At 34.1% G+C, this 57,671-nt stretch carries 53 protein-coding genes and 2 pseudogenes (1 of these 55 running past the window's edge); 35 read left to right on the top strand and 20 right to left on the bottom strand.

Annotated elements, in window-relative coordinates:
* The 4 genes from ACGH6S_RS03665 to frdD form a co-directional block, all read left to right on the top strand.
* On the top strand, nucleotides 1-978 hold the 3' portion of the coding sequence (locus ACGH6S_RS03665; protein ID WP_411578339.1) for a sulfatase-like hydrolase/transferase. The gene continues 870 nt to the left of window position 1, outside the view; 978 of the gene's 1,848 nt are visible here — the last part of the coding sequence; its start codon lies off the left edge, out of view; its stop codon occupies nucleotides 976-978.
* A gap of 572 nt (nucleotides 979-1,550) precedes the next feature.
* On the top strand, nucleotides 1,551-1,901 hold the full coding sequence (locus ACGH6S_RS03660) for a hypothetical protein (RefSeq protein WP_065590373.1): 351 nt from the start codon (nucleotides 1,551-1,553) through the stop codon (nucleotides 1,899-1,901).
* Between the two features lie 272 nt (nucleotides 1,902-2,173).
* Complete coding sequence (locus ACGH6S_RS03655; protein WP_411578340.1) at nucleotides 2,174-2,569, top strand: hypothetical protein; 396 nt, start codon at nucleotides 2,174-2,176, stop codon at nucleotides 2,567-2,569.
* Nucleotides 2,570-2,583: 14 nt separating this feature from the next.
* Nucleotides 2,584-2,940, top strand: a complete 357-nt coding sequence (gene frdD, locus ACGH6S_RS03650) for a fumarate reductase subunit FrdD (protein WP_065560802.1) — start codon at nucleotides 2,584-2,586, stop codon at nucleotides 2,938-2,940.
* A gap of 83 nt (nucleotides 2,941-3,023) precedes the next feature.
* Here the strand turns inward: frdD and ACGH6S_RS03645 are convergent, their stop codons facing one another.
* The 10 genes and pseudogenes from ACGH6S_RS03645 to ACGH6S_RS03600 form a co-directional block, all read right to left on the bottom strand.
* On the bottom strand, nucleotides 3,024-3,887 hold the full coding sequence (locus ACGH6S_RS03645) for a hypothetical protein (RefSeq protein WP_411578341.1): 864 nt from the start codon (nucleotides 3,885-3,887) through the stop codon (nucleotides 3,024-3,026).
* Nucleotides 3,888-4,134: 247 nt separating this feature from the next.
* Nucleotides 4,135-5,718: pseudogene (gene yejF / locus ACGH6S_RS03640) on the bottom strand (microcin C ABC transporter ATP-binding protein YejF); the annotation flags it as partial.
* On the bottom strand, nucleotides 5,718-6,746 hold the full coding sequence (locus tag ACGH6S_RS03635; RefSeq protein ID WP_411578342.1) for an ABC transporter permease: 1,029 nt from the start codon (nucleotides 6,744-6,746) through the stop codon (nucleotides 5,718-5,720). The pseudogene yejF and the gene ACGH6S_RS03635, both read right to left, overlap by 1 nt.
* Complete coding sequence (locus tag ACGH6S_RS03630; protein WP_411578343.1) at nucleotides 6,746-7,834, bottom strand: microcin C ABC transporter permease YejB; 1,089 nt, start codon at nucleotides 7,832-7,834, stop codon at nucleotides 6,746-6,748. The genes ACGH6S_RS03635 and ACGH6S_RS03630 overlap by 1 nt, the downstream gene beginning before the upstream one ends.
* A gap of 1 nt (nucleotide 7,835) precedes the next feature.
* Nucleotides 7,836-9,806, bottom strand: a complete 1,971-nt coding sequence (locus tag ACGH6S_RS03625) for an extracellular solute-binding protein (protein WP_411578344.1) — start codon at nucleotides 9,804-9,806, stop codon at nucleotides 7,836-7,838.
* A gap of 427 nt (nucleotides 9,807-10,233) precedes the next feature.
* Nucleotides 10,234-10,434, bottom strand: coding sequence for a helix-hairpin-helix domain-containing protein (locus tag ACGH6S_RS03620; protein ID WP_194240433.1), 201 nt, complete (start codon nucleotides 10,432-10,434; stop codon nucleotides 10,234-10,236).
* A gap of 211 nt (nucleotides 10,435-10,645) precedes the next feature.
* Complete coding sequence (locus ACGH6S_RS03615; RefSeq protein WP_411578345.1) at nucleotides 10,646-11,083, bottom strand: PTS sugar transporter subunit IIA; 438 nt, start codon at nucleotides 11,081-11,083, stop codon at nucleotides 10,646-10,648.
* A 56-nt stretch (nucleotides 11,084-11,139) separates the two neighbouring features.
* Nucleotides 11,140-12,555 (bottom strand): PTS fructose transporter subunit IIC, encoded by a 1,416-nt coding sequence (locus ACGH6S_RS03610; RefSeq protein ID WP_411578346.1) that lies wholly within the window; start codon nucleotides 12,553-12,555, stop codon nucleotides 11,140-11,142.
* 11 nt (nucleotides 12,556-12,566) lie between these two features.
* Nucleotides 12,567-13,487, bottom strand: a complete 921-nt coding sequence (gene pfkB / locus ACGH6S_RS03605) for a 1-phosphofructokinase (RefSeq protein ID WP_411578347.1) — start codon at nucleotides 13,485-13,487, stop codon at nucleotides 12,567-12,569.
* Between the two features lie 11 nt (nucleotides 13,488-13,498).
* Nucleotides 13,499-14,353 carry a tagatose bisphosphate family class II aldolase gene (locus tag ACGH6S_RS03600; RefSeq protein WP_034910211.1) on the bottom strand — a complete coding sequence of 285 codons (855 nt, stop codon included), beginning with the start codon at nucleotides 14,351-14,353 and terminating at the stop codon, nucleotides 13,499-13,501.
* A 345-nt stretch (nucleotides 14,354-14,698) separates the two neighbouring features.
* On the opposite strand from ACGH6S_RS03600, the gene ACGH6S_RS03595 reads away from it, so the two are divergent.
* Nucleotides 14,699-15,520, top strand: a complete 822-nt coding sequence (locus ACGH6S_RS03595; RefSeq protein WP_065590359.1) for a DeoR/GlpR family DNA-binding transcription regulator — start codon at nucleotides 14,699-14,701, stop codon at nucleotides 15,518-15,520.
* Between the two features lies 1 nt (nucleotide 15,521).
* Entirely contained in the window at nucleotides 15,522-16,487 is a 966-nt protein-coding gene (locus ACGH6S_RS03590) for a sugar kinase (RefSeq protein ID WP_034910205.1), read from the top strand.
* A gap of 244 nt (nucleotides 16,488-16,731) precedes the next feature.
* Here the strand turns inward: ACGH6S_RS03590 and hemW are convergent, their stop codons facing one another.
* Entirely contained in the window at nucleotides 16,732-17,859 is a 1,128-nt protein-coding gene (hemW, locus tag ACGH6S_RS03585; RefSeq protein ID WP_174798744.1) for a radical SAM family heme chaperone HemW, read from the bottom strand.
* A gap of 180 nt (nucleotides 17,860-18,039) precedes the next feature.
* Between hemW and ACGH6S_RS03580 the strand changes: the two genes are divergently transcribed.
* From ACGH6S_RS03580 to yfbR, 21 genes are all read left to right on the top strand, one after another.
* Nucleotides 18,040-18,912, top strand: coding sequence for a D-hexose-6-phosphate mutarotase (locus tag ACGH6S_RS03580; protein ID WP_174798743.1), 873 nt, complete (start codon nucleotides 18,040-18,042; stop codon nucleotides 18,910-18,912).
* A 181-nt stretch (nucleotides 18,913-19,093) separates the two neighbouring features.
* Entirely contained in the window at nucleotides 19,094-19,378 is a 285-nt protein-coding gene (rplY, locus tag ACGH6S_RS03575) for a 50S ribosomal protein L25 (RefSeq protein WP_065560399.1), read from the top strand.
* 181 nt (nucleotides 19,379-19,559) lie between these two features.
* On the top strand, nucleotides 19,560-21,020 hold the full coding sequence (gene zwf / locus ACGH6S_RS03570) for a glucose-6-phosphate dehydrogenase (protein ID WP_065590363.1): 1,461 nt from the start codon (nucleotides 19,560-19,562) through the stop codon (nucleotides 21,018-21,020).
* A 13-nt stretch (nucleotides 21,021-21,033) separates the two neighbouring features.
* Entirely contained in the window at nucleotides 21,034-21,732 is a 699-nt protein-coding gene (pgl, locus tag ACGH6S_RS03565; RefSeq protein ID WP_174798742.1) for a 6-phosphogluconolactonase, read from the top strand.
* A 251-nt stretch (nucleotides 21,733-21,983) separates the two neighbouring features.
* Nucleotides 21,984-22,430, top strand: a complete 447-nt coding sequence (mraZ, locus tag ACGH6S_RS03560) for a division/cell wall cluster transcriptional repressor MraZ (RefSeq protein ID WP_065590397.1) — start codon at nucleotides 21,984-21,986, stop codon at nucleotides 22,428-22,430.
* Nucleotides 22,431-22,445: 15 nt separating this feature from the next.
* The gene (rsmH, locus tag ACGH6S_RS03555; RefSeq protein ID WP_411578348.1) at nucleotides 22,446-23,381 is read left to right on the top strand and encodes a 16S rRNA (cytosine(1402)-N(4))-methyltransferase RsmH; all 936 of its coding nucleotides are present in this window, start codon (nucleotides 22,446-22,448) and stop codon (nucleotides 23,379-23,381) included.
* Nucleotides 23,374-23,754, top strand: coding sequence for a cell division protein FtsL (gene ftsL / locus ACGH6S_RS03550; protein WP_085164936.1), 381 nt, complete (start codon nucleotides 23,374-23,376; stop codon nucleotides 23,752-23,754). Before rsmH ends, ftsL begins: the two co-directional genes overlap by 8 nt.
* The gene (gene ftsI, locus ACGH6S_RS03545) at nucleotides 23,754-25,532 is read left to right on the top strand and encodes a peptidoglycan glycosyltransferase FtsI (protein WP_411578349.1); all 1,779 of its coding nucleotides are present in this window, start codon (nucleotides 23,754-23,756) and stop codon (nucleotides 25,530-25,532) included. The genes ftsL and ftsI overlap by 1 nt, the downstream gene beginning before the upstream one ends.
* 9 nt (nucleotides 25,533-25,541) lie before the next feature.
* A complete protein-coding gene (murE, locus tag ACGH6S_RS03540; RefSeq protein WP_411578350.1) occupies nucleotides 25,542-27,095 on the top strand; it encodes a UDP-N-acetylmuramoyl-L-alanyl-D-glutamate--2,6-diaminopimelate ligase in 1,554 nt (517 codons plus the stop codon).
* Complete coding sequence (gene murF, locus ACGH6S_RS03535; protein WP_411578351.1) at nucleotides 27,092-28,465, top strand: UDP-N-acetylmuramoyl-tripeptide--D-alanyl-D-alanine ligase; 1,374 nt, start codon at nucleotides 27,092-27,094, stop codon at nucleotides 28,463-28,465. Before murE ends, murF begins: the two co-directional genes overlap by 4 nt.
* Before the next feature lie 4 nt (nucleotides 28,466-28,469).
* Entirely contained in the window at nucleotides 28,470-29,552 is a 1,083-nt protein-coding gene (gene mraY / locus ACGH6S_RS03530; RefSeq protein ID WP_065560405.1) for a phospho-N-acetylmuramoyl-pentapeptide-transferase, read from the top strand.
* Between the two features lie 22 nt (nucleotides 29,553-29,574).
* On the top strand, nucleotides 29,575-30,909 hold the full coding sequence (gene murD, locus ACGH6S_RS03525) for a UDP-N-acetylmuramoyl-L-alanine--D-glutamate ligase (protein WP_065590393.1): 1,335 nt from the start codon (nucleotides 29,575-29,577) through the stop codon (nucleotides 30,907-30,909).
* Nucleotides 30,906-32,057 carry a cell division protein FtsW gene (gene ftsW / locus ACGH6S_RS03520; RefSeq protein ID WP_081298061.1) on the top strand — a complete coding sequence of 384 codons (1,152 nt, stop codon included), beginning with the start codon at nucleotides 30,906-30,908 and terminating at the stop codon, nucleotides 32,055-32,057. The genes murD and ftsW overlap by 4 nt, the downstream gene beginning before the upstream one ends.
* A complete protein-coding gene (murG, locus tag ACGH6S_RS03515) occupies nucleotides 32,057-33,109 on the top strand; it encodes an undecaprenyldiphospho-muramoylpentapeptide beta-N-acetylglucosaminyltransferase (protein WP_065590392.1) in 1,053 nt (350 codons plus the stop codon). Before ftsW ends, murG begins: the two co-directional genes overlap by 1 nt.
* Before the next feature lie 160 nt (nucleotides 33,110-33,269).
* Nucleotides 33,270-34,718 (top strand): UDP-N-acetylmuramate--L-alanine ligase, encoded by a 1,449-nt coding sequence (murC, locus tag ACGH6S_RS03510; protein ID WP_174798737.1) that lies wholly within the window; start codon nucleotides 33,270-33,272, stop codon nucleotides 34,716-34,718.
* Nucleotide 34,719: 1 nt separating this feature from the next.
* The gene (locus ACGH6S_RS03505) at nucleotides 34,720-35,628 is read left to right on the top strand and encodes a D-alanine--D-alanine ligase (protein ID WP_174798736.1); all 909 of its coding nucleotides are present in this window, start codon (nucleotides 34,720-34,722) and stop codon (nucleotides 35,626-35,628) included.
* 13 nt (nucleotides 35,629-35,641) lie between these two features.
* Nucleotides 35,642-36,475 carry an FtsQ-type POTRA domain-containing protein gene (locus tag ACGH6S_RS03500; protein ID WP_174798735.1) on the top strand — a complete coding sequence of 278 codons (834 nt, stop codon included), beginning with the start codon at nucleotides 35,642-35,644 and terminating at the stop codon, nucleotides 36,473-36,475.
* Between the two features lie 21 nt (nucleotides 36,476-36,496).
* A complete protein-coding gene (gene ftsA, locus ACGH6S_RS03495; RefSeq protein ID WP_174798734.1) occupies nucleotides 36,497-37,750 on the top strand; it encodes a cell division protein FtsA in 1,254 nt (417 codons plus the stop codon).
* An 81-nt stretch (nucleotides 37,751-37,831) separates the two neighbouring features.
* Nucleotides 37,832-38,971: a cell division protein FtsZ gene (ftsZ, locus tag ACGH6S_RS03490; protein ID WP_174798733.1), complete on the top strand. Its 1,140-nt coding sequence runs from the start codon at nucleotides 37,832-37,834 to the stop codon at nucleotides 38,969-38,971.
* Nucleotides 38,972-39,040: 69 nt separating this feature from the next.
* Nucleotides 39,041-39,955, top strand: coding sequence for a UDP-3-O-acyl-N-acetylglucosamine deacetylase (lpxC, locus tag ACGH6S_RS03485; RefSeq protein ID WP_174798732.1), 915 nt, complete (start codon nucleotides 39,041-39,043; stop codon nucleotides 39,953-39,955).
* A gap of 80 nt (nucleotides 39,956-40,035) precedes the next feature.
* Complete coding sequence (gene yfbR / locus ACGH6S_RS03480) at nucleotides 40,036-40,623, top strand: 5'-deoxynucleotidase (RefSeq protein WP_174798731.1); 588 nt, start codon at nucleotides 40,036-40,038, stop codon at nucleotides 40,621-40,623.
* 7 nt (nucleotides 40,624-40,630) lie between these two features.
* On the opposite strand, the gene ACGH6S_RS03475 is transcribed toward yfbR, so the two are convergent.
* From ACGH6S_RS03475 to ACGH6S_RS03465, 3 genes are all read right to left on the bottom strand, one after another.
* Nucleotides 40,631-40,852 carry a zeta toxin family protein gene (locus ACGH6S_RS03475; RefSeq protein ID WP_174798730.1) on the bottom strand — a complete coding sequence of 74 codons (222 nt, stop codon included), beginning with the start codon at nucleotides 40,850-40,852 and terminating at the stop codon, nucleotides 40,631-40,633.
* Nucleotides 40,849-41,142 carry a hypothetical protein gene (locus tag ACGH6S_RS03470; RefSeq protein ID WP_085164917.1) on the bottom strand — a complete coding sequence of 98 codons (294 nt, stop codon included), beginning with the start codon at nucleotides 41,140-41,142 and terminating at the stop codon, nucleotides 40,849-40,851. Before ACGH6S_RS03470 ends, ACGH6S_RS03475 begins: the two co-directional genes overlap by 4 nt.
* A gap of 433 nt (nucleotides 41,143-41,575) precedes the next feature.
* The gene (locus ACGH6S_RS03465; RefSeq protein ID WP_085164915.1) at nucleotides 41,576-42,280 is read right to left on the bottom strand and encodes a lipopolysaccharide core heptose(II) kinase RfaY; all 705 of its coding nucleotides are present in this window, start codon (nucleotides 42,278-42,280) and stop codon (nucleotides 41,576-41,578) included.
* Nucleotides 42,281-42,464: 184 nt separating this feature from the next.
* Between ACGH6S_RS03465 and ACGH6S_RS03460 the strand changes: the two genes are divergently transcribed.
* The gene (locus ACGH6S_RS03460; RefSeq protein WP_065574493.1) at nucleotides 42,465-42,758 is read left to right on the top strand and encodes a GIY-YIG nuclease family protein; all 294 of its coding nucleotides are present in this window, start codon (nucleotides 42,465-42,467) and stop codon (nucleotides 42,756-42,758) included.
* A gap of 12 nt (nucleotides 42,759-42,770) precedes the next feature.
* Here ACGH6S_RS03460 and ACGH6S_RS03455 read toward each other — a convergent pair whose 3' ends face one another.
* The 3 genes from ACGH6S_RS03455 to ACGH6S_RS03445 form a co-directional block, all read right to left on the bottom strand.
* Nucleotides 42,771-43,757 carry a serine/threonine protein kinase gene (locus ACGH6S_RS03455; protein ID WP_174798729.1) on the bottom strand — a complete coding sequence of 329 codons (987 nt, stop codon included), beginning with the start codon at nucleotides 43,755-43,757 and terminating at the stop codon, nucleotides 42,771-42,773.
* An 11-nt stretch (nucleotides 43,758-43,768) separates the two neighbouring features.
* Entirely contained in the window at nucleotides 43,769-44,380 is a 612-nt protein-coding gene (gene yihA / locus ACGH6S_RS03450) for a ribosome biogenesis GTP-binding protein YihA/YsxC (RefSeq protein ID WP_065590380.1), read from the bottom strand.
* 65 nt (nucleotides 44,381-44,445) lie between these two features.
* A complete protein-coding gene (locus tag ACGH6S_RS03445; RefSeq protein WP_174798728.1) occupies nucleotides 44,446-45,657 on the bottom strand; it encodes an aspartate aminotransferase family protein in 1,212 nt (403 codons plus the stop codon).
* 214 nt (nucleotides 45,658-45,871) lie between these two features.
* On the opposite strand from ACGH6S_RS03445, the gene ACGH6S_RS03440 reads away from it, so the two are divergent.
* The 6 genes from ACGH6S_RS03440 to pflA all read left to right on the top strand — a co-directional run bounded on the left by ACGH6S_RS03440 (nucleotide 45,872) and on the right by pflA (nucleotide 53,624).
* Nucleotides 45,872-46,141: an oxidative damage protection protein gene (locus tag ACGH6S_RS03440; RefSeq protein WP_034914624.1), complete on the top strand. Its 270-nt coding sequence runs from the start codon at nucleotides 45,872-45,874 to the stop codon at nucleotides 46,139-46,141.
* An 8-nt stretch (nucleotides 46,142-46,149) separates the two neighbouring features.
* Nucleotides 46,150-47,217: a membrane-bound lytic murein transglycosylase MltC gene (gene mltC / locus ACGH6S_RS03435; protein WP_034914627.1), complete on the top strand. Its 1,068-nt coding sequence runs from the start codon at nucleotides 46,150-46,152 to the stop codon at nucleotides 47,215-47,217.
* A gap of 622 nt (nucleotides 47,218-47,839) precedes the next feature.
* Complete coding sequence (locus ACGH6S_RS03430) at nucleotides 47,840-48,772, top strand: hypothetical protein (protein WP_085164908.1); 933 nt, start codon at nucleotides 47,840-47,842, stop codon at nucleotides 48,770-48,772.
* A gap of 626 nt (nucleotides 48,773-49,398) precedes the next feature.
* On the top strand, nucleotides 49,399-50,247 hold the full coding sequence (focA, locus tag ACGH6S_RS03425) for a formate transporter FocA (protein ID WP_081298300.1): 849 nt from the start codon (nucleotides 49,399-49,401) through the stop codon (nucleotides 50,245-50,247).
* A 67-nt stretch (nucleotides 50,248-50,314) separates the two neighbouring features.
* On the top strand, nucleotides 50,315-52,597 hold the full coding sequence (gene pflB, locus ACGH6S_RS03420; RefSeq protein WP_085164906.1) for a formate C-acetyltransferase: 2,283 nt from the start codon (nucleotides 50,315-50,317) through the stop codon (nucleotides 52,595-52,597).
* Between the two features lie 247 nt (nucleotides 52,598-52,844).
* Nucleotides 52,845-53,624, top strand: a complete 780-nt coding sequence (pflA, locus tag ACGH6S_RS03415) for a pyruvate formate lyase 1-activating protein (protein WP_218055817.1) — start codon at nucleotides 52,845-52,847, stop codon at nucleotides 53,622-53,624.
* A gap of 49 nt (nucleotides 53,625-53,673) precedes the next feature.
* On the opposite strand, the gene rarD is transcribed toward pflA, so the two are convergent.
* The 3 genes from rarD to ACGH6S_RS03400 form a co-directional block, all read right to left on the bottom strand.
* The gene (gene rarD / locus ACGH6S_RS03410) at nucleotides 53,674-54,570 is read right to left on the bottom strand and encodes an EamA family transporter RarD (RefSeq protein ID WP_065589601.1); all 897 of its coding nucleotides are present in this window, start codon (nucleotides 54,568-54,570) and stop codon (nucleotides 53,674-53,676) included.
* Between the two features lie 66 nt (nucleotides 54,571-54,636).
* Complete coding sequence (serS, locus tag ACGH6S_RS03405; RefSeq protein WP_085164904.1) at nucleotides 54,637-55,929, bottom strand: serine--tRNA ligase; 1,293 nt, start codon at nucleotides 55,927-55,929, stop codon at nucleotides 54,637-54,639.
* An 872-nt stretch (nucleotides 55,930-56,801) separates the two neighbouring features.
* Nucleotides 56,802-56,978 (bottom strand): hypothetical protein, encoded by a 177-nt coding sequence (locus tag ACGH6S_RS03400; protein WP_155266131.1) that lies wholly within the window; start codon nucleotides 56,976-56,978, stop codon nucleotides 56,802-56,804.
* A 473-nt stretch (nucleotides 56,979-57,451) separates the two neighbouring features.
* On the opposite strand from ACGH6S_RS03400, the pseudogene ACGH6S_RS03395 reads away from it, so the two are divergent.
* Nucleotides 57,452-57,671: pseudogene (locus tag ACGH6S_RS03395) on the top strand (IS3 family transposase); the annotation flags it as partial.

Below are 57,671 nucleotides of genomic sequence, written 5' to 3'. Positions count from 1 at the left end.
TTTGGTTTGTTTTATGGTATTCCTGGTACTTATTGGGATTCATTTTTACGAAATAGTGTTCCTTCACTCTTTATCACAACACTACAGAAAGAAAACTATAATATTGGGATTTTTACGTCAGCTAAAGTGACTGCTCCAGAATTTGATCGAACAGCCTTTGTTACCATTAAAAATTTAAGAATTAGTAGTAAAGATGGTTCGGCATCTAATCGAGATAAACAAATTACTGATGATTGGCTTGCATGGTATAAACTACGAGATACATCTAGACCGACATTTTCTTTTTTATTCTATGATGCTCCTCATGCTTATGACTTTCCTGACGATTTTTCGGTGAAATTCAAACCTATTGGTGATCTTAATTATATGACATTGAGTAATGACACCGATCCTTTGCCTATTTTTAATCGTTACAAACAAAGTGTTTATTATGATGATTATTTACTACAAAATATTTATGATGAGCTTGTAGAATCAGGTTCGTTAGATAATACAATATTGATTATTACAGGTGATCATGCTCAAGAGATGAATGATAATAAATTAGGATTTTGGGGGCATAATGGTAATTACACAGATGCACAAACAAAGGTGCCTTTTATTATTATTGGTGGTAAAGAATTAGAGAGCCTTAAAAATAATAGTACAAAAATAACAAGCCATGAAGATGTCGTTCCTACCTTAATGAAACATTATTTATATGTGAAAAATGATATAAGTGATTATTCGACAGGTTATGATTTATTTAATCCTATAACTGACCGTAACTGGCTTTTGATGTCTAATTATAGTTCTTATGCGGTGAGAACATCTGATAATATTTATCTTGTTAATCGATTAGGTATTAGTCATTATATGGATTTACATAATCGTGAAGTTGATGAAGTGCCAAATTATCAATATATTCAAGAAGCAATGAATCATATGCGTTATTTTTCTCAATCAGGAAAAAATAGCTTAATAAATAAAAACAATTAATTATTAATATTAAGTTGATAATACGGTTAAATTATATAAAGCAATTTCAGGTGAAACATCTTATGATGTTTTTAGAGGATTATTTCAATCATGAAGTGTGAATAGCTCAATTCTTTTTTACAAATAATTGATAAAAATTTGGATATATAATTGATTTTATTGTTTTCATTTGTGTTAATAAAGATCCTATATATCAATAAAACAGAGATCACATTAATGTTGTTTTTGGCGTACTTTTGTTTAGCATATGATATATTAAAACTCTTTATGATTTGCTTTTAGAATAACGACATAGAGCAAATTAACACTTATGACAATAAAGTAACAATAATTGCCTTGATACCACTAAAACCGATGTAAAGGCCCTTTTATAATTTCATTAATTTGCATTATAAAAATACCTTGTTAAAATAAACCCGAAGCAAATTAAAGCATTATTCAAAAACGATATAATATTATTATTTTTAATTTATAAAAATATGGCTGGTTTGTATGATTCTGGAATTTAAAAATTATAAAAATGATCTCTTAAATCAAAGTACAATAAAAGATAAATATTAAGAATGGGTTTTATGGCTAATTTTCTAAAAAAAACATTTGGGGCATTAACTCTAGGTTATTTGATACGACAATATCTATTTTGTTTAATATTTGTTGTACCGCTTTTTTGTTTAATCATATTTAAGTTTAAAAATCCTGAAAGTATATATTTAGGTGTATGTATTTTAATACAATGGGGATTATATCCATATTCTAGATTTGTTTATGAAGGTGTTGTGAATTACATAGTTGGGGATAATTTATTTATTGTACGAACAGAATTGTTCTTAATAGTAAAAATATGGACAATGGCGCTGTGTTTTGGTTTTGCTTGGTTACTTGCTCCACTAGGTTTATTATATTTATATTTTCGATCGCCTTAGTTAGATGGATTTACCTTGCTATGCATTATTAAAAATATAAGTAATATAGCAATGATAATTCTGATACTTACTTTATATTGGGCTTTCTTTTTTATCCAAGCATGACTACTCACTAAAATTAGACGTACTTTTTTATAGTATTGCTGTATTAAAAGGTTATATTATGAATTGTTATAAGTTAGCAAGATAAAGCAGATTAACACTTGTAATAACCAAGTAAAAAACTACCAAACTATTACTAGCATAAAACACAATGCTACCAAGAGAGATTTATGAATCAACAAAATACCAATAATTGCCTTGATACGACTCAAACCGATGTAAAACGCTCTTTTATAATTTCAATTATGCATAAATTAGTTCCTTTTTCGATGATTTGGGTAAGTTTAGTTTTAATGTATGGCGTAATATGTATGTACACTAACACTGTTGGACAAGATGAGTTTTACCGTTTTATCTTCTTTTTACGTAGCCCTTTTGTTGTGGTGCTTAATTGTATTGCATTATTTATTAGTGTTTACCATTCAATAGTTTGGTTTAATTTAATACCCAAAGCTTTACCTTGCACAATATTTAATAAAAAATCTAACGCATTATTACTGATTGCGGGACTGTGGATGGTGATGCTAACTGTTTCGATTTTTTTATTTTTATTTGTATTGAAGTGAGTGGTATTGAATTAATGAAAAATCAACAAATTCAAGTTAAAAATACTGATGGAAAAGTCATAAAAGGATTATTTGCTTTAGGCGGTACATGGGCTGCAATTTTTTTACCAGTTGTGCTTGTCATTTTGGCATTTATTATTCCTTTTGGCGATGCAATAACACGTTCTTATATTCTTAAAATAGCCAATAAAGAAATTGGTAAAGTTTTTTTATTTTTGATGATTTCATTACCTATCTGGTGTGGATTACAACAAATTTTATCCATTTTACACGAGCGTAAAATCTATCCTAAACGTGAAAAATTACTGACGTTTGGATTAGCATTAGCATGGACATTACATGCTATTTATATATTGTTTATTCGAATGTAAGAGATATTTTTTTGAATTGTAAGAACAACGGCAAAAATACACAAAACGTTATCAATCAAATCACGTTTTGTGTATTTTAAAGACTAATAATAAGTAAGTTTGCGGGTAATAGTTGTCTGTTTACCACCGTTATTATTTTTAATTTTAATTGCTGTTAGCCAATCGTTTTTTTCATTAAAGGTTGAAAAATTAGTTACATAATGAGCCGCTTCTTTGCCTGATGACAAATAAGTAGCTTCAATGGTTGTTAATCGATGATGACCATTATCATATTGATACGAAAAATCACTCTCATTTCTCATATTATTACTAAATTGATACAACACTTTGGTTAGCTGTTGCTCTTGATATCCAAATGTATAAATTGAAGCCCCTTTTTGTTCTTTACCTGTGTAGTTACCATTCTCATCAGTTTCTTTAAGTAGCCATTGTACATTTTTATTGATAAGACAATTATTACTGTCGTATACATAATTATCTGTTTCAAAAAAGACAAAATCGGTAGCTTTTTTAGTTTGCTGTGATACGACAATTTTGCCTTGTTCATCGGTATTAAATTGGATAATGCTGTTAGTTTTATCTTCTACATCTTCAATGATATTTTCCCAACCAGATTTATTTTTCTGTAGGTGTTCCGAGTAAATACGGGTATTTTTATCTGAATAAAGATCATAATGGCTTTGTGTGATAAGTCCGTTAGAAGCATATTCTAGTTCGTGCTTAGCTGTAGAGCTGTTAGCATCCGCTCCCAATTTGGTAGTTGAAGTCCGAATCTCTTGTTTAATATTTCTTACTGGTGAGTCAATATAATCGAGGATTTGAAAGATATAGTTATTTGCCTCAACTATATTCTGAATAGGATTATCACTACAGGTTATCGCCATGGCATTTATTGGAATTATTGATAAGCAAGGGGTTAATAAAAAAGGTAGTATTCGTTTTTGCATAATAAACCTGCTAAATAGATTGATATATTGACTTATTAACAATGGTTTATATTATAAACCATTGTTAAATTATTGCGTTGCATATTTATTTTCTACGCATTAACAAGGCATCTTCCCAACTGACCTCTCTATCTTTTTTCTTATCTCGCTGTAGATCTTGTTGAGATTCATCCTTATGAGTAAATTGCTCTGTTTTGTCAATTTTATCTTTATGTATCATAGTGTTACTTTTCTTTCGAGGTGGCTTATCTAAAAATGAAAGTAATGCTTTTGTATATTCATCTTCAGGAGAATAGAAGATCTTCTCACGTGAGCCTTGCTCAATAATACTACCATCTTTCATAACAACCACTTGGTGACACATAGTGTAAACCAACGCTAAATCATGGCTAATAAACAAATAACTAAGCTGATGCTTTTCTTGCAATGATTTCAGTAAATTAATAATTTGTTTTTGAATAGTATGATCCAACGATGAAGTAGGTTCGTCTAAAATCAATAATTCAGGCTGTAAAATTAAAGCTCTAGCAATAGCTATTCGTTGACGTTGCCCTCCAGAAAACTCGATCGGATAGCGATAACGCATATCTGGATCAAGCCCAACTTCTTGCATAATATCGATTACTGCTTGTTCACGCTGAACTTTGTTTAATTTTTTATGAGTCATTAATCCTTCACTAATAATTTGCTCAACATTGAGGCGAGGATTAAGCGAAGAGAACGGATCTTGAAATACTACTTGGATACGGCTTCGAAATGGTAATAATTTTTTACCAGTCAAATTTTGTATCGGATGGCTGTCAAATACAATTTTGCCCTGTGATTTAATCAATCGTAAAATAGCTAGTGCTGTAGTGCTTTTACCCGATCCTGACTCACCTACAATGCCAACCGTTTCACCTTGGTGTACAGCAAACCCAATATTGTTGATAATTTTCTTCTTTTGGCTGCTAAATAAACGTTTTTTGGTAATGACTTCAACATTAAGGTGATTAACATTAAGTAATATTCCAGGTGAATCGGGCAATGGTACAGGTTCACCTTTTGGCTCTGAATTCAATAGTGTTTGAGTATATTCATGCTGTGGACGTAAAAAGACACGCTGTTTATTATTGTATTCAATAATTTGGCCCTGTTGCATAACAGCCACTTTATCAGCAAGCTTTTTAACAATACCAAGGTTATGCGAAATAAAAAGCATACTCATATTGAGTTCTTTCTTTAACTCTTTTAGTAACTGAATAATTTGTGCCTGTACAGATACATCTAGTGCTGTTGTCGGTTCGTCAGCAATAAGTAACTTTGGATGCGTTAATATTGCCATAGCAATCATTACTCGCTGCCTTTCGCCACCAGATAGTTGATGAGGATAAGCTGATAATTTACTTTTTGGTTCCTTAATGCCTACACGATCAAGGTATTGTAAAATTTCGCCACGAGCTTGATTACGCTTCATTCCTCGATGTAATGCCAGCACTTCATAAAGTTGCTTTTCAACTGTATGTAGAGGATTTAATGACACCATCGGTTCTTGGAAGATCATGCTAATTTCATTGCCACGAACTTTACGAAGTTCTTTATCTGGCGCATGTAATAATGATTTTCCTTCAAACAAAATATCACCAGTAGGGTATACCACTTGTTCTTTACGTAGTAGTCGTAAAATTGATAATGCGGTAATGCTTTTCCCTGAGCCTGACTCTCCCACTAAAGCAAGTGTTTCTTGCTCATTAATATCAAAACTAACATTACTTACTACTTGCGATAGTAAATGCGTACCACGTTTAAATGCAACACTTAAATCCTGAATGGATAATAAAGGAGAACTCATTAATACACTCCTTTGTTTGGATCAAATGCATCTCTTACTGCTTCACCAATAAAAATAAGCAGTGACAGTAAAGTTGCAATAACTAAAAATGAACTGATGCCAAGCCAAGGAGCTTGTAGATTGTTTTTACCTTGTAGTAATAATCGTCCTAGTGATGGCGAATCAATCGGTAAACCAAAACCTAAAAAATCTAGCGCTGTTAGTGTTGTTATCGAGCCACAAAGTATAAAAGGTAAAAAGGTTAATGTTGCCACCATGGCATTAGGCAAGATATGACGAAACATAATTTTAGTATCACTAACTCCCATTGCTTTAGCTGCACGAATATAATCAAAATTGCGAGTACGCAAAAATTCAGTACGCACAACACCTACTAAAGCCATCCAACCAAATAATACGGTAATACCTAATAACCACCAAAAATTAAGCGGTAAAATACTGGCTAACAGAATAATAACAAATAGCTCTGGTAACCCACTCCATATTTCTATGAAACGTTGACCGATTAGATCAATTTTACCTCCATAATAGCCTTGTATAGCCCCAAAAATGACACCAATAATTGAAGTGAGAATCGTCAAGAAAATCGCAAAAAACATAGATATGCGAAAACCGTATAAAATATTGGCTAATACATCGAAACCTGCATCGGTGGTGCCTAACCAATGTGATGCCGAAGGCGGCGTTGGAAACGTGTTGGATGTATCATAAATTAATGTATTGTAGCTATAACGAAATGGCGCCCATAAAATCCAGCCATTAGCTTCTATTTTATTTTGTACAGCAGGATCAAGAAAGTTGGTTTGCGTGGCTAATTGTCCACCAAATTCCGTTTCTGGATAAAAATGAAAAATCGGCGAATAGTAATTATCCTGATATTTAATAAAAATTGGTCTATCGTTAACAATAAAATCAGCAAATAAGCTAATCACAAAACAGATCATAAATAACCAAAGTGAATAATAACCACGACGATTCTGTTTAAATCGTTGCCAACGCTGTTGATTAATAGAGTAATGGGTGGTCATTAGTTGCGAGCCTCAAAGTCAATACGTGGGTCAATCATCATATAAGATAAATCAGATAATAATTTAGTAATAAGGCTGATTAATGTAAAAATATACAATGAACCAAAAATCACTGGGTAATCACGTTGTATAATTGCCTCATATCCCAATAGCCCAAGTCCATTAAGCGAAAAGATAATTTCAATCAATAATGAACCAGTAAATAAAATACCAACAAAAGCTGCAGGAAAGCCCGATACAATCAGTAATGTTGCATTGCGAAAAACATGTTTATATAAAATTTTTCTTTCACTTAATCCTTTAGCACGTGCGGTTATTACATATTGTTTGCGGATTTCATCTAAAAATGAATTTTTAGTTAGCATGGTGAGTGATGCAAAACCGCCAATGACCATTGCAATAGTGGGTAAACAGATATGCCATGCGTAGTCTTTTATTTTGCCCCAAAAATCGAGTTGATCAAAATGGTTCGATATTAGCCCTCGTAGAGGAAAAATATCCCAATAACTACCGCCAGCAAATAATACAATAAATAAAACTGCCAATAAAAAAGCAGGTATCGCATAGCCAATAATAATTAATGTACTTGACCAAAAATCAAATGCAGAACCATCCTTCATTGCTTTGCGAATGCCTAACGGGATTGAAATGAGATAAACAATCAAAGTACTCCATAATCCTAATGAAATTGAAACAGGTAAACTTTTGGCAATTAAACCTAGTACCGATTCACTTTTAAAAAAACTATTACCAAAATCAAATAATATATATTTCTTTAGTGTTTCGATATAACGTTCAAATATCGGTTTATCAAAGCCGTACTGCTTTTCTATCATTGCGACAACTTGGGGATCAAGACCGCGTGAACCGCGATAATTTGATTCATTTTTATATTGCTGCACTGGCGTAGATGAGCCACCACTCCCAGGCAATAGCCCTTGCCCTGCTTGCGGTCCGTTTTCAATCATAGCAAGCGCCTGATCAACGGGTCCACCTGGCGCAACTTGTACAATAAAAAAGTTGATAGTTAAAATCACAAACAATGTTGGAATAATCAGCAACAGTCGACGAATAAGGTAATTGATCATATTAATGTTCCCGATTTTTAGGTAGGCTAGCTGCTTTGTTTGCATCATACCACCAACTATCAACTCCGATTGCATAAGTAGGTTGTATAGCTGGTTGCCCAAATTTATTCCAGTATGCATAATACGTTTTACTGTTATACCACATTGGAATCATTGGATATTCTTGCGTTAAAATCCGATCAAGCGCTCGTCCTAGCGGGACTAACTCTTCTTGATTATCCACATGTTTGGTGATTTCAGCAATAATGGCATCAATAGCCTTATTATGCAAACCCGAAGCATTCCATGATGAGTTAAGATACTCGCTTCCCCAAAGCAATAGCAAATTAGAGCTTGGGTAATTTACGGCATAATAATCACGTGCAACCATATCATAATCACGTTCACGAACACGTCGTAATTGTTGTGCTGAATCTAGCAAGGTAATATTCATGGTGATCCCCAAACGTGCTAAATTTTGTTGAAAGGGAATGGCATATTTAATATCACTACCGAGGTAACTGATCAGTTCAAATTCAAATGGTTGCTGTGTTTTAGTGTTAATCAGCTTACCGTCTTTAACTTCCCAGCCCGCTTGTTTTAATAATTCTGCTGCCTTTAATAAATTATCACGATTAAAGCCCTGACCATCACTTTTTGGCACATAATAGGCATTGCCGAAAGCACGCTTTGGAATAATATCTTTATAAGCATTAAGCCATTTTAATTCTTGCTCACTAGGTGTGCCGATTGCGGCATAAATGGTATTTTCGAAGAAACTATAAGGTCTTTTGTAACTGTCATAATAAAAGGCATGATTTAGCCATTCAAAATCAAATGCCAAGGTAATGGCTTCACGAACTTTAATATCTTTAAATAGGTCTTTTTGTAAATTAAACGCAAGCCATCTAGTGTCGGTAGCTGTTTGAACTGGTTTTTCTTGTTTAATAATATGGTTAGAATCAAAATATCTACCTTGATATTGAGTAAACCAGTTTTTAGGTTGATCTTCAGCACGCAAATCATATTCGCCAGCTTTAAAGGCTTCTAGCGAAACGTTATCATCCATATAATAATCAATACGTTTTTCGTCAAAATTATCTAAGCCTTTATTAATAGGTAAATTACGTGCCCAATAATTCGGATTACGTCGATAAACAACATATTGCCCTAATTTATATTCGCTAATGTAGTATGGACCACTACCAACTGGTGGTGTAGTTAGTGGTTCAGAAAGATCATGATCTTTCCAAAAATGTTTCGGCATAACTCGCATACTACCAACGAATGAAAAGAGTTTTTCCCGATCGGAATCGGGAATATCAACACGCACATGGTGATCATCTATTGCCTTAACTGTAATGCCTTTATTATAAACACGATACTGAGGCACGCCTTCGGTCATAAATTTGTGAAAGGTAAACTCAACATCATGGGCAGTTATTGGTTTCTCATCTTGAAAACGAGCGTTGGAATTAATAGTAACCTCAGCCCAACGATAACTATCAGAATAAGTTATTGATGTCGCAATAAGTGGATAAAAACTAGTAATATCATCAGCCGTATTGGTAAAAAGCGTGTCATATAACGCTCCCGAATTTCGCTCAGGTGCTCCACGGCTAGCATAGCGATTCAAATTATCAAAAGAGCCAACTTCAGCCAGTTTAATTACTCCACCTTTAGGTGCATTAGGATTTACATAATCAACATGTTGAAAGTCAACATGATACTTTGGTTGACCTGAAAGTGAAAAGATGGTTTTGTGGTAAATTACCTCACGTTTTTCAGTAGGAATAACGATATCAATTTGTTTATCCTGAGATGATTGAACAGGAATATTAACATCGATTTCTTCCTCAGTTTGAGGTGAAATTGTTTGCGGTAAAATTTGTTGTTCTTCATCGGCAAAAGCAGGTGCAGAACAAATGGCTATACCACTTAGGCAACTCAAGATGAATAATATTTTTGTAGGTTGTTTAATTCGACTAATCATCCTAATTCCGTTCCTGCTTTTATTTAACAATAACATGTTTATATTACTTTTTATTTATTATTAACAAATTCAAATCATTTAAGACAATCATCATCGCCTAGCTAGGGTGTCTATTTTGCCAAACTTCAACTAAATGAGCAAAAACTAATTAATAAAGTTTATATAAAATGATAATGTTAGCGAAAAGCATACCGTTATTTTTAGATTAAACAAGCTATATTGAATCAATTATACATTTTATATTTTTCAATATGATTAACTATGCCTTACATAAATTGGGATATATTGACAGCTATCTTTTTGTGAAAAAGTTTCAGGTAACTATACGTTTCAGTATAAATATCTTGAAAATAGATAAGAAATCAAAAAAACGATTATCATTGTTCAATTGAAAAGTTGGATGTACTTACCACTCATAAAAGAAATATTACGTATTGTTGGCTAAACTCAAAATATGATTTATTACCGTTTTTGCTTGATGACTGTTTTTCCAACAAGTTGAACCTGATAATAACGTACTTTTGTTAAGAATTTCATCTAAACTAGCATTACGCAATTTATCGAAAGAATCGAAGTGCATATCTTCAAGTCTTTCAATAATTTTGGCATCCACGAATTTAAGCTCCATCAACTGCTGTCGTTCTGTTTCTGAAAAGGCAATATTATTCCCATTACGTTATATTAAATATGCTTTTAAAATAATGTATTTTTGTAGCTTTTTTAAGTAGGCGCCTATTAATATTTTATAGGCATAATGCTTTGTTATTAATAGATTTTATTGAGATTATATTATAACAACATTTTTATGCCTTTTCTTTTTATTACAAACTCAAGATCTTTTAATTACCTTGAAGAATTGCTAATAAATCCTCCGAAGTTTTAACTGCGTGAATTCGTGTTAGCGTATCTTCAGCAATTACAGCTCGGGTTAGTTGACGTAAAATATCTAAATGTTCATTGGCTTTTGCAGCAATACCAATGACAACATAAGCTATATTATTATCTTCGTCCCAATTGATTCCTTCAGGATAATATATGATTTTGATTCCAGTTTGGATAACGCTATCACGTTTTTCCGTTGTGCCGTGTGGAATGGCGATTCCGTTACCTAAAAAAGTCGAAATTTGTTTATCACGATCAAACATTGCTTGGGTATAGTCATCTTTGACTAACTTAGCTTGGATCATCTTTTCTGATACATCTTTAATTGCTTCTTTTTTAGAATAGGATCCAGTTACGATTGAAATATCATGTACTGTCAAATTTAATGTGCTCATTTCTATTCCTTACTAAAATGAATATACCGAAATAAATCGGTATATTTCTTGATTGATTAAACTGATTTTTGGGCAACTAATTGTCGATTTTGATGAATACGTACTAAACCTAATAAAATAGCGCCAACTAGTGCTCCTACAAAGATACAGCCTACCCATAAAAATGGTTTATTAACCAATGGCAGAACTAAAAATCCTCCATGTGGCGCTGGAACTTGAATTTGACATATGAATGTCAATACTGATGCAATTGCAGAAGATAACATCATAATTGGAATTACTCGCAAAGGATCCTTAGCCGCAAATGGGATTGCACCTTCTGTAATGTGTGTCGAACCTAAAACATAGTTAACAAGTCCAGCAGCACGTTCTTCTTCTGTGAAAGCTTTGCTGCGGAAAATAGTGGTAGAGAATGCAATAACAAAGGGTGGTACTATACAAGCAGCAGACACACCTGCCATGAAATAGAAATTTCCTTCACCTAACAACATAGTGCCAGTAACATACGCTGCTTTATTAACAGGACCACCAAAGTCAAACGAACACATTGCTCCAATAACAATACCGAGTAAAACAGGATTTGCAGATTGTAATGATTCAAGGAAAGATTTCATTCCATTATTAATACTTGCAATTGGACCACCAAGTAAAAACATACCTGTACCGATAACAAATACACCAATTAATGGCATAATAAAAATCGATTTAAGTCCTTCAAATGAACGAGGTAATCCATCTAACATTTTTTTGACATAAAGCATTAAATAGCCTGCTGCAAAGCCAGCTATAATTCCGCCTAAGAATCCTGCACCAGTAATGTTGGCAATTAAGCCACCAACAAAACCAGCCACCATACCAGGTTTTCCACCTATTGAATAGGCAATAAATCCAGTAAAGATTGGTACCATTATGCCAAATGCTTGCCCACCTATTTTCATTAACAATGCAGCAAATTCATTATATTGGGCATTATTAGGGTCGGCTGAATAGATTCCCCATAAAAATGATAAAGCAATTAGTACTCCACCAGCGACAACAAATGGTAGCATGTTTGACACACCACTCATTAAGTGCTTATAGATTTGGCGTCCAATCGATTCTTTTACTTCTACTTGGTTTGATGAAACTGTGTTATTAGTGCTATTTTGGGCGCCTTTACGAACAGGAACTGTACCTGACATAATTTTTTCGATTAGTGCTGCAGCCTTATGGATACCGTCTTTAACCGGTACTTCAATCACGGGTAAACCATTAAAGCGATCTGGATTGACATCTTTATCTGCTGCAATAACAACGCCAATTGCATTGACAATATCAGCATCAGTAATGGCGTTATCAATACCACCTGCACCATTGGTTTCCACTTTTATTTCGACTCCAGCCTTTTGGGCCGCTGATTTTAAGGCCTCTTCAGCCATATAAGTATGCGCGATACCGGTTGGGCAGCCTGTAACGGCTAATATTTTTTTCATAACAATCTCCTTTACTTGATTAGGGTAACTTCAAGTTGATCCATATAAATATTGATTTTATTTAGTAAACCTAATCCGTCTGATTCTGCAACATTAGCGCCTGTTGCTGATGCCTTTTTTATGGCTTTTTCAATATGTTGTTGTTCAGGTAGCCATTCACTAAGAAAAGCTGCTAGTGACGCATCACCGGCACAAGCCGAGCTAATTAATTTGATTTTTACAGCATTGCAAAACCAAATATTTGTCCCATTAGAAAAGTAAAGCCCTTTAGCGCCCATGGTTAATAAAATATTTCTCGCTCCTTGCGCATGAATATTTTCTAATGCAGCGATGACTTGTGGTTTTGTTTTCGTTTCAAAGCCAAAAATCTCTTTTACTTCATCATCATTAGGTTTAATTAATAGTGGTTTATAGGAGAGTAAATCACTTAATTTTGGGTGACTAATATCAAGGATAACTTGAATATTTTTTTTGTTGCATAAATTTAAAATAGCCTCGTAATATTCAGATTCAATATTATTTGGCAAGCTACCACTGATGACTAAATAACTATTGTTAACCAGTGATTCAATAATAGTTAGCATTTCTGTTTTTTTCTCATTAGGTATAAACGGACCTTTACTGACTAATTTATATTCGTTTTCATTATCATTGATAAAAACATTAATACGCGTGATATCATCAATAAAACAGGGTTTTGTCTTGACCTGTATTTTCGTTAGTTCATCAATAATATATTTACCAGAAAATCCACCAAAGAATCCTAATGCACAAGTGGGGCTATCAAATTTATGCAATACGATTGAAACATTGACTCCTTTGCCATTCGGGCTATATTCAGTATGAGAGGTTCGATTAACTGCATTAGGGTTAAGCCCTTGACAATGAATATTCATATCGATTGCAGTGTTAAGTGTTAATGTATAGATCATTATCTTGGCCTCTATAATTTGCCTGCACATCCACATGTTGTAATAATTTTTTTGACAATGTCTTTCATTGCTGCTTTTGCAGGTTTCATATAATGGCGGGGATCATTGGCATCGGGATGTTCAATAAAGTATTGTTTTAATGCATCTGAAAATGCAATTTTTAATTCTGTCGCAACATTTACTTTACAAATTCCACGCTTAATACACTCACGCACGTCTTTCTCTGGAACACCCGAAGCGCCATGTAATACGAGAGGAATATCAACCATTGAGCGAATTTCTGATAAACGATCAAAATCCAGTTTTGGCTCTGATTTATAAAGACCATGTGCTGTACCAATGGCGATAGCGAGGGAGTCAATTCCTGTTTTTTCAATAAAATCTAAAGCTTGTTTTGGATTAGTATATAAAGCATCTTTATCATTAACGATTAAATCATCTTCAACGCCACCAAGGCGACCTAATTCAGCTTCAACACTAACATCGTAACGGTGAGCATATTCAACTACTTGTTTGACAATGGCGATATTTTCTTCATATGGAAAATGGGATCCATCAATCATTACCGATCTTACTCCTGCATTAATTTTACTGGTGATATCGTTATATTCTTCGTGATGATCTAAATGGACAGCTAATGGAATGTTATGCTTTTTTGATAAAGCATTTGCTATAGCAAGTATATTTTCTGTTTCTGCATAACTGTATGTACCAGGTGTACCAGCCAAAATAACGGGCGATTGTAATTCTGTTGCTGTTTCAACAACGACCTGCATAGTTTCTAAGTTATGGATATTAAAGGCAGGCACAGCATAATGTTCTGTTTGAGCCTTTTTTAGCATGTTATTACTTGAAATAATAGTCATATAACTTCTCCTTAATAATCTAATTCACTTTGTATTATGTTAGTAACTTTTGTTTTGAAGATTATTTCCATTAATTATGATTTCAAAACGAAAGTTAAGCTAGTAATAATCGCGTGAGTTAGATCACAAAAATTAACATTACTTTTAAAACGAAATAAAAAAGATTGATAAATTTTCGTTTTGATAGTTAACATGTATATGTGAAACGCTGTGGGATAAAAAATGTTAATTATTAATGGTATGATTTATAAGATAAAATTCTAATCATAGTTTGATGTTGACCTAATATATGATTAATTCTATTATCACTATCCTTAATTTTTATCTATGGCGTAGGAAATAAAATTGGCTAGAGCATCTTCAGGTTTATTAAAACGACGATTACAAATTGCAGAAATTGTTCGTAAGCAAGGTGAAGTTAAAGTTGATGAATTATCTGAATTGCTTCAGGTCTCAAATGTGACTATTCGTCAAGATTTAACTTATTTAGAGCAGCAAGGATATTTAAAGCGTTCTTTTGGTGGTGCAATTTATGTTACCCCTGAAGGTGTGTTTAATCAGCTGAGTGTTAATACACCAAGTTATATACAAAGTAATAGTTGTGATATTGAATTAGTTAAAACCTGTTTAAGTTATATTAGTGATGGCGATATATTGTTTTTAAGCCATGGAAATTTGATAAGAAAGTTGATTCCGTTTTTACATTGCAAAAAATCATTAATACTTATTATGAATGACATTAGCAATGCACAATTAGCGAAAGAGTTTACCGATGCTGAAGTAGTGCTTGTTGGTGGAGCCGTACTGGAAGGGAATCTTTTGTTAGATAACAAAATGATCAATTTTATTTTGAACCAATTTTCTATATCGCATTTTGTTATCGAATTAAGTTCAATCAATACTGATAATCAATTGATTATTGAAAGTTTAGAACAGGTTAGAATTTATCAACAAATAATGAAAAAAGCAGCACATACAATTGGCATATTACCGCAACGTATTATTCATAATAATGATAATAGTATTGGAACTTTAGTTGATATTGATATGGTGATGTTATCAAGATCTGCTGTAACCGAGTACCATCAACAATTATTAGATGCTAATTTTGAGCAGCTTATTTCAAATAAATATTGTGTAACTTATCAAAACAAATTGGAGACATAATATGCGTTTTAAAATCTGCACGATAGGCGAACTGCTAGTTGAGTTTTTAGCAAAAGAACAAAATCAGCGTTTCGATCAAGCTGGGGAGTTTATCGGTCCTTTTGTTAGTGGCGCCCCTGCAATATTTGCAGATCAAGTTGCAAAATTAGGTTTTCCTGTTGTTTTTTTTAGTTGTGTAGGAAAAGATATTTTTGGAAAAATGTGCATCCATCGCCTTAAAAGTGATGGTGTCATCATTGATGGTATTACTCCACATAATAAGGCCAATACAGGTAGTGCATTTGTTACTTATAAAGGTTCTAATGAAAGAGATTTTATTTTTAACATTCCAAATAGTGCATGTGGTTTACTTTCGTTTAACCATATTAATGAAAACTTATTAAGAGATTGTACTCATTTGCATGTAATGGGGTCATCGCTTTATTCATTTCGTGTGATTGATGCTATGAGAAAAGCATTGGATATCATCAAAAGTAAAGGTGGTACAATTTCATTTGATCCTAATCTACGCAAAGAAATGTTTGATATACCAGAAATGGAACAATCTTTCGATTATATTATGGAGTATACCGATATATTTTTACCTAGTGAAAGCGAAGTTAGCTATTTTATTAACAATAATGAAAATGAACAACAAACCATGTTTAAGTTGCTTAAAAAAGGTATTAAACATATTGTGGTAAAAGGGGGGGCTAAAGGAGCTAAATATTATGGACTTGATGAACAAGGTCATTTACAAACACTTCATGTTGATGGATACAAGGTCAACTCGATAGATCCAACTGGTGCGGGAGATTGTTTCGGAGCAACATTTGTCAGTTTAATGTTAGCAGGTTACTCTGTTGAACAAGCTTTGCAATATGCTAATGCTAGTGGTGCTTTAGCCGTATCTAAAAAGGGTCCGATGGAAGGAACTTCTACATTAGCTGAACTAAAACATTTCCTTTTTCATACTTCAATTGAATAGTTATTAAAATTAATGTGATTATCGGAATTATAGGCAAAAAAAACCCAATAACAAAAGTTATTGGGAAAACATAAGGAATAGGAAAACAATGAAATAATGCATTGTCGAGACATAGTATGTACTTTTTTTTGAAGAAAGTCTGTAAAGATATGTGAATAATTGATTAAATAGTTCGTATCTATCATGTTAAATAAACGTAAAGGATAAGTTTTTTTAGATAAATATAGGTATTTCAAAATGTTATCTATAAAAACATCTCTAATAACGAATTCAAGAATAACTTGCCATGATCAGTTACCAGCCAGTTTTGTTTATCCTCAATTAAATAGTTCTTTTCAATGGCAATCGCTATTTGTTTTTCAACTGAGTGTAAAGGTAAATAAGTCCGTTGTTCAAATTCATGTTTAGGTGTTGGTTCAAAAAGTCTAAAACGATTCATAAAAAATTCAAAAGGCAATTCCTCTTTTGGAACTGTATAATATTTATCTAAATAACGTCCCTCTAAATACCCTTTTGGGTGACGAGTTTTTATAGTACGAATAATTTTCCCATCAGGTTGCGTTAATTTACCATGAGCGCCACATCCAATGCCTAAATAGTCTCCAAATCGCCAATAATTTAAATTATGTTGGCATTGTAATCCTTCTTTAGCATAAGCAGAGGTTTCATATTGTTGGTAACCACTTTTAGTTAATAATTGATTACCTTGTTGATAAATTTCCCAAAGTTTATCATCATCAGGTAAAACTGGTGGTTTTGAACCAAATAGCGTATTTGGCTCAATCGTTAATTGATACCAAGATAAATGCGGTGGTGCAATAGCAATGGCTTGTTTTAGGTCATATAGAGCATCATCAATACTTTGATTTGGCAAACCATGCATTAAATCTAAATTAAAACTTCTTAAATCTAATGTTTTGGCAAGTTTTCCGGCTGTGATTGCTTCTTTGGGATCGTGTACCCGTCCTAATTTAACAAGTTTATCGGTCTGAAAACTTTGCACGCCAATTGATATTCGGTTTATACCCGCTTGCTGATAGCCATTAAATCTTTCTATATCAACAGAATTTGGGTTAGCTTCAATGGTGATTTCAGCATCCTTATGTATAGGGATGATCTTATTTATATTTGATAATAATTTATCAATCAACTCGGCTGAAAATAGACTAGGTGTACCTCCACCAATAAAGATTGAATGAATTGAGCGGTTTGAACAGAAAATAGTATCGTTTTGTAGGTCTTTAAGCAAATGCTCTACATAAGATTCATAATTTGGCGTTTTTTTTATGGTATGTGAATTAAAATCGCAATAGGGACATTTTTGTACGCACCATGGCATATGGATATATAAACTTAATGGGATTTTATACATAAACGTAGTGTTACCTGAAACTTTTTGACAAAAACAATTAGAGTGTTGTTTCACTATTTATAGTGCTTTATTTTACTCCAATTCTTTAAAAAATGCTTTTGCATCTATTATGTTTTTATTATTAACTTAAGAAGTATACAATTATCAATAAGTTGTTAAATTTATTATTTAGGAGTAAATATGAGTATATATAAAGAGATTTTAGAGAGTAGCTTATCAGGTGTATCCTTAAGCCCATCAATTAAACAATCAATTTATGGTGAACTGCCAATTTTAGTTATTAATCATAGCACTTGTTGTGCTGCTGTTGCATTACAAGGTGCACACTTATTATTTTGGCAACCATCTACTGAACAAACACCAGTTGTTTGGCTGAGTAACAAAACAAATTTTAAAAAAGGTGTAGCTATTCGAGGTGGAGTGCCTGTTTGTTGGCCTTGGTTTGGTCAGTTAGGCAATCCTTCTCATGGTTTTGCACGCATTGTCGAATGGACATTAGATTCATGTAAAGAGGACGAGCAAGGCGTTACCCTTGTTTTATCGCTCACTAATAATCCGCAGACAGAATCTTATTGTAGCAAACCTTTCTCGGTATCATTAAATCTTCATCTAGGTAAAACTTGTGAAGTTTCTTTAAGCTGCTCAGCAGACTTTGATGTAACTAGTGCTCTACATACTTATTTTGGAGTTGATAATATTGATAGTGTTGTAGTCAAAGGTTTAGGTGAAGCTTATCAAGAACGACTTGCTGCTGAAAACAAACCAGCGACTGTAGGCCAATTGACATTTAATCAAGAGGTCGATCGTATTTATACCAATGCAAGTAATCAAATCACTGTTACTGATGGCACTCGAACAATTCAATTAACCAATACTAATGTAAGTGATGTTGTTACTTGGAATCCATGGATAAATAAAGCTAAATCAATGGGAGATTTTGGTGATGGTGAGTATAAATCTATGGTTTGTGTCGAAGCAGGTTGTATCACAAAACCATTAAAGTTATTACCGAATAAAAAATCAACTTATGGTTTTAAAATAGAATTGATCTAAGTGTGCATATAATATTCCATATACGTAATCAATATTTTACTGATTTGTAATATGATTAATTGATTGCGTTTAGAGGGATAACACTTTATAATCTCCAACGCTTTTTAAAGTACTAGTTTGATAGCCAATTACTGGGTCGCCTGTAATTGGTTTCTATTTTAAATAATTAAGAGAAATTAATATGTTTACATTCAAAGCTGAAGTTAGAAAAGAGCATGGTAAGGGTGCGAGCCGCCGCCTGCGTCACGCTGGTAAATTCCCAGCCATTATTTATGGTGGAACTGAACCTGCAATCTCTGTTGTGCTTGATCACAACCAAGTTTTTAATATGCAAGAAAAACCAGAATTTTATTCTGAAGTGTTAACTATTGAAGTTGACGGAAAAGCAGTTAAAGTAAAAGTGCAAGCAGTACAACGTCATGCATTTAAACCAAAATTAGTTCATATGGATTTTGTACGAGCATAATTTGCTTATTGGGAAATTACCCAATAACTTGTTTCAAGCAAAAGGTCACCCAGAGGTGGCCTTTTTGTTTTAGAGTAAACAAAGGATAATGCCTATTACTATGATTTATCCTATTAATCGGGTGTACACCAACCATTCAACATAATAGAATAATTACATTATACCATCGTAGGAGAAAACCATGTCTGATATCCCAGCTTGCGATTTAGTTATTTTTGGTGCTAAAGGGGATTTGACAAGACGTAAATTATTACCGTCTTTATATCAATTAGAAAAGTACGGAAAGCTACCTGAACAAACAAAGATTTTAGGCGTAGGGCGCGCTGATTGGGATCATGCCGCTTATTGTGAGGTAGCAAAAGAAGCACTAATCTCGTTTATGCCAGAACCGTTAGACGATAATATTTGGCAACGATTTAGCCAACGATTGGACTTTCATAAGCTAGATGTTAATGATAGTGCTGGTTTTGAAGGATTGAAAAATAAACTTGATTTGAATCATCCAGCTATTTTCTATTTTGCAATGCACCCGGGTGCTTTTGGGACTATTTGTCAAGGTTTAGCTGCTGCAGGATTAAATCAATCGCAAAACCGCATTGTGATGGAAAAACCACTTGGAACAGATCTCAAGTCATCTCGTGAAATCAATGATTCGGTGGCTAAATTCTTTAGTGAGTCGCAAGTTTATCGTATTGATCATTACTTAGGTAAAGAATCAGTATTAAACCTATTAGCCTTACGATTTGCTAATACAGTGTTTGCGTCATTTTGGGATCGTAATTCAATTGATCATGTTGAAATTACGGTAGCTGAACAAGTAGGTATTGAAGGCCGTTGGGGATATTTTGATAAAGCCGGTCAAATGCGTGATATGGTACAAAACCATTTATTACAAATATTAACCATGATTGCCATGTCCCCACCTGCTAATCTTGAAGATGATAGTTTGCGTAATGAAAAGATAGCTGTACTTAATGCGCTTAGACCAATTAACAAATCCAATATTCGTGAAAAAGTAGTTCGAGGGCAATATACAGCAGGTTTTGTTAATGGTGTTAATGTGCCGGGATATTTAGAAGAAGATGGCGCAAACCCAAAAAGTAATACCGAAACATTTGTTGCAATTCGAGTTGATATTGATAACTGGCGCTGGGCAGGTGTTCCTTTTTATTTACGCACTGGTAAGCGCTTACCAAGTAAATGTTCTGAAGTTGTAGTTTATTTCAAACCATTACCGCTTAATTTATTTAGTGAATTTTATCCAGAATTGCCACAAAATAAATTGACGATTCGTTTACAACCTGATGAAGGTATGGATATTGAAATCCTAAATAAAGTACCAGGGTTGGATAGTAATCATAATTTACAAACCACTAAACTTGACTTAAGTTTCAGCGAAACTTTTCACCAACAAAGTGCTGATGCTTATGAGCGTTTATTACTTGAAGTTATGCGTGGTCGCCAAGCATTATTTGTTCATCGTGATGAAGTTGAAGCTGCATGGAAATGGGTTGATTCAATTATTAGTGCATGGGAATCAGAAAATGATGCCCCAAAAACCTACCAAGCCGGAACTTGGGGACCAGTCGCATCCGTTGCCTTAATCACTAAAGATGGGCATTCATGGCACGAATTTGAATAAAGGAAAAATAACTATGTTTACGTTAAATAAATATCAAAATAGTCAATTATTGATCGAAGATTTAACCTCACATATCGTCAATGAATTAAAACAGGCCATTGTACAAAAAGGACATGCTTCAATTGCGGTTTCTGGTGGTAAAACACCTATTCCATTATTTGTTTCACTAAGTAAACAAAATATAGAATGGAGCCGAGTTTTTATTACGTTGGTAGATGATAGATGGGTTAATGATACTGATGATGCTAGTAACGAAAAGTTAGTGAACACTTATCTATTACAAAATAATGCTAAATTGGCTAATTTTGTTGGTTTAAAAAACAGTTGTAATAATCCATTTGATGGTGCAGAAGTTACAGATAAACTTTTAGATAAAGTTCCGATGCCATTTGATGTAATTGTTTTAGGTATGGGAGAAGATGGGCATACTGCCTCATTATTCCCAGGCGCAGCTAATTTGGCTAACGGTTTAGATATGAAATCTGGACGGAAAGTTGTTGGTATGACACCATTAACAGCACCACTAGATCGTATTACATTAACATTGCCAGCTATTTTAAATAGCAAAAATATCTACCTACATTTAGTTGGTGAAAGCAAATTGTGTGTATTAGAACAAGCCGAAAAAAATAATGATGTTAATCAAATGCCTATTCGTGCTGTTTTGCAGCAGGATAAAGTTAATATAACTGGGTTTTGGACCGTATCTTAAATTTTCCTCATTTTTTTGCCGACTTACGTCGGCAAATCCCCCCTCCTTAATTTTCTTATACCAGCAATTTATTTTCTACATAAAAACCTAGAAGATGCTTTTAAATCATTTATAAATTAATTATTCAAATACCTATTAATTTATTAAATTTTGTGGTAAAAAGTGGGGTTAAGTGGTAAAAATAAGTGTTTTATTAACATGTTGATTTTTATTAATTAAAATTTAAATAAATTATAAAGAAAAATACTTTTATGTTTAGTGGTGCAATTTCAATTAGTTTAGATAATAAAGGACGGTTAGCTATTCCTACTCGCTACCGTGAATCTTTATCTGAAGGTATGGTTTGCACAATTGGTTTATACGACCCATGCTTGACACTTTATTCAATGTCCGAATGGAAATGTATTGAACAGCAACTTGCAACATTATCAACCATTGTTGAAACTGAACGTAGAATAAAAAGATTGTTATTGGGGTATGCAACTGAGTGCCTAATGGATAATTCTGGACGAATTTTATTGTCACCTACATTGCGTACTTATGCAAAATTAGAAAAAAATATAATGTTTGTTGGTCAATCTAATAAATTTGAAATTTGGGATGAGGCAAGTTGGTATCAACAAATTAATGATGATATTACCGCATTATCAAGCGATATTGAAAACTTATCAGATAATTTGAAAAGTTTAACTATTTAATAAGAGTAAAGATTGATGGATTATCAGCATACGACGGTTTTATTAAACGAAGCTGTAAGTGCATTAAATATAAAAAAAGATGGCATTTATGTTGATGGTACCTTTGGACGAGGAGGCCATTCTCGTTTAATACTTGAACAACTAGGAGCACAAGGACGATTGATTGCTATTGATCGTGATGAGCGTGCAGAGCAAACTGCGTTACAGATAATAGATCCTCGATTTACTTTTATTCGTGGTGAATTTTCTAATTTATACCGATATATTGAAGAGTTAGAATTATTGGGCGAAATTGATGGTGTCTTATTAGATCTAGGTGTTTCATCACCACAACTTGATGATCCTGACAGGGGATTCTCTTTTATGCGTGATGGACCTCTTGATATGCGTATGAATAATAGTAAAGGTTTAACTGCAAGTGAATGGTTACTTAGCAGTGATGAAGACGATATTTCATGGGTGTTAAAGACATTTGGTGAAGAGAAATTTGCCAAACGTATTGCTCGATCGATTGTCGAGCAGAATAAAATCTCGCCGATTACTCGTACCTTAGAGTTGGCTAATTTAATTGAAAAAGCTATACCAAGAAAGGATAAAAATAAGCATCCAGCTACACGTAGTTTTCAGGCTATTCGTATTTATATTAATAGTGAATTGGAAGAAGTCGAGCAAGTGCTAAATAGTTGTTTATCAGTGCTTGCCAATCAAGGAAGATTAGCGGTTATTAGCTTTCATTCTTTAGAAGATAGGATTGTAAAACAATTTATTAGTAAACAGAGTAAAGGTCCAGATTTACCAACACGATTACCATTAACTGAACAACAAATTAAACAATATGGTAGTGCTAAATTAAAATCACTTGGCAAAATTAAACCAAATACTATTGAAATTAATAATAACCCGCGCTCCCGAAGCGCAATATTAAGGGTAGCAGAAAGGAAAAATGAATAACCAAGACAATGATTTTTTTCTAGATAAAACTTATATTGATAAAAATTTTCAAAAAAGACCGAGTAAAAGCTTGTTTGGTGTAATTATTGGGGATTTATTTAGGCATCAAAAAATTTCATTGTTATTACTTGTGATGATTATTATTTCTGCTGGTGCAGTATTAATAACAACGCAACAAATTCGTAAACAGTTATTTGAACGTGAGCAACTTTTATTAGAACAAGATGTGTTAGAAAGCGAATGGCGGAATTTAGTTATTGAAGAAAATGTACTTGCTGATCCAAAACGTGTCGAAGAGAAAGCTAAAAATCAATTAGGTATGTCTTATGTGACACAGCAAAATGAAACAGTCATTGTAATAAAGAGTAAATAATGAAACCTGCCACTAAATATAAAAAAAATAAAACTAAAAAGGTTGTAAAAACAAATAAAAATAATAGGTTAAATGGTAAAAGACAGTTTTTTACACCGAATCGTTTTTATATTATATATGGACTTATTATTTTAGCGATTATTTGTCTTATGGCTCGAATGGCATTATTGCAAATTATTGAACCAGATAAACTGATTGCTGAAGGTAATAAGCGCTCACTTCGTCACCAAGAAATTGATGCACCAAGAGCCATGATCACCGATCGTAATGGGCGTGCGTTAGCAGTAAGTGTACCGATGTTTGATGTTTGGGCAGATCCTAAAATTGTTGTGCAAAAAGGTGGTGTTAAAGCTGATGATATTAGATGGCAAGGATTAGCACAAACGTTGAATATTCCAATGTCAACGCTAAAGCAAAAATTAAACAATCCATCAATGAGATTTGTTTATTTGTCTAAGCAAGTAACGCCAACAATATCTGACTATTTAAAAAAACTAAAGTTACCGGGGATATCGTTTGCTAAAACATCTAAACGTTATTACCCTGCGGCAGAAAATATAGCTCAATTAATTGGTTTAACAGATATTGATGCAAATGGTGCTGAGAAAGGTTCTGAAGGTATTGAAAAAAGCTTTAATAAATGGTTAATAGGTGAATCGGGGCAAAGAGTTGTAAGACGTGATCGAGTAGGTCGTGTTATTGAAGAATTAGAACGGACAGAAACAGAAACAGCATCAGATTTAATATTAAGTATAGATGAGCGTTTACAATCACTAGTTTATAGCGAACTTAGTCAAGCGGTTCAATTTAACAAAGCAGACAGTGGAACAGCTGTATTGGTTGATGTGCATAGTGGTGAGATTTTAGCGATGGCAACCAGCCCATCTTATAATCCAAATAATCGCTCATCAATTGATTATAATTTATTGAGAAATAGAGCTGTTACTGATGCGTTTGAACCAGGCTCTACGGTTAAACCGCTAGTTGTAATGGCTGCCTTAGAAAAGAAAATTGCTAACTTAAATACTATTATCGATACTAGACCTTTTTATGTTAATCGTTATGAAATTAAAGATGTGTCATATCAAAAAACGCTTAATTTGGCAGGTATCTTAGAAAAATCAAGTAATGTTGGAGTAAGTAAGCTAGCTTTACAAATGCAACAGGATGATCTTGTAGAATTCTATAGTCGATTTGGATTAGGTCAACCAACGGAATTAGGCTTAGGTGGTGAAGTTAGTGGTTCAATTGCAGCCGATAGAACCAGAAAATGGGCTGATATTGAGCGAGCAACATTTGCGTTTGGATATGGATTAACTGTTACCCCATTACAGTTAGCAAGAGCTTATGCAACTATCGGTAGTTATGGAATTTACCGACCTGTATCAATTTTAAAAGTCACAGAACCTGTTAAGGGTAAACGTGTAGTTTCTGAAAAAGATGCTAAAACAGTTGTTCAATTAATGGAGGCTGTAGCTGTTACTGGTGGAGGAACTAAAGCATCGGTTCCTGGTTATAGTGTTGGAGTTAAAACAGGAACAGCGAAAAAATTATCCGGTGGACGGTATGTTAATCAATATTTAGCTTATACCGCAGGTATCGCTCCAGCAACAGCACCAAAGTATTCACTAGTTGTTGTTATTGATAATCCTAAAGCTGGCCAATATTATGGTGGTTCAGTTTCTGCGCCTGTTTTCAGTCGCATTATGGGCGGTGTGCTTAGAACGATGAATGTAAAACCTGATCGCCAAGTTGATGGGCAAATGATTATTTATTAGTAGGTGAAAATGCTAGCAACAAACTCGTTTAAAACATTATTGGAATTATTAGGTGGAAGATGTAATTTAAAATTAGATGATTTTCCACTTAATCATTTGCGTATAGATAGTCGCAAAGTAGGAAAAAACGATGTGTTTATCGCTATCAAAGGTCATACAGTTGATGGTCAATCATTTATTCCACAAGCTATTTCAATGGGTGCAGTTGTTATCTTAGTAGAAGCAAGTAGAAAATCAAATGACTTAAAAATTGACTATATTAGGCATGAAAATAAATCGATAATTCCACAAATTAGTGTTTTCCAACTTTCACAGCGTCTATCCTTGATTGCTAATGAGTTTTATCATTCTCCATCAAAAAAATTATCTGTTATTGGTGTGACAGGAACCAATGGGAAAACAACTGTTAGTCAGCTTATTGCCCAATGTTTAACATTATTGAATGAAAAAACAGCATTAATGGGCACCATTGGTAATGGAATTTATAATGAACTTGAGCCATCAGTTAATACAACGTTATCAGCAGTAGATGTGCAAACCTTATTAGCCGAATTTGTAGAGAAACAGGTCAAAGTTGTAACGATGGAAATTTCTTCACATGGGCTTGCCATGGATCGGGTTAAAGGGCTAAATTGTGCTGCTACTGTATTTACAAATTTAAGTCGAGATCATCTTGATTATCACAAAACAATGAATAGATATGCAAAAGCAAAATGGTCGTTATTTAGTCCCGATGAAAAAGAAAAACAAGTTTTAGCTGCGGGTAAATCAATTATTAATTATGATGACAAATATGGTAAAAGATGGATTGAAAAACTTCCACAAGTGACAGCTGTATCATGTCAAACAAAATCATTACGTCGACTCAAGGCGTTAAATATACCTTACGTTGGTGTATCAATGATCGAATATCTTGATAAAGGTGCCCAAATTCATATGGAATCAAGTTGGGGAAATGCCATTATTAATAGCCGATTGCTAGGTGAATTTAATGTTTCTAATTTGCTATTAGCTATAGCTACACTTTTAACATTGAACTATCCATTTTTTGCTGTTGTTAATATGGCTTCTTTTTTGACTCCAATCTGTGGGCGAATGGAGGTTTTACATGTAAAAAATAGCCCAACGGTTATTGTTGATTATGCGCATACTCCAGATGCTTTACAGAAAGCTTTGCAAGCTAGTCGAATTCATTGTAAAGGTTCTTTATGGGTGATTTTTGGATGTGGTGGCGATAGGGATACAGGAAAAAGACCTTTAATGGCTGAAATCGCAGAACAATTTGCCGATAAAATTGTTTTAACTAATGATAATCCACGCACTGAAGATGAAATGAAGATTATTCATGATATTCAACAAGGTTTACATCACACTGATAATGTACTCATAATTACCAATAGAGTGCAGGCTATTACGCAAACATTAAAGCAGGCTAAGCCTAATGATGTCATTTTAATTGCAGGTAAAGGGCATGAGGACTATCAAATAATTGGTAATACCAAATATCACTATTCAGATCAAGAAACAGTGAAAAAAATTCTAGGAGTAGAGAATCAATCATGATTCCATTAGAAATTGAGCAAATAAAAAAAATAGTTAATGGTGAATGTTATTACATTCAAGATGAAAGTGCTGTGATTGATACAATTTGCACTGATTCACGAAAAATAATAAAACAATCGCTATTCATCGCACTTGTTGGAAATAATTTTGATGGACATGCTTTTGCTGAACAATCTATTAAAGATGGTGCTATAGCCGTGATCGTCGATCATAAACTTGATAAGACCATACCACAGATTGTTGTTAAGGATACTCGCTTGGCTTTAGGGGTAATCGCTAATTTTATCCGGCAGCAAAGTACAGCTAAAATTGTTGCACTTACAGGTTCATCAGGTAAAACGTCAGTTAAAGAAATGACTGCGGCAATATTACTACACTGTGGACAGACCCTTTATACACAAGGCAATTTCAATAATGATATTGGGGTGCCATTAACACTGTTACGTTTAACTAAACAAGACCAGTTTGCAGTTATAGAATTAGGCGCTAATCATATCGGTGAAATAGCCTATACTACGAATATTGTCAAACCACAAAGCGCTTTAATCAATAATATTGCAGAAGCACATATAGAAGGTTTTGGAACACTTGAAGGTGTAGCAAAAGCTAAAGGCGAAATCTTTCAAGGATTGCTTGATGGTGGTATTGCTATTATTAATTTAGATAGTTGTTCTGATAAATGGTTTACTCAGTTAGTAAACAAAACAGTTTGGACTTTTTCGTTAACGAACCCTTCTGCTCAATTTTATGCTAGTAATATTCAACACGAAAAAAATACAACATTTACATTACATACACCTAAAGGTGAATGTGAGATTATGTTATCGCTAGTTGGGAAACATAATATTTCAAATGCGATCGCGGCATCAGCTTTAGCACTTTCTGTCGGAGCGACTTTGAATCAGATTCAACATGGCTTAGCCTCTTTAACGCCTGTAAAAGGCCGGTTATTTCCAATAAAATTAAATCAAACCCAATTAATTTGGGATGATACTTATAATGCTAATGTTGGATCGATGTCAGCGGCTGTCAAAGTTTTGGCAAAACAGCCCGGTTATCGGATTTTAGTTGTCGGTGATATGGGTGAGCTAGGGCCAGAAGCTGAAAAATATCATTGCCAAATAGGTGAGCTTGCTCATGATGAAAAAATTGATTGTGTAGTAAGTGTAGGCAAATTAAGTCAATTTATTAGCCAGTTTAGTGGTGTGGGTCACCATTTCAATAATAAACAAGATGCAGTGAATTATCTATTAATGCTGTTACGCCAACAACCAAATTTAACAATGTTAGTTAAAGGTTCGCGTAGTGCAAAAATGGAAGAAGTTATCGAAAAAATTCAAATTGAACAACTCAAAATGAGTCAGGATTAAGATTATGTTGCTTTGGATATCGGAATATTTAGTTAAACATTTTACCTTTTTTAATGTTATCTCTTATTTAACAGTAAGAGCTATTTTAGGTTTATTAACCTCGCTAGCAATTTCATTATTTTTGGGGCAAAAAGTCATTGACTGGCTGCAAAAATTACAGATTGGTCAAGTCATTCGCCATGATGGGCCTGAGTCTCATTTAAGTAAAAAAGGAACACCGACTATGGGGGGGACGCTAATTTTAGCCTCAATTTCCTTATCGGTATTGCTATGGGCAGATTTACGCAATCCTTATGTTTGGGTAACTTTGTTTGTTTTAATTGGTTATGGCATTGTTGGCTTTGCTGATGATTATTTAAAAGTAATTCGTAAAAATAGTGCTGGATTAATTGCTAGATGGAAATACTTTTGGCAATCGGTTATTGCATTAATTGTTGCTTTTGGTCTTTATGTTTATGGTAAAGATAGCACGGTAACAGTACTTGTTGTGCCATTTTTTAAAGATGTGATGCCTCAATTGGGACTATGGTTTATTTTATTAACTTATGTAGTTATAGTTGGGGCTGGTAATGCCGTTAATTTAACAGATGGACTTGATGGATTAGCAATTATGCCAACTGTTTTTGTAGCCGCTGGTTTTACGCTTGTAGCATGGGCTACAGGGAATGTCAATTTTGCTGCTTATTTGAATATTCCTTATATTAAATTCAGCGGAGAGTTGATGATTGTTTGTACTGCAATTATTGGAGCTGGACTTGGTTTTTTATGGTTTAACACATATCCGGCGATGGTTTTTATGGGAGATGTTGGATCGCTAGCTTTAGGTGGCGTGTTTGGAATTATTGCTGTTTTATTACGACAAGAATTTTTATTACTGATTATGGGGGGAATTTTTGTTATTGAAACTTTATCCGTAATTTTACAAGTAGGATCATTTAAATTACGAGGTAAAAGAATTTTCCGTATGGCACCAATTCATCATCACTATGAATTAAAGGGTTGGCCAGAACCGCGTGTTATTGTGCGGTTTTGGATAATTTCATTGATGTTAGTTGTAATAGGTTTATTAACTTTGAAATTACGTTAATAAAAGATATTAGGATCAAATCATGGTTAGCTATCAAGGAAAAAATGTCGTTATTATTGGTTTAGGTGTCACAGGACTTTCTTGTGTAGACTATTTTCTTGCTCAAAATGTTATACCTAAAGTTATTGATACTCGTAAGTCGCCATCAGGGATGGAACAATTAGACAAACGTGTTGCTTGCCATTTAGGGGAATTAAATGTTGATTGGTTGCTTGATGCTGATTTAATAATAGTCAGTCCAGGAATTGCTTTATCAACACCTGAACTACAACAGGCAGCTAAAAAAGGTATTGAAATTATTGGCGATATTGAACTATTTTGCCGTGAATTGAATCAACAAAACAGTAAACAAATTGTAGCCATTACAGGTGCAAATGGTAAAACTACAGTAACAACATTAGTTGGTGAAATTATTAAGTCGGCAGGTATTAAAGTCGCTATTGGTGGTAATATTGGGCAGCCAGCATTATCGTTATTGAATCAACATTACGATGTATATGTTCTTGAACTGTCTAGCTTTCAGCTAGAAACAACTCAGAGTTTAAAAGCTACAGTTGCAACAATCTTAAATATTTCAGAAGATCATATGGATCGTTATCCTCTTGGATTAATGCAATATGTTGAGGCCAAGCAACGTATTTATCATAATGCCAAGTATTGTGTAATTAACCATGATGATAAGTTAACCATTCCGACTGACCAACAAAAAAACTGCGTTTCATTTGGTGTAAATAAAGGGGATTATCATTTGGATTTCCACTTTGAACATTTGATTGCACAAGAGCAGCCAGTAGTAGCGACTAAAATAATGAAACTGGCGGGATGCCATAATTATCTTAATGCGTTAGCGGCTTTAGCTATAGTTGATAAACTGAAAATTTCACGGGAATCAAGTATAGCAACAATTATTTCATTTCATGGTCTAGCACATCGTTTTGAGTTAGTGTTGGAAAAAAATGGTGTGAAGTGGATTAATGATTCCAAAGCAACTAATGTAGGTAGTACAGAAGCAGCATTAAATAGCGTAGTTTGCAAAGGGAAATTATTTTTATTATTAGGTGGGGATGGAAAATCAGCGGATTTTTCGCCATTGATTCCTTTTTTTGAAAACAGAAATCTAGAAATTTTTTGTTTTGGGCGTGATCGTTTTATCCTTGCTAAGCTAGCACCTCATATAACAACTGTAACTGAAACATTGTCAGATGCAATGCAAGTTATTGCTCAAAAAGTTGAACCAAATGATGTGGTCTTGCTTTCTCCAGCATGCGCAAGCTTAGATCAGTTTAAGAATTATATTGAACGCGGAAAACAGTTTGCACAACTTGCTGAACAATATACTCAAAGGAGTACAAAATGACACTCTTTTGGTTAAAAAAACAGGTTAATCCCCACATACCATTTGACAACCAGCTACTTTGGACTGTGTTAGGTTTAATGATCTTCGGTTTGATCATGGTGACATCTTCTTCAATGGCATTTAATGAAAGCGATCCTTTCTTTTATACACAACGAGAACTTATTCAGTTAGGACTATCATTATTTTTAATGTTTATTACGTTTTATATTCCAATGCAACGTTGGCAACAGTTTGCTTCTGTTTTACTTATTATTGCTATTATTATGTTAATCGTTGTGTTAGGTATTGGTTCTTCGATTAATGGAGCATCTCGTTGGATACCTCTAGGAGTATTCAATTTTCAACCTGCAGAACTTTCAAAATTAGCGCTATTTTTATTCTTAGCTGGTTATTTATCACGTAAATCTGAAGAAGTACAAAGTGGCTTTTGGGGGTTTTTTAAACCAATGGTTGTTATGACTATACTTTCTATTTTGTTACTTAAACAACCAGATTTAGGTACTGTTATTGTTTTATTTATGGTCACTATTGGCATTTTATTTATTGCAGGTGCGCAATTGTGGCAATTTATTGCTATTTTGCTAACGGGAGTTGGCGCAGTAATTTGTTTGATTTTATATGAGTCTTACCGCTTAACACGACTGTTAACCTTTCTTGACCCTTGGCAAGATGCTACAGGTTCAGGTTATCAATTAGTTGCCTCATTAATGGCAATTGGTAATGGAGGCGTTACTGGACAAGGTATGGGAAATTCTGTACTGAAATTAGGTTATTTGCCAGAATGTCATACTGATTTCATTTTCTCAATTATATCAGAAGAGTATGGATATATAGGCGTAGTTGCTTTATTGTCATTACTTTTCTTTCTAACATTTAAGGCGCTTGCAATTGGTTATCGAGCACTGAATGAAAGTTCATTGTTCTCTGGTTATTTAGCTTGTGAAATTGGGATATGGTTTGGTTTTCAAACATTTGTAAATGTGGGTGTTACATCTGGAATGTTGCCTACTAAAGGATTAACACTACCATTTATTAGTTATGGTGGATCAAGTCTTATTGTGATGAGTATTGCAACAGCAATATTACTCCGAATTGATTTTGAATTTAGACAACAACAAGCCCAAGCAAGAATAAGGTTAATAAAATAATGAAAAAATTATTAGTTATGGCAGGAGGAACTGGGGGGCATGTTTTTCCAGGTATTGCTGTGGCGCAATATTTAATGAAGCAAGGCTGGCAGGTAAGATGGTTAGGAACTGCCGATCGAATGGAAGCACACTTAGTTCCTGAAAATGGTATTGATATTGATTTTATCGAAATATCAGGGCTACGAGGCAAAGGTGTTATGGCATTATTAAAAGCACCTTATAAAATTTTAAAAGCAGTTTTACAAGCTAGAAAAATTTTAAAAACTTATCGCCCTGATGTTGTTCTAGGTATGGGAGGATATGTTTCAGGCCCAGGGGGAATAGCAGCAAAAACACTTGGCATACCGGTTGTAGTACATGAACAAAATGGTATAGCAGGTTTAACCAACAAATATCTAGCTAAGATAGCGGTTAAAGTTTTACAAGCATTCCCTACTGCTTTTCCTAAGGCTGAAGTAGTTGGCAATCCTGTTCGTAGTGATCTTTTAACTGTAGCAAAACCTGAAGAAAGATTTAAAGATCGTGATGGGCCAATTAGAGTATTAGTCATGGGAGGCAGCCAAGGAGCTAAAGTTATTAATGATATTGTGCCTAAAGTGATAACAAAATTATCCGATAAATATATAGTATGGCATCAAACAGGTAAAGGAATGTTGAATTCCGTAATTCAGTCATACCAAAATTGCGATATGACCAATAACAAAGTGACTGAATTTATCCAAGATGTTGCAGATGCATACAATTGGGCAGATATTGTAATTTGTCGTAGCGGAGCATTAACCGTCAGTGAAATTGAAATAGTTGGTATTGGTGCTATTTTTATTCCATTTATGCATAAAGATCGTCAGCAATTTTGGAATGCAAAATCACTAGCAGATATAGGTGCTGCTAGTATTATAGAACAACCTGATTTCAGTGTTGAATCGCTATCCAATTTGTTATGTAATTTGAACCGTGACAAATTAATTGAAATGGCAATAAAAGCTAAAAGTTTATCTATTGTGAATTCCACAGAAAAAGTAGCAGAAGCCCTTTATTCGGTGATAAAATAATACTTTTCTGACATAAATTTATGTAATATTTTTGTCAAAATGTTTCAGGTTAGATATATGTTTGAGTCAATGATTCATTTGAGCAATAAAAAATAACGATGATAGATATGCTCAATGATGATATGTACTGTGAACTGTAAAATAATGTAGGAGTTAAATAGTGAATACAAAGGAATTAGCGAAGTTAAGAGCAATTATTCCTGAAATGAAGCGAGTTAAACATATTCACTTTGTGGGTATTGGTGGTGCTGGTATGGGGGGAATTGCTGAAGTTCTCGCTAATGAAGGATACCAAATTAGTGGATCAGATATTGCTGAAAATGCGGTTACTCAACATCTAGAAACATTAGGGGCAAAAATTGTTATTGGCCATGCGGCTGAAAATGTAATTAATTCTAGCGTTGTTGTTATATCCTCAGCTATTTCGCAAGATAACATTGAAGTAATTGCCGCTCGTGCGGCACGTATACCTGTTATTCAACGTGCTGAAATGTTAGCTGAATTAATGCGCTTTCGATATGGTATAGCAATTGCTGGTACTCATGGTAAAACTACAACTACCGCTATGGTTACCTCTATTTATGCTGAGGCGAAACTCGATCCAACTTTTGTTAATGGTGGTTTAGTTAAGGCGGCAGGAACACATGCTCAATTAGGTAGTAGCCGTTATTTTATTGCTGAGGCTGATGAAAGTGATGCTTCATTTCTTCATTTGCAACCGATGGTATCTATTGTAACAAATATAGAGCCTGACCATATGGACACTTATCAAGGTAGTGTTGATAATCTAAAACAAACATTTATTTCATTTTTACATAACCTTCCATTTTATGGTTTAGCTATTATGTGCTACGACGATCCTATTAATCGAGAATTACTACCGATTGTGGGACGTAAAATTATCACTTATGGATTTAGCGAAGAAGCTGATGTTGTCATTAAAAATTATCGTCAAGAACGAGGTGTAAGCTATTACACGGTTTGTCGTCCTGATCGCAAGGCTTTGCAGATTGAGTTAAATGCACCTGGTAAACATAATGCTTTAAACTCGGCGGCTGCGATAATTGCAGCAACAGAAGATGGTATTGATGATGAATCAATTATAAATGCATTAGCTAAATTTGCTGGTACTAGTCGGCGTTTTGATTTATTAGGTATATTCCCGCATGTTGATGGTGGCGATATAATGATGGTTGATGATTATGGTCATCATCCTAGCGAGGTTAATGCAACAATTCAAGCAGCAAGAAACGGCTGGCCTGAACGAAGATTGGTTATGTTATTCCAACCACATCGATACACGCGTACTCGGGATTTATTTGACGATTTCGCACAAGTGCTTTCTCAAGTCGATGCACTTGTTATGTTAGATGTCTATTCCGCAGGAGAGCAACCTATTGCGGGTGCAGATAGCCGTTCGTTATGCCGTTCTATCCGCAATCGTGGCAAAGTTGACCCAATTTATGTTTCGGATTTAGATTTGCTACCCGAAATAATGCAAGAAGTTTTACAAAGTGGTGATTTATTAATTACACAAGGTGCAGGTAGTGTTGGTCGTATAGCACGCCAATTAGCCAAAACTAAATTATCATCAGAAGAGGTTTTATAAAATGGTAGATAAAGTTGCTGTATTGTATGGTGGTACTTCAGCTGAACGGGAAGTGTCACTTAAGTCAGGTAAGGCTGTACATGCAGGATTGTTGGCAAATGGTATCGATGCGCATCTTATTGATACTAAATATCATTCTATTACTAATTTAAAAGAAGAAGGTTATACAAAAGCTTTTATTATTTTACACGGACGTGGTGGGGAAGATGGTATTGTTCAAGCGATTTTGACTTATCAAAATATTCCTTATACCGGTAGTGATGTTTTATCATCAGCCTTAACAATGGATAAACTGAAAACTAAGTTAGTGTGGAAATCACTCAATTTACCTGTTGCTGAATATGTTATGGTTGAAAAATCACAATCAATTGATACTGGTGCTATAGTTAAACAGCTTGGTTTACCGTTGTTTGTTAAACCAAGTCATGAAGGATCAAGTGTGGGAATGGCTAGAGTTAATGAAGCATCTGAATTGGAAGCAGCTATTAGCGCAGCTTTCAAATATGATAGTGTAGTGATGGTTGAGTCATTTTTAGCAGGTCCAGAATTTACGGTAGCAATTGTTGGTGACGAGGTCTTACCTTCAATCCATATTAAACCCGCAACTAAATTTTATGATTATGATGCGAAATATTTATCTGATACCACTCAGTATTTTTGTCCAAGCGGTTTATCTGATGAACAAGAACAAGAAATTCGTAAATTAGCGTTAGATGCTTATAAAGCAGTAGGATGTCGAGGGTGGGGAAGAGTTGATATCATGTTTAATGCTAATCAAAAACCTTTTTTACTTGAAGTTAATACCGCTCCAGGTATGACAGACCATAGTTTGGTACCAATGGCGGCAAAAGAACATGGATGGTCATTTAATGAGCTTGTTGCTAAAATTTTGAATTTGGCAACTTTATAATTGGCCTTATTTTATGAAACAAGTTCGGCAAGCAGCGCATAGAAGGGACGATAAAAACAAAAGAAAGCTGCTTATTTTTCGTAATACAGAGCAATTAATAGGATTTTTGTTCTTTATTGCGATTATTTGTATTAGTATTTGGGTCGTTCAAAGTTTTAAAAATTGGATGGATGATCCCGAACAAATGGTATTGTCTCAATTAACATTGAGTGGAGAGCATACCTATACAACTGAGGATGATCTTCGGGAAGCTATTTTAGGACTAGGGTTGCCTAATACCTATATAGGACAAGATGTTAATGATATTCAACAAGAAGTAATGCGATTTCCGTGGGTGAAGCAAACCAGTGTACGTAAACAGTGGCCAGATAGGTTAATTGTCTATGTGGAAGAATATAAGCCAGTGCTTTATTGGAATGACTTATTTTTACTTGATAAAAGTGGCAATGTATTTAGTGTACCACTTGACCGTATAAGCAACTTAAAACTACCAAAGTTATATGGTCCAGAGGGTAAAGCAAAATTGGCGTTAGAAACTTATTATAAATTAGAGAATCTTTCTAAAAAATTAGCTAATAATCAGTTGGCATTACATATTAAAACAGCAATAACTGATGAACGTAACGCGTGGCAATTGACGGTAAAACAGTGTGTATCAGGTTTTTGCCAAGAAAATCAGGAAATAAAATTACTATTAGGTAGTGAAAATATTGAACAAAGATATCAGCAATTTATCAAGTTATTTCCGGAAATTCAGTCAAGAATGCCAGAAAATGAAAAAATAATGGTCGCTGATTTACGTTATGAAAATGGCATTTCAGTGCAAAGAGAAAAAATGGTGCAGTAAGGAATAAATTAAGGCTGAAGTATGAAAGCAACAGAAAAAAAATTGGTTGTTGGATTAGAGGTTGGTACATCCAAAGTACTTGCTCTTGTTGGTGAAGTTCTTCCCGATGGTATTGTTAACATCATCGGTGTAGGGCATTGTCCATCAAAAGGGGTTGATAAAGGTGGTGTGAACGATCTTGAGTCTGTCGTAAAATCAATCCAAAGAGCGGTTGACCAAGCTGAATTAATGGCTGATTGTCAAATATCTTCAGTATATTTAAGCCTTTCAGGTAAACATATTCGTTGTCAAAATGAGATAGGCATGGTGCCAATAGAGGATGAAGAAGTAACCGCAGAAGATGTTGACAATGTTGTTCATACAGCAAAATCAGTCAGAATTTTAGATGAGCACCGTATTTTGCATGTCATTGCACAAGAATATTCTATCGATTTGCAAGAAGGTATTAAAAATCCTATTGGCTTATCTGGAGTAAGAATGAAAGCCAAAGTTCACTTAATTACTTGTCACAATGATATGGCTAGAAATATTGTGAAAGCAGTAGAACGTTGCGGTTTGAAAGTGGATCAACTTATTTTTTCTGGATTGGCCTCTAGCTATGCAGTTTTAACGGATGATGAAAAAGAACTTGGTGTTTGCGTAATTGATATGGGCGGCGGTACAATGGATGTAACGGTCTATACAGGAGGTGCGTTACGTCATTCAGTTGTAATCCCTTATGCTGGGAATGTTGTTACTAGCGATATCGCATATGCATTTGGCGCTCCGCCAATGGATGCTGAAAATATTAAGATTCGTTATGGATGCGCTGTAGGCTCATTAATTGGTAAAGATGAGGTTATTGATGTTCCAAGCGTAGGTGGAAGACCATCACGTTCATTGCAACGACAAACGCTTGCAGATGTAATTGAACCGCGCTATTCAGAACTTCTTTCGTTGGTACAAAAAGAGTTACTTGTATTACAAGAAGAACTTAAAAAACAGAATATCAAATATCAATTAGCAGCAGGTATTGTTTTAACTGGTGGTGCGTCGCAAATAAAAGGAATGGTAGAGTGCGCTGAAAAAATTTTTCAAAATCAAGTGCGTATTGGTCAGCCATTAAATATATCTGGATTAACCGACTATGTTCAAAAACCTTATTGTTCAACAGCTATAGGGTTATTGCATTATGGAAAACAAAGTTTATTAAATGATGATGGAAAAGATAATAATAAATCATCATTAAAAGGGATAGCTAAACGATTAACCGGATGGTTTAAAAAAGAATTTTAGCTAATATATTTCAAGAACTTCGTGGACATTGTAGATGATTATCTGTACAATGTTCGCAGATCGTAAATTTGGAGATAAGTTATGTTTGAACCTATGGTTGCAGATGATGAACCAGCAGCAGTCATTAAAGTTATTGGTGTAGGTGGTGGCGGCGGTAATGCTGTCGAGCATATGATTGCTGAACATATTGAAGGCGTTGAATTTTTTGCAGCAAATACAGATGCGCAAGCCTTAAAAAGAATTAAGGTAGGTCAAACTATCCAAATCGGGACTAATGTTACTAAAGGGCTTGGTGCAGGTGCTAATCCAGAAGTCGGTAGAAATTCAGCTGAGGAAGATCGAGATGTCATTCGTAGTGCTATCGAAGGAGCTGACATGGTTTTTATCGCAGCAGGAATGGGTGGTGGCACTGGAACGGGTGCAGCTCCTGTTGTTGCAGAAATAGCAAAAGAATTAGGAATTCTAACAGTTGCAGTTGTTACTAAACCTTTTGGTTTTGAAGGTAAAAAGCGTATGGCTTTTGCTGAGCAAGGTATTTCTGAGTTGGCAAAACATGTTGATTCACTAATTACTATTCCGAATGATAAATTATTAAAAGTATTAGGTCGTGGTGTTAAATTACTTGATGCTTTTGCTGCAGCTAATGGTGTTTTAAAGGGTGCAGTACAAGGGATCGCTGAGCTGATTACTAAACCTGGTCTTATCAATGTCGATTTTGCTGATGTTAGAACAGTGATGTCTGAAATGGGATATGCTATGATGGGGTCTGGTCGAGCTAGTGGTGATAATCGAGCTGAAGAAGCCGCAGAGATGGCAATTTCTAGCCCATTACTTGAAGATATTGATTTATCTGGAGCTCGAGGCGTATTAGTTAACGTAACATCTGGATTTGATATTGGTTTAGAAGAATTTGAAACAGTCGGTAACACAGTTAAAGCATTTGCTTCTGATAATGCTACGGTTGTTGTTGGTTCAACTTTTGATCCAGATATATCTGATGAAATTCGAGTAACAGTGGTTGCAACTGGTATTGGTATGGATAAACGTCCAGAAGTTAAAATGCCTAAACCAGTTTCACACAATGAGCTATTTAGCCGAAGTAGTCCTTTAGGACAACAAGAAGATAAATTAGCTAAGGTTGTTAATGAGCCAATAGCTTCTCCTCTTGATAATCGTGAGATTTTAGATATTCCTGCTTTCATACGGAAGCAAGCAAATTAAAGTAAAGTTGAACTTATTTGATTTTTTATTGTCAAAATCGGTAAGAACAAATAAAAAAGTAGGTGCAAAGTGAAACAAAGAACATTAAAAAAGACTATTCAAGCAACTGGTGTTGGTTTACATACTGGCAAAAAAGTTACCTTGACATTACGTCCTGCGCCTGAAAATACAGGTATAATTTACCGTCGTACTGATTTAAATCCATATGTAGATTTCCCTGTGGATGCAAAATCTGTGCGTGATACAATGCTTTGTACTTGTTTGATAAATGAAGATAATGTTCGTATTTCTACTGTTGAGCATATTAATGCTGCATTAGCAGGGCTAGGCATTGATAATATTATTATTGAAGTTAATGCCCCTGAAATACCAATTATGGATGGTAGTGCAAGTCCATTTGTTTATTTATTGCTTGATGCTGGTATTGCTGAACAAAACGCACTTAAAAAGTTTTTGTGTGTAAAAGAAACAGTTCGAGTTGAAAATGGTGATAAATGGGCTGAAGTAAGGCCTTATAGTGGCTTTAAACTGGATTTCACTATTGATTTTCAACATCCGGCTATCGACAATAGTTCACAACGTTATCAACTAGATTTTTCGTCTGAATCGTTTATTCGTCAAATCAGCCGTGCTAGAACATTTGGTTTTATGCGTGATATTGAAGCATTACAATCTAAAGGTTTATGCCTAGGTGGTAGTTTAGATTGTGCAATTGTTGTTGATGATTATAAAGTGCTAAATGAAGATGGTTTGCGTTTTGAAGATGAGTTTGTGCGTCACAAAATGCTTGATACTATCGGTGATTTATATATGAGCGGTCACAATATGATTGGTGAAGTTGTTTGTTATAAATCAGGTCATGCATTGAATAATCAATTATTGCAAGCATTGCTAGCAAAACAAAATGCATGGGAATATATCACATTTACAGAAGAGCAAACTGTACCACTTGCATTGGGTACCCAACAGCTTATTCTCGCGTAAAATAATAAGTAACATTTTATATTATAGACGCTCCTGTTTTTAATAGGAGCGTTTTTATTTTATATTAAAGAGATAGTAATATGAATAACAGTCATTTTTTTGCTCATTTATCCCGATTAAAACTAATTAATCGTTGGCCTTTAATGCGTAATGTAAGAACTGAAAATGTATCAGAGCATAGTTTACAGGTTGCTTTTGTTGCACATGCCTTAGCAATAATTAAAAACAAGAAATTTAATGGAAATGTTAATCCAGAAAGAATTGCATTGCTGGCAATGTACCACGACGTTTCAGAAGTAATAACAGGCGATCTACCAACACCAACAAAGTATTACAATCCACAAATAACGGTTGAATATAAAAAGATTGAAAAAATAGCACAGCATAAACTTATCAATATGCTTCCTAAAGAATTACAAGATGATTTTAGAAAATTAATTGATGATGATTTTTATGACGAAACCGAGAAAAGTATTGTAAAACAAGCTGATGCATTATGCGCTTACCTTAAAACGATTGAAGAGCTCAGTGCGGGCAATAATGAGTTTAAATTAGCAGAACAACGTTTAAAAAAGACTTTATCTGAACGTAACAGCCCTGAAATGAATTACTTCTTAGACGTTTTTGTTCCAAGCTTTAGTTTATCACTAGATGAAATAACCATGTAAAATTAGTTTATTTATAAGCATCGGTATCAATAACCAAGAAATTGTTTTTGGCGTATTCATTTCTTACTGTTGATTTGCCTGAGCCGACCTGCCTGCCGAGTAAAATTACTTCAGGGTTATTTGAAGGTTTAACAAATCTCAGATATTCATTTTTGATTGCATTCTCGAAAATTCTGTCATGCTTATCTTTGGGAAGAATAAATTTATTAGCCATAAAATAAATAGTCAATCATCTTCTGAAAATACTACATCAGGAAATACTTCATTAAATTTCGGGTGAAAATTACCAGCCGCAATGGCTTTGAGTTCGTCTATATCTGCTGTACTTGGGGGGATAATTCCAACTTCATATAAATCTTGTAGAGCCTTTATATAGAGAGGATAAGCGGCATCATAAGCGGCTTGGTCGCCTGTTTCTTTAATTGAGCTGAAGTAGTGGCAAAACTTGATTTTTTCTCGTTTAACCGCCTGTTTTGCTGCGTCAATCCAAGGGTAAATGCTGGGATCTAGTGTTTTCATGATATTTCCTTATTCATCGTTATAAATCAAGTGCGCCGAAATGGATCATAGACATAAAGAAAAAAGTCAAAATTACCATACCAATGGTGGTGGGCATACTAAAGTAGGCATGGCCTAAAAGGTAGCTACCCACTTAAACATTTTTTATTTCTATTATAGATTATTAATAAAAAATACATACTTTTTCAGAATATTAAATTCTGTGATAATAAAAAGGTTTTTACTCTAGTTATAATAAATGTATTTTATGTCAGATACAAGTTAAATGGCTTTTAAGCTCGTCAATTTCCTCTAACTAATCGAGATATTTTTTAGTGATATACGTGATAACGAAACTAATTCACGATATCACTAATTAAAAAATTACGATTATACTGAATAATAATCACTCGAATCTTTACAGGATCAACAAACTCTCACAATGGTAGAATAATTAATCTTCTTTCCCTCGGATCTTCCGAGACAATCGTTTAAACCCATGAGTAAACTTTTTAATTGCCATTGCAAAAAAAGGAACCTTGATTTTGATATCAAAGCGTTCTTTCAACTCGATTGCGTCATTGGCTTTAGTTAGCCAAATAAATCCTGAGTTCGTTAAATCGATGGCCTTGATTTTTCCTTCAGGCGTTAAGATAAAATTTCCGCCATGAATATCATTAGATACTAAATTATAACTGTGCAGTTTTTCAATACAGTTTTTAACTTGCTCGCCATACTCTTTCATTTCTTCCCACTTTAAAGAGCGCCCTTCGATAAAGTTAAAAATCATATAATGGCGTTTAGTTTTTTGATCGAAAGCAACCAAATACAGTTCATAAGCAATATCGGCATTATCAAGTGATATTTTGGCGAGTTTACGAATTAAATTGAAATAAAAGTCGCCTGTAATTTTGGCGATTAAACGACGCTCTAAACGGTGCTCAACACCGCCATCAATTTTAAAAATAAATTTTGATTCATCATGATCGATTAAATAAGTATATCGCTCTAATTTATCGCTAGGATCGAGTAATTCATGATGTCCTTCTTCTGCCAAAAATTGGTCAAAAAGTTCTAAATAATTGATTTCGTCATTTTGCACATAGGCGAACTTCATATCGCCACGTTGAACTTCAATAATTTTTGCAAAGTTATTCAAATTTTATTATCCCAGAATACATCAAAAAAATTGACTTATCTTAAACATTATCTGCGTTAAAGTAAATGAAACAGTAACGTTTAACTAGTAGTATGAATAGTATTAATTAAAAAGTGATGAATATTTGCTATGCCATTAAAATGATATTATGGTTAAATAATTGAATTTATATTATTGGTTAGTTATGTCTAATAGCGCATCCGAATGGTTTTTATATATTATTAGAACAGCAAAAAAATCACTCTATACTGGTATTACAACAAATGTGGAAAGAAGGCTTCACCAACATCAAACCAACAAAGGTGCAAAGCATCTAAAGGGGCAAAAAGATTTGACTATCGTGTACCAAATCTACATCGGTGACAGATCGATGGCACTTAGGCTTGAGTACCGAATAAAACAGCTTTCTAAACAAAAAAAAGAGAAGTTAGTCACAAACCAACCTAATTTAAACGAATTATTAAAACTACTCAATTAATACGCTTTATATTCACATCATTGGCATTAACTGTATTGCAGGAGCTTTAATTGCATCAATTTGCTTATTAAACTCAGCTAATTGTTGACGCCAAAAATCCTCATCAGTAATCCATGGAAAGGCGATAGGAAAAGCAGGATCTTGCCAACGCTCTAAAATCCATGCTAAATGATGAACCATTCTCATCGCTCTTAAAGGTTCGATAAGCTTTAATTGATGATGATCAAACTCACAAAACTCCTGATACATTTCAATCAATAAATCCAACTGTAAACGTTGCTGTTGACGATCACCATGCAGTAACATCCACAGATCTTGAATTGCAGGGCCATTACGAGAATCATCAAAATCAACAAACATTGCATTATCGCGCCATAAGATATTACCCGCATGGCAATCGGCATGTAATCGAATAGGCTGCCAATCGTTATGCCAATGCTGTTCAACAGTTTTTATTAACTGGGCTAAAATATCTTTAAGGTCAGTTTGAACTTTCTTAGAAATATAAGCGCTAGATAGCAAGATATCTTGTGGCCGATAAAGATACTCTTCTAATCCAATAGTTGGACGATGTAAAAATGTCTGCTTAGCACCAATTTGATGGATACGACCAAGCAACATACCCACAGATTCCATTTGCTCGATATTATCCATCTCATATTGTCGTCCTACAACACTAGCAAACAACGTAAACAGATAACCTTGATATTCGTGTAGTGTCGTATTATTAAATGTTAATGGCGTAATAACGGGAACCTCAGCATCAGCTAATTGCTTAGTAAACTGATGTTCTTCAAGAATTTGCTGACGATCCCAACGATTTGGTCGATAAAACTTAACCACATAACGTTTATGATCTTCATCTTGAAATTGATAAACACGATTTTCATAACTATTTAACACAGTCAAACCAGAATCTATACTCAATCCTATTGAAGATAGGCTATCAATAATTAAATCTGGTGATAAAGATTGAAACGAAAATGTTGAACTATTCATTGAATGATCCTTTATTGCAAACTAAACCATTCATCTAATTTTTGTTTTAGAGCTTCAAGTCCAATACGCTTAGGTGATGAAAAAGGAGCAACAGTAATATCTCCTTGAAAAGGTAAAATGGCTTCTTTCACCATATTAACTTGTTTTTTTTGAGCGCCAGAAGCTAATTTATCAGCTTTAGTAAGCAGTAACATAATAGGGATATCAACAGAAACCGCCCACTCAATCATCTGTTGATCTAAATCTTTTAACGGATGTCTAATATCCATCAATACAACCAAACCTTTTAAACTTTCACGTTTTTGCAGATATTCGCCTAATGCTTTTTGCCATTTACGCTTTATCGCCTCTGGCACTTGAGCATAGCCATAACCGGGTAAATCTACTAAACGGCAATTTTCTTCAACTTCGAAAAGATTAATAAGTTGGGTTCGACCTGGCGTTTTACTCGTTCTAGCAAGCCCTTTTTGATTGGTTAATGTATTAAGTGCGCTTGATTTACCAGCGTTAGAACGACCAGCAAAAGCAATTTCAACACCACTATCAACAGGTAGATGAGAAATATCAGGTGCACTCAAAATAAAATGAGTTTTAGCATAATTTAATGGGTGAATATTGGTCATAAATAAGTATCCTTTAAATGCAACGGCATTTAATTGACTAAAATGCCGTTACTGTATAGAAAAACTTAAGAATTGACAACTTTTTCCACAGCTTTCGCAAATCGAGTCATACCTTCTTTAATTTCATCTTCAGAAATAATTAGTGATGGGGTAAAGCGCAAAACATTAGATCCAGCATTTAAAATCATTACTTTAAATTCAGTTGCTACGTTCAAAAAATCACGAGCTTTATTGTGAAATTTTGGTTGTAACTCTGCACCTAACAACAACCCTTTCCCACGATACTCTCGGAATAATTTAAATTTATCATTAATTTTTTCTAATTGCTCAATAAATACAGCACGTCGTTTTTGCACACCTTCAAGTATTTCAGGAGAATTAATAATATCAAAAGCCTCGCAACCCACAGCACAAGCTAAAGGGTTACCACCATAAGTTGTACCATGTACACCGGGATGCATAACTGAAGCAATTTCGTCTGTTGTTAACATAGCACTAATAGGAAATCCACCGCCCAGTGCTTTAGCTGAGGTTAAAATATCTGGCTTTACATCATATTGTTGATAAGTAAATAAACTGCCTGTTCGACCCATTCCACATTGCACTTCATCGAACACCAGTAACGCTTTATATTCATCACATAGCTCACGCAAACCTTGTAAAAATTCGGGTGTGGCTGAAGTTAATCCACCTTCACCTTGCACAGGCTCTAGTACAACCGCACAAGTATGATCATCCATTACGGCTTTAACTGCATCAAGATCATTAAAAGGAACATGAATAATATCAGCTGGTTTTGGACCAAAACCATCCGAATACTTAGCCTGACCACCAACAGAGACGGTAAAAAATGTACGCCCATGAAAAGATTGATAAAAAGCAATAATTTTAGTCTTATAAGGATTGTATTTATGTATTGCGTAATGACGAGCTAATTTAAACGCAGCTTCATTAGCTTCGGCACCAGAATTTGCAAAAAAAACACGTTCAGCAAACGTATTATCGATAAGTTTTTGAGCAAGATTTAAAGCCGGCTCATTAGTAAAAACATTACTTACATGCCATAACTTTTCACTTTGTTCATGTAATGCTTTAACTAATCTTGGATGACAATGCCCAAGCGCATTTACAGCGATGCCACCTGCAAAATCAATATATTCTTCACCATTTTGATCCCAAACACGACTCCCTTTACCCTTTACGGGGATAAATTTTGCTGGTGCATAAATAGGTAAAATAACTTTATCAAAAAGTTCACGTGTGATTTTTGGCTGCATTGTTTAATCCTTATTTATTTTATTAACTAGTTCCTATCATTTTAATCAAACTAATTGCGGTGTAAAGTAAATAATTATTCAAATATTTTAAATTAATATTCACTCATTAAAGGTGAATTCAATTTAAAATTAATATAATAATTTTCTTCTTATCTATAATTATTTTCAGGTATAATTAGCCACTATTCGTTAAGTGTACTTAAAAGAGATAAAAATGAGCCGTGTCGTTTATTGCCATTATTTAAAAAAAGAAGCAGAGGGATTAGATTTTCAACTTTATCCAGGGGAGATTGGAAAACGTATTTTTAACGAAATATCCAAACAGGCATGGCAAGAATGGCTCAAAAAACAAACAATGCTCATTAACGAACATAAACTCAATATGATGAATCTAGAACACCGAAAAAAAATTGAAGCTGAAATGATCAAATTTCTATTTGAAGGCGAAGAAGTTGTTATTGATGGATATAAACCGCAAAATTGAGATGTAAAATGAAAAAAAATAAAAAAATCATCGCGTTAATTATTTCTGTAACTCTTCTAACAGGTTGTCCTAGTACGAATTCAAAAAAAAATGAAAACAATTATGTTAAAGATACTAATGCTTTTAATATCTTAATTAGTCAATATGCTAATAACATTGAAGAAATTTGGGGTCCGAAAGAAGTCCTTATTGCAGGGCCTAAAGATTATGTTCAATATGAAGATAATTTAAAAACGCGTGTCCATATTAACTTTGTTTCTGGTGTGATTACTATTGAAACGATGGCAGAATCACCAATAGAAAACCTAAAAGAAGCGATAGTTTCGACATTACTTATGTCAGAGCCAGTTGACATTATACGACATGACAAAATCAGTCAAGACTTATCTCAAGAACCATTTCTATACAATCAGGTATTAGATCAAGAGCATCAACCGATTCGTTGGAGTGGCAGAGCCAATAGTTTTGCTGATTATCTGCTTAGCAATAATATAAAAACTCGCTGGTCTGGTTCTTATAAAATTACTTATGTTGAAATTAAACTTGTTCCTAACCACATAAATCAACGTGCCAGAAAATTCTTACCAATAGTAGCTGAAGCTTCTAATCGTTATTTTATTGATGAACGCTTGATCTTAGCCATTATGGAAGTTGAATCTGCATTTAACCCATATGCTGTCAGCCGTACTGATGCGCTTGGACTAATGCAAGTACAACAACACACCGCTGGGCGTGATATTTTCAAATTACAAGGCAAATCGGGTGAACCAAGTCGAAAATTCTTACTCGATCCGCGTAATAATGTTGATATAGGTACAGCTTATTTATCTTTATTAAAAACGAAATACTTAGCAGGCATTAATAACCCAATTTCGTTAAGATACGCCGTGATCACATCTTATAATGGAGGAGTAGGAAGTGTGTTGCGTACGTTTTCTAACGATCGCAATGAAGCTATCAACATCATAAACTCAATGACACCACAACAGGTTTATCGAAAACTTGTCACTTCTCACGTTTCGCAAGAGTCACGTAATTATCTAATAAAAGTCAATAGAATCTTAGATAATAAATAAGTTATAAAAAAATAAATATTTCCTCATCATTCATAAGTAATGATGAGGAAATATATCATTTACCAGCTCATAAACGAATGATAAAGCAAAATGGATTTAATGGTTGTTTAAAGATAACACAACATAATCAGTCAACATCTAGCGATTCAGAAGCTAACAAACAATAGCTAACTAACAAAAGGTAATAAACAAAAGTCTAAGCGATTGTGGGTAAAACACTCTAACAGTTTTTAAAGAATTATTTTAATTAAAAATTTACTTATCTATAAAGTGAATGATTTTCATCTTTACATTTCTTTACAAAAAAATCCGCCAAAAAACTAGCCAACAATTTTTTAAATGGTTATACTTTAACCGCTATAGGAAAGCAAGCTTTTTAAATAATCGGAAAACAATAAAAATTAAAATAAAACAAATAATTACTTGACAGGTAAACCATAATGCATTATCATTTTAGACACCAGACACCAGACACCAGCACTGGCAAACCTATGTCTTAAATTTATTAAATAATCTTATTCGAAGAGCTTTTACACAAAACTTATTTATACCTTCCAAATTATCTCTCAACGTATTATCAAAATTGTCTCAAAAAAGCTTATTGGTGTTGGGGCTGTTATTATTGTTATCTTCATGGAATTTACAGGCGAATGGCAAAAAATCTCGAACAGGTAATCGTAGTGATGCAATAATGCTACCGTCGCCAGTTATCAATTATGTAAGGCCAAATCTACTTTTGGGTGATGAAGAAAGAGCGGGTCCAGCTGACATATGGAATCCCGATAAGGGCTTTTTAGTACAATCAATTGATTTTGAATCAATTCATCCTGAATCATACAGTCTTAATTTTCCGACCACGGGTGGGCATAATTTATATTTTGATTTACTCATAAGTGGAGTAGATATAAAGGAATTGACATGGGAACCCATTACTTTGGGGGGCATCACTGCGACAGTGACAAATGTTGTAGCTAATGATAAGTGGATCCCTGATGAAGATAAGGGACAAGTTGTCGCTCGTGTTAAGCTAACAGGTCCAGAGGCAAGAAATCAATGGTACAATCCTCATCCTAACCCAATTGCTAAGCCACAGTTACCACAGACGTTTGAGTTAGTGGGTAGAGATATTAATACTGGTGATGAGGTAGTAAAATATGGATTTAAGTTAAAGCAGTGGTTTGTTAACCGAGGAGGTAAATATGATACAGCCCCAGCTCAAACAACATGGTGTAGTCGTTTGGGGTATCGTCTTACGCAGGTAAGAGATTTAACCAATGCAGTCAGAACAGCTAGTTTTCCTATTTCTAGTGCCACGCCGTCGTCATCTGAAAATTATTACCAGCGTCGAATTGGAGCTGGATTTTTCACGGAGTGGGGCTACATGTCCCATTACGCTAATGCGGATTTCGCTTACAGTACTCACTCCCACTATGGTTATTGGACGATCAACGCCATACCTAACCGTCAGTTCTATGTCTACTCGGACACTGGCTACATCAATAGCAATCACATGGGTGCTACCTTCGGGTATTATGCTGTTTGCACCACACCTTAGATTTTAGTGTTTATTTTTTAATCCTTAGGCTCAGGAATAGTTTATGGTGCAAATAAAGGATAATATAACAAATAACCAAGCCTCTGAGGCGTTAGGTATTGAGCAGGAAAAGCCTGCGAGCTTTGCGCTTTAATGACTGAAAGCCAAAATAGTGCTCTGATCGATACAAATTAAAATCTTGCGCTTTTGTTATTAACTAGCTGTTATTAACAAGTTATTATTAAATAGCTATTATTAAATAACAAAAGCGCTTTTCTTAAAAAGCAGAATCCAGTGTAATAAAAAAAACTATTCTATAAGTGTTTGATTTCATTTAAAATAAAAAATTAAATAAAATCAATAGCCTACCTGACTGATTTTAGAGCAAAAAATACGCTTATAGCACGGCAAAGTTAATATGGCTAATTTTAATCACGTCCGATAGGTTGATTCTAAATAAGATTAGCTCCCCACTAGGTATAAATCTTCCTAAAAATTTTAATTCACTATTTTTACTATAAGTAACCTCTTTAATAATGAGGGATTTTTGTGGTTTTAAAGTTTTTTAATAAAAAAAACGTGATCTGCTTCAAATTTTGAGTATACTATGCGTCTCATAAAACCCTAGTTTTTTTGAGGATGTTAGTTTGAGTACCAATAAACTTGTGGATTCATATTCTCCCGCACAAATGACCCAAATTGCTGAAGATCTTGGCAATTACAAAGTAAACAAACACCCATGTAGTACGATTTTATCCGCAATGCTTGCTGGTGTTTATATCTCTATCGCTTTTGTATTTTATATTACCGTAACAACTGGAACAGCAACCGTTGCTTTTGGTTTGGCAAAATTAGTCGGCGGTATTTGTTTCTCTTTAGGACTTATGCTTGTTGTTTGTTGTGGTTCTGACTTATTTACTTCAACCGTATTGACCATTTTACCTAAAATGACCCATAAAATTGGCTGGACTAAAATGATTCGTAATTGGATTTTGGTCTATGTTGGTAACTTTATTGGTGCTATACTGTTTGTTACAGTTATTTGGTTTTCAGGCCAGTATATGGTAGCCAATGGTTTGTGGGGACTAAATATTTTACAAACCGCTGATCATAAATTACATCACACCTTTATTGAGGCAGTATGTCTTGGCTTTTTAGCTAATCTAATGGTCTGTTTGGCCGCCTGGTTGAGTTACGCTGGTCGTAGTTTACTTGATAAAATGCTAATTATGGTTTTACCTGTTGCAATGTTTGTTGCCAGTGGTTTTGAGCATAGTATTGCAAATATGTTTATGATTCCTATGGGTATTGTGATTAAGAACTTTGCGTCCCCTGAGTTTTGGCAAGCAGCTGGTGTGTCGGCAGATGCATTTAAAGAGTTAACTGTATCGCATTTTGTATTTAAAAATTTAATTCCAGTTACAATTGGGAATATTTTAGGTGGTTTAGCTGTAGCACTACCTTATTGGGCTTTATATTTACGTAAGCCACATTGATTTTATAATATTTACCCTCATATTTAATAGGGTAAATAGTTATTTTTGTAAACCTGAGGTGAAAATTATGAGTAATTTAAACGAAGTACAAGCAGCAGCTTGGAAAGGATTTAAAGATGGTGATTGGCAAAATAATGTTAATGTCCGCGATTTTATTCAAAAAAACTACACGCCATATGAGGGCGATGAGTCTTTCTTAGCTGGCGCAACTGAAGCCACAACTAAGTTATGGGATAAAGTAATGGAAGGCATTAAAATTGAAAATGCTACCCATGCCCCTGTGGATTTTGATACAAGTGTTATTTCGACAATTACTGCTCATGATGCAGGTTATATTGAAAAAGATTTAGAAAAAATTGTTGGCTTACAAACTGAAAAACCATTAAAACGTGCAATTATTCCGTTTGGTGGTATCAAAATGATCGAGAATTCTTGCAAAGCTTATAACAGAACGCTTGATCCTTTAGTCAAAAAAATCTTTACTGAATATCGTAAAACTCATAACCAAGGTGTTTTCGATATTTATACTCCAGATATTCTTCGTTGTCGTAAATCAGGTGTTATTACAGGTCTTCCTGATGCTTATGGCCGTGGTCGTATTATTGGTGACTACCGTCGTGTTGCGCTCTACGGTATCGACTACTTAATGCAAGATAAATTTGCACAATTCAATTCACTACAAGCTGATTTCGAAAACGGTGTTGATCTTCCAATGATTATGCAACGTCGTGAAGAAATTGCTGAACAGCATCGTGCACTTGGCCAAATTAAAGAAATGGCAGCTAAATACGGCTTCGATATTTCTGCCCCAGCAAAAACTGCACAAGAAGCAGTTCAATGGACATATTTTGGTTATTTAGCTGCGGTTAAATCACAAAATGGTGCTGCAATGTCATTAGGTCGTACTTCGACTTTCTTTGATATTTACTTCCAACGCGATCTTGAAGCTGGTTTAATTACAGAAAAAGATGCTCAAGAAATTGTTGACCATTTTGTTATGAAGTTACGTATGGTTCGTTTCTTACGTACGCCAGAATATGATGAATTATTCTCTGGTGATCCAATTTGGGCAACTGAATCTATCGCTGGTATGGGTGTTGACGGTCGTACATTAGTTACTAAGACTTCTTTCCGTTTCTTAAATACTTTATATACAATGGGTCCATCTCCAGAACCTAATATGACAATCCTTTGGTCTGAAAAATTACCAAGTGGATTTAAAGAGTTCGCATCAAAAGTATCTATCGATACATCATCATTACAATATGAAAATGATGATTTAATGCGTCCTGACTTTAACAATGATGACTATGCTATTGCATGTTGTGTAAGCCCAATGATTGTTGGTAAACAAATGCAATTCTTTGGTGCGCGTGCAAACCTTGCTAAAACTCTACTATACGCAATCAACGGCGGTGTGGATGAAAAATTAAAAATGCAAGTTGGTCCTAAAGAGGCTCCAATCACTGATGAATATTTAGATTTTGATACAGTGTTTGCTCGTTTAGACCACTTTATGGATTGGTTAGCAAAACAATACGTAACTGCATTAAATGCTATTCACTATATGCACGATAAATACAGCTATGAAGCATCATTAATGGCGCTTCATGATCGTGATGTTATTCGTACTATGGCATGTGGTATTGCTGGTCTTTCAGTTGCAGCTGACTCTCTTTCTGCGATTAAGTATGCAAAAGTAAAAGCAATTCGTGATGAAGATGGTTTAGCTACTGACTTTGAAATTGAAGGTGAATATCCACAATTTGGTAATAACGATCCACGAGTTGATGATATCGCTGTTGATTTAGTTGAACGTTTTATGAAGAAAATTCAAAAACTTAAAACTTATCGTAATGCAACACCTACACAATCTGTATTAACCATTACATCAAACGTTGTTTATGGTAAGAAAACAGGTAATACTCCAGACGGACGTCGTGCTGGTGCGCCATTTGGACCAGGTGCCAACCCAATGCACGGTCGTGACCAAAAAGGTGCGGTAGCTTCATTAACATCTGTTGCTAAACTTCCATTTGCTTATGCTAAAGATGGTATTTCTTATACTTTCTCTATCGTTCCAAATGCATTAGGTAAAGATGATGATGTGCGTAAACGCAACTTAGCTGGTTTAATGGATGGTTATTTCCATCACGAAGCTACAGTAGAAGGTGGTCAACATCTAAATGTTAATGTATTAAATCGTGATACATTATTAGATGCGATGGAACATCCTGAAAAATATCCACAATTAACTATTCGTGTTTCTGGATATGCGGTGCGTTTCAACTCATTAACTAAAGAACAACAAAATGACGTAATTAACCGTACATTTACACAAAAAATGTAATTTAGTTAATTGTTAACTTAATCGAAATAGCGTCTTTAAAGGCGCTATTTTTTTATCAGTGCAAATATTATTTTTGCCATCTTTAAATTAAATATTAATACGATGATAATAATTTAATATTGTTGATATTTATCCAGTATAATTAATCAAAATATAATTCGTGACGATTAATACTATTGGTTTAAGTTTGACGGTAGTGGAGTTAAAATTATTAAAAAGTCATATGAGCAATGATTCGAGATTATCTATGGAACAACAAAATATTATTATGACAACTAATTCGCCTATTAAAGGCCGTATCCACTCTTTTGAATCCTTTGGTACTGTTGATGGTCCAGGGATTCGTTTTATTGTTTTTTTTCAAGGTTGCTTAATGCGTTGCTTGTATTGCCATAATCGTGATACATGGGATTTAAAAGCTGGCCGAGAGGTCACCGTTGATGAGCTTATGAAAGAAATTGTTTCTTACAAAAGTTTTATTATGCCTAATGGTGGTGGTGTGACAGCTTCGGGCGGTGAGGCTACGTTACAAGCTGAGTTTGTTACTCAATGGTTTAGAGCTTGTCATCAAGAAGGCATTAGTACTTGTTTGGATACTAATGGTTATGCAAGGCAGCTCGACCATGTTGTTGATGAACTTTTAGAAGTAACAGATTTGGTCATGCTTGATTTAAAGCAAGTTAATGATGAAATTCATCAAAAATTAGTTGGAGTACCAAATAAACGAGTTCTTGAGTTTGCTAAATATTTGCAAAAAATTAATAAGCGAACTTGGATACGTTATGTTGTTGTTCCTGGGTGGACTGATGATGATAATTCAGCACATCTGCTTGGTAAATTTATTGAGGGGATGGATAATATTGAGCGTGTAGAATTACTTGCTTATCATAAACTAGGTGCTTATAAATGGGATACGATTGGTGATAAATATAAGTTGGAAGGCGTTGAGGCTCCACCAAGAGAAACCCTTGATAGGATCCAAGGTATTTTAGAAAGCTATGGTCATTATGTTACATTTAGTAAATAGTTGATAGATTGTTTGATAAGAGGCGCATTCAATTGTGCCTCTTTTGTATCTATTGTAATCTTTTTCGTTTTATTGCACGTATAACAAAAATCCCACCCTCAAAAGCTAGAATGCAGACAGATAACCAAATAAATCCATATGATACAATATGTTCTGATGAAACTTTCTCATGCAAAAACAGTATAGAAATAACTGTTAGTAGTACTGGCTCTACATATCCTAATAAACCAAATAATCCCATGGGCAGTAAGCGACTTGCAACAAAATAGATTGCAAAAGCAATAGCCGTGATGATCCCCAAGGTTGGTATGTAAATCGGGAAATGAGAAAGATCACTAATTATTTTGTCTAAACGATAATTTAAGGCACAATATATAAGGCACCCTAGGAAGATAAAGAAAAAGTCAGAAAACGTGCCCACAATGCCATCTATTCGCAATTTGCGCCTTGTCATAAAGTAGATTGGATACCCCAAAGCAATAACAGCGGTTTCCCATGAGAAAGCACCAGTGATGTAAATTTCAATGGCAACGCCTAATACTGCAAGTGCAACAGCTATTTTTTGCAAGAAGCTGAGCTTTTCTTTATAAAAAATTTGCCCAGAAATCACCATTGCTAGTGGCAATAAAAAATAACCTAGCGATGCTGATAACCCATGTCCGTTAAGTGGTGCCCAAATAAAAATCATCATCTGTATTGTGAGCAAAACAGAAGAAAATAATAACCCCAATAAAAAAAGTGGTTGTTGTTTTATTCGTCTAAAAAGTGCAGTTATAACTGACCACTGTTTTCCAGCAATGATTAATATAACTATTGCAGGAAATGAAGTTAGTAATCGCCAACAAAAAATATCAACAACAGATAAGGAGTGTAACAAAACTGGGTAGTAATACAGTAACCCAAATAGACATGATGCCAGTATTGAAAGCGCTACACCTTTTATCATTTTTTTCACCTTTATTAATAAAAAAATAGCGCTAATAGATAGCGCTATTCTCTAAGATAATGTAAGTTATTTAATAAACTCAACACCATTCATATAAGGCACTAAAACGGATGGAACTTTAATTGAACCATCTGCTTGTTGATAGTTTTCCATAATAGCAACAAGTGTACGTCCAACAGCTAGACCAGAACCATTTAGTGTATGTACTAAATATGTTTTATTATCAGCTTTATTACGATAACGAGCTTGCATTCGGCGAGCTTGGAAATCCCACATATTTGAGCAAGAAGAAATTTCTCGGTATGTATTTTGAGCTGGTACCCATACTTCAAGGTCATAGGTTTTACAAGAGCCAAAGCCCATATCTCCAGTACATAACACAATTTTTCGATATGGTAATTCAAGTAATTGCAATACTTTTTCTGCGTGAGCAGTTAACTCTTCTAATGCCTTCATCGATTCTTCAGGCTTAACAATTTGAACCAATTCTACTTTATCAAATTGATGCATACGGATTAAGCCGCGAGTATCTTTACCGTAAGATCCTGCTTCAGAGCGAAAGCAAGGAGTGTGTGCTGTCATTTTTAATGGTAATACACTTTCATCAAGGATTTCATCGCGCACAAGATTAGTTACAGGCACTTCGGCAGTTGGAATTAATGCATAATTACTGCTTTCAGCTTCTTCATCAAGCGGTTTAGTATGAAATAAGTCACCTGCAAACTTTGGCAATTGTCCTGTTCCAAAAAGTGTTGCTTGATTGACTAAATACGGTACATAAATTTCGGCATAACCATGCTGTTCTGTGTGTAAATCTAACATGAATTGAGTAATAGCACGATGTAAGCGTGCGATTTGTGATTTCATAACCACAAAACGTGCACCTGTGAGTTTTACCCCTGCTGCAAAGTCAAGATCACCAAAGCGTTCTCCTAATGCAACATGATCTTGAATTGGGAAATCAAATTTTCTTGGTGTGCCAAAGCGTGAAATTTCAACATTATCATTTTCATCTTTTCCATCAGGAACAGAGTCATCAGGAATATTTGGGATAGTGGAAGCGATATCTTTAATTTTGCTTAGTAGGATATCAAGCTCTGCTTTAGCGCTATTGAGTTTTTCACCAAGTTTATTGACTTCTTCACGGACAGCTGTAATATCTTCGCCTCGTGCTTTTGCTTCACCAATTGCTTTTGAACGAGCATTACGTTCGGCTTGTAAGTTCTCGGTTTCAACTTGTAATACTTTGCGTTTTTCTTCTAAGTGACGAATCGTATCAATATCTAATTTAAATCCTCGACGTGCTAATTTATTAGCGACAAGATCCAATTCATTTCGGAGTAAATTTGGGTCCAACATAAATAGTGTCCATTATTAACTAGGGAATATCTTTCTACTTTATCGTTATTCTATTATAGAAAACAGAACATATAAATTAAAAAGTAGATTAATTTACCGATATTAAAATTTGTTAGCTTAGTATACTAGAATTATATTGGGATTCAACCGAAATGGCGACCAGAAGAACTTTAGGGAACTAGTAAAATATTATTTATTCAAATAGATAGACGATAAGCTGTTTTTTGATATATTAATCATATACAAATAAATATTTTTCATAATATCGGCTAGAGGGCTGTTTATCTTTGAATAAAAAGAAAATAAAAAGCATAAAGATGTTGTTATAATATAATTTCGAATTACTTAATATCGATATAATCATCAGATTATTTGATTATTTAGGATGATAATAGTAAGCACAGTGAATTAATCTCACAATATACATATACAGCTCATGGTAATTGAGATAGATTGAATAGGCTGTAGCTATTTTGTCCACGTTTTTGTTCTGATTTCTTCTTGAAGCTGTAATTTTGCAAACATCCGTTTAGGCTTGAGATTTTTCGCTTCTAACTCTTTTAAACATCTGATATCCGAAATTTCTAGATCATCGTATTTTTCCTCCATTTATAAAAAGTTGAATATCCCATATCTTATTTGAGGCAAAGCGCTTTAATTGAGAAACGTGCTTTAACTTTTTTAATATCGGTACGATTTGGTGCTTATCACCTTTTTCATATTCAAATTCTCTTTTACTTTTATTATAGACAATTTTCTACTTTTTAGAAGATAGTTATAATAAAGGGGGGAGTTTTTAGTTCCCCTTTTTATTCGTTTTATTGTATTTTAGTTTTTGGTTGATGTTGATGTAAGTAGGTTTCCTAAAAAAACTAATAAATATCAATAATGAAGTCAATATCTTGTTGTTCTTGTAATTTTACCCTTAACAATTCTTTAAGCTCTTTTATTAAGCTATTTAGTTCAAATATTTCTTTTTTTGTGAGTAGCCCTGTTTTTGATTTTAATTCTTTAATTCTTAAAATTTTTTGCTTGATATTTTTGCACATTATTTACACTCCTTTCATTATTTAAATTTACTATAACTTATTACTTTTTAAAAATATTTGAAAGATTTCAACGATCAGTAACATCAATTAATATAGGTTTTAGCTATCGTGCGCTATTTAATCGATCTGTAAAACCGATCATAATATACTACCAATTAAAATTGATTTAAAGAATAAGAAAAAGATAAGTTATGTTTTGGTAAAAATGTAGTAGATGATATCGTCGATTTTTATCAAAAAAATCAAATTGAATATAAAGAATTATGGAAAATATTAATCAAATTTTTAATATTTCAGTATCGGATTGTAATGATTCTGTAAATTGGTAGCTTGATTATAAATGGATAAATAGACGTGTTTATCGAGTATATTGTGAGTTAAGGCTTAACCTCAGAATAAAACATAGAAGCGTATTTTATTTCGAACACCAGAAAAGTTATCATATTTCTAATAAAAAAGGTGAATGTTGATTAATGGTTTTTATCAGTGATAGTAGCTGTAATCAACGTCGCTTTAGGACATTCAATGTCATCGATGGCTTTAATCGTGAGGCGTTAGAGATTGATATTGCAGTAAGCTTACCAGCGGGAAGAATTACCAAACTGGCTGAATATCTAGGGTATCCATTAAAAATACGGGTCGATAATGGACCAGAATTTACAGGAAAAACCTTTATAAACTGGGCTAAATCAC

The sequence above is a fragment of the Gilliamella sp. BG3 genome, assembly GCF_046635605.1.
GTDB classification, from domain to species: Bacteria; Pseudomonadota; Gammaproteobacteria; order Enterobacterales; family Orbaceae; genus Gilliamella; species Gilliamella bombi.
Note: the sequence above shows the minus strand (reverse complement) of the source record. Positions and strands in the feature narration are given on the sequence as shown.

Coding starts and splice junctions, on each gene's coding strand:
- ACGH6S_RS03660 (WP_065590373.1), top strand. CDS start 1,551: ATGGCTAATTTTCTAAAAAAAACATTTGGGGCATTAACTCTAGGTTAT.
- ACGH6S_RS03655 (WP_411578340.1), top strand. CDS start 2,174: ATGAATCAACAAAATACCAATAATTGCCTTGATACGACTCAAACCGAT.
- frdD (WP_065560802.1), top strand. CDS start 2,584: ATGAAAAATCAACAAATTCAAGTTAAAAATACTGATGGAAAAGTCATA.
- ACGH6S_RS03645 (WP_411578341.1), bottom strand. CDS start 3,887: ATGCAAAAACGAATACTACCTTTTTTATTAACCCCTTGCTTATCAATA.
- ACGH6S_RS03635 (WP_411578342.1), bottom strand. CDS start 6,746: ATGACCACCCATTACTCTATTAATCAACAGCGTTGGCAACGATTTAAA.
- ACGH6S_RS03630 (WP_411578343.1), bottom strand. CDS start 7,834: ATGATCAATTACCTTATTCGTCGACTGTTGCTGATTATTCCAACATTG.
- ACGH6S_RS03625 (WP_411578344.1), bottom strand. CDS start 9,806: ATGATTAGTCGAATTAAACAACCTACAAAAATATTATTCATCTTGAGT.
- ACGH6S_RS03620 (WP_194240433.1), bottom strand. CDS start 10,434: ATGGAGCTTAAATTCGTGGATGCCAAAATTATTGAAAGACTTGAAGAT.
- ACGH6S_RS03615 (WP_411578345.1), bottom strand. CDS start 11,083: ATGAGCACATTAAATTTGACAGTACATGATATTTCAATCGTAACTGGA.
- ACGH6S_RS03610 (WP_411578346.1), bottom strand. CDS start 12,555: ATGAAAAAAATATTAGCCGTTACAGGCTGCCCAACCGGTATCGCGCAT.
- pfkB (WP_411578347.1), bottom strand. CDS start 13,487: ATGATCTATACATTAACACTTAACACTGCAATCGATATGAATATTCAT.
- ACGH6S_RS03600 (WP_034910211.1), bottom strand. CDS start 14,353: ATGACTATTATTTCAAGTAATAACATGCTAAAAAAGGCTCAAACAGAA.
- ACGH6S_RS03590 (WP_034910205.1), top strand. CDS start 15,522: ATGCGTTTTAAAATCTGCACGATAGGCGAACTGCTAGTTGAGTTTTTA.
- hemW (WP_174798744.1), bottom strand. CDS start 17,859: ATGTATAAAATCCCATTAAGTTTATATATCCATATGCCATGGTGCGTA.
- ACGH6S_RS03580 (WP_174798743.1), top strand. CDS start 18,040: ATGAGTATATATAAAGAGATTTTAGAGAGTAGCTTATCAGGTGTATCC.
- rplY (WP_065560399.1), top strand. CDS start 19,094: ATGTTTACATTCAAAGCTGAAGTTAGAAAAGAGCATGGTAAGGGTGCG.
- zwf (WP_065590363.1), top strand. CDS start 19,560: ATGTCTGATATCCCAGCTTGCGATTTAGTTATTTTTGGTGCTAAAGGG.
- pgl (WP_174798742.1), top strand. CDS start 21,034: ATGTTTACGTTAAATAAATATCAAAATAGTCAATTATTGATCGAAGAT.
- mraZ (WP_065590397.1), top strand. CDS start 21,984: ATGTTTAGTGGTGCAATTTCAATTAGTTTAGATAATAAAGGACGGTTA.
- rsmH (WP_411578348.1), top strand. CDS start 22,446: ATGGATTATCAGCATACGACGGTTTTATTAAACGAAGCTGTAAGTGCA.
- ftsL (WP_085164936.1), top strand. CDS start 23,374: ATGAATAACCAAGACAATGATTTTTTTCTAGATAAAACTTATATTGAT.
- ftsI (WP_411578349.1), top strand. CDS start 23,754: ATGAAACCTGCCACTAAATATAAAAAAAATAAAACTAAAAAGGTTGTA.
- murE (WP_411578350.1), top strand. CDS start 25,542: ATGCTAGCAACAAACTCGTTTAAAACATTATTGGAATTATTAGGTGGA.
- murF (WP_411578351.1), top strand. CDS start 27,092: ATGATTCCATTAGAAATTGAGCAAATAAAAAAAATAGTTAATGGTGAA.
- mraY (WP_065560405.1), top strand. CDS start 28,470: ATGTTGCTTTGGATATCGGAATATTTAGTTAAACATTTTACCTTTTTT.
- murD (WP_065590393.1), top strand. CDS start 29,575: ATGGTTAGCTATCAAGGAAAAAATGTCGTTATTATTGGTTTAGGTGTC.
- ftsW (WP_081298061.1), top strand. CDS start 30,906: ATGACACTCTTTTGGTTAAAAAAACAGGTTAATCCCCACATACCATTT.
- murG (WP_065590392.1), top strand. CDS start 32,057: ATGAAAAAATTATTAGTTATGGCAGGAGGAACTGGGGGGCATGTTTTT.
- ACGH6S_RS03505 (WP_174798736.1), top strand. CDS start 34,720: ATGGTAGATAAAGTTGCTGTATTGTATGGTGGTACTTCAGCTGAACGG.
- ACGH6S_RS03500 (WP_174798735.1), top strand. CDS start 35,642: ATGAAACAAGTTCGGCAAGCAGCGCATAGAAGGGACGATAAAAACAAA.
- ftsA (WP_174798734.1), top strand. CDS start 36,497: ATGAAAGCAACAGAAAAAAAATTGGTTGTTGGATTAGAGGTTGGTACA.
- ftsZ (WP_174798733.1), top strand. CDS start 37,832: ATGTTTGAACCTATGGTTGCAGATGATGAACCAGCAGCAGTCATTAAA.
- yfbR (WP_174798731.1), top strand. CDS start 40,036: ATGAATAACAGTCATTTTTTTGCTCATTTATCCCGATTAAAACTAATT.
- ACGH6S_RS03470 (WP_085164917.1), bottom strand. CDS start 41,142: ATGAAAACACTAGATCCCAGCATTTACCCTTGGATTGACGCAGCAAAA.
- ACGH6S_RS03460 (WP_065574493.1), top strand. CDS start 42,465: ATGTCTAATAGCGCATCCGAATGGTTTTTATATATTATTAGAACAGCA.
- ACGH6S_RS03455 (WP_174798729.1), bottom strand. CDS start 43,757: ATGAATAGTTCAACATTTTCGTTTCAATCTTTATCACCAGATTTAATT.
- yihA (WP_065590380.1), bottom strand. CDS start 44,380: ATGACCAATATTCACCCATTAAATTATGCTAAAACTCATTTTATTTTG.
- ACGH6S_RS03445 (WP_174798728.1), bottom strand. CDS start 45,657: ATGCAGCCAAAAATCACACGTGAACTTTTTGATAAAGTTATTTTACCT.
- ACGH6S_RS03440 (WP_034914624.1), top strand. CDS start 45,872: ATGAGCCGTGTCGTTTATTGCCATTATTTAAAAAAAGAAGCAGAGGGA.
- mltC (WP_034914627.1), top strand. CDS start 46,150: ATGAAAAAAAATAAAAAAATCATCGCGTTAATTATTTCTGTAACTCTT.
- pflB (WP_085164906.1), top strand. CDS start 50,315: ATGAGTAATTTAAACGAAGTACAAGCAGCAGCTTGGAAAGGATTTAAA.
- pflA (WP_218055817.1), top strand. CDS start 52,845: ATGGAACAACAAAATATTATTATGACAACTAATTCGCCTATTAAAGGC.
- rarD (WP_065589601.1), bottom strand. CDS start 54,570: ATGATAAAAGGTGTAGCGCTTTCAATACTGGCATCATGTCTATTTGGG.
- serS (WP_085164904.1), bottom strand. CDS start 55,929: ATGTTGGACCCAAATTTACTCCGAAATGAATTGGATCTTGTCGCTAAT.
- ACGH6S_RS03400 (WP_155266131.1), bottom strand. CDS start 56,978: ATGTGCAAAAATATCAAGCAAAAAATTTTAAGAATTAAAGAATTAAAA.